The organism is Enterococcus sp. DIV1090, from assembly GCF_050537975.1.
GTDB classification, from domain to species: Bacteria; Bacillota; Bacilli; order Lactobacillales; family Enterococcaceae; genus Enterococcus; species Enterococcus faecalis.
On the sequence record NZ_CP172917.1, the window covers coordinates 2,857,501 to 2,906,720 of the forward strand.

At 39.7% G+C, this 49,220-nt stretch carries 42 protein-coding genes, 1 rRNA gene and 1 other annotated feature (1 of these 44 running past the window's edge); of the genes, 5 read left to right on the top strand and 38 right to left on the bottom strand.

Annotated elements, in window-relative coordinates; translation table 11 throughout:
• Positions 1–1,326: ribosomal RNA gene (locus tag IGL48_RS13840) — 16S ribosomal RNA — on the bottom strand; it reaches 235 nt to the left of the window's first position.
• 666 nt (positions 1,327–1,992) lie between these two features.
• Between IGL48_RS13840 and IGL48_RS13845 the strand changes: the two genes are divergently transcribed.
• From IGL48_RS13845 to serS, 3 genes are all read left to right on the top strand, one after another.
• The gene (locus IGL48_RS13845; protein ID WP_002355963.1) at positions 1,993–2,682 is read left to right on the top strand and encodes a response regulator transcription factor; all 690 of its coding nucleotides are present in this window, start codon (positions 1,993–1,995) and stop codon (positions 2,680–2,682) included.
• Positions 2,672–3,853 (top strand): sensor histidine kinase, encoded by a 1,182-nt coding sequence (locus tag IGL48_RS13850; protein ID WP_002363566.1) that lies wholly within the window; start codon positions 2,672–2,674, stop codon positions 3,851–3,853. The genes IGL48_RS13845 and IGL48_RS13850 overlap by 11 nt, the downstream gene beginning before the upstream one ends.
• A 40-nt stretch (positions 3,854–3,893) precedes the next feature.
• Positions 3,894–4,100, top strand: a binding site (T-box leader).
• Positions 4,101–4,187: 87 nt separating this feature from the next.
• Complete coding sequence (gene serS, locus IGL48_RS13855; RefSeq protein WP_002355965.1) at positions 4,188–5,459, top strand: serine--tRNA ligase; 1,272 nt, start codon at positions 4,188–4,190, stop codon at positions 5,457–5,459.
• Positions 5,460–5,669: 210 nt separating this feature from the next.
• On the opposite strand, the gene guaB is transcribed toward serS, so the two are convergent.
• From guaB to IGL48_RS14015, 32 genes are all read right to left on the bottom strand, one after another.
• A complete protein-coding gene (gene guaB / locus IGL48_RS13860; protein ID WP_002355966.1) occupies positions 5,670–7,151 on the bottom strand; it encodes an IMP dehydrogenase in 1,482 nt (493 codons plus the stop codon).
• 157 nt (positions 7,152–7,308) lie between these two features.
• On the bottom strand, positions 7,309–8,991 hold the full coding sequence (locus IGL48_RS13865; protein ID WP_048949533.1) for a 6-pyruvoyl-tetrahydropterin synthase-related protein: 1,683 nt from the start codon (positions 8,989–8,991) through the stop codon (positions 7,309–7,311).
• Positions 8,992–9,157: 166 nt separating this feature from the next.
• The gene (locus tag IGL48_RS13870; RefSeq protein WP_002363563.1) at positions 9,158–9,847 is read right to left on the bottom strand and encodes a DUF1129 domain-containing protein; all 690 of its coding nucleotides are present in this window, start codon (positions 9,845–9,847) and stop codon (positions 9,158–9,160) included.
• A gap of 108 nt (positions 9,848–9,955) precedes the next feature.
• Positions 9,956–11,071, bottom strand: a complete 1,116-nt coding sequence (gene ychF / locus IGL48_RS13875) for a redox-regulated ATPase YchF (RefSeq protein ID WP_002355971.1) — start codon at positions 11,069–11,071, stop codon at positions 9,956–9,958.
• 56 nt (positions 11,072–11,127) lie between these two features.
• On the bottom strand, positions 11,128–11,313 hold the full coding sequence (locus IGL48_RS13880) for a DUF951 domain-containing protein (protein ID WP_010777312.1): 186 nt from the start codon (positions 11,311–11,313) through the stop codon (positions 11,128–11,130).
• Positions 11,314–11,430: 117 nt separating this feature from the next.
• Positions 11,431–12,321, bottom strand: a complete 891-nt coding sequence (locus IGL48_RS13885) for a ParB/RepB/Spo0J family partition protein (RefSeq protein ID WP_002355975.1) — start codon at positions 12,319–12,321, stop codon at positions 11,431–11,433.
• Positions 12,314–13,075 carry a ParA family protein gene (locus tag IGL48_RS13890; RefSeq protein ID WP_002355976.1) on the bottom strand — a complete coding sequence of 254 codons (762 nt, stop codon included), beginning with the start codon at positions 13,073–13,075 and terminating at the stop codon, positions 12,314–12,316. The genes IGL48_RS13885 and IGL48_RS13890 overlap by 8 nt, the downstream gene beginning before the upstream one ends.
• 15 nt (positions 13,076–13,090) lie before the next feature.
• Positions 13,091–13,807: a 16S rRNA (guanine(527)-N(7))-methyltransferase RsmG gene (rsmG, locus tag IGL48_RS13895; RefSeq protein ID WP_010777313.1), complete on the bottom strand. Its 717-nt coding sequence runs from the start codon at positions 13,805–13,807 to the stop codon at positions 13,091–13,093.
• 247 nt (positions 13,808–14,054) lie between these two features.
• The gene (locus tag IGL48_RS13900; protein ID WP_048949532.1) at positions 14,055–15,041 is read right to left on the bottom strand and encodes a DUF3114 domain-containing protein; all 987 of its coding nucleotides are present in this window, start codon (positions 15,039–15,041) and stop codon (positions 14,055–14,057) included.
• A gap of 557 nt (positions 15,042–15,598) precedes the next feature.
• A complete protein-coding gene (locus tag IGL48_RS13905) occupies positions 15,599–17,371 on the bottom strand; it encodes an oleate hydratase (protein WP_002361446.1) in 1,773 nt (590 codons plus the stop codon).
• Between the two features lie 200 nt (positions 17,372–17,571).
• The gene (locus tag IGL48_RS13910; RefSeq protein WP_002355980.1) at positions 17,572–18,249 is read right to left on the bottom strand and encodes a fructose-6-phosphate aldolase; all 678 of its coding nucleotides are present in this window, start codon (positions 18,247–18,249) and stop codon (positions 17,572–17,574) included.
• A gap of 27 nt (positions 18,250–18,276) precedes the next feature.
• Positions 18,277–18,633, bottom strand: coding sequence for a PTS glucitol/sorbitol transporter subunit IIA (locus tag IGL48_RS13915; RefSeq protein ID WP_002355981.1), 357 nt, complete (start codon positions 18,631–18,633; stop codon positions 18,277–18,279).
• 23 nt (positions 18,634–18,656) lie between these two features.
• Positions 18,657–19,652 (bottom strand): PTS glucitol/sorbitol transporter subunit IIB, encoded by a 996-nt coding sequence (srlE, locus tag IGL48_RS13920; protein ID WP_010824317.1) that lies wholly within the window; start codon positions 19,650–19,652, stop codon positions 18,657–18,659.
• A 16-nt stretch (positions 19,653–19,668) separates the two neighbouring features.
• On the bottom strand, positions 19,669–20,223 hold the full coding sequence (srlA, locus tag IGL48_RS13925) for a PTS glucitol/sorbitol transporter subunit IIC (protein ID WP_002355983.1): 555 nt from the start codon (positions 20,221–20,223) through the stop codon (positions 19,669–19,671).
• A complete protein-coding gene (locus tag IGL48_RS13930; RefSeq protein WP_002355985.1) occupies positions 20,223–20,708 on the bottom strand; it encodes a transcriptional regulator GutM in 486 nt (161 codons plus the stop codon). The genes srlA and IGL48_RS13930 overlap by 1 nt, the downstream gene beginning before the upstream one ends.
• Complete coding sequence (locus tag IGL48_RS13935; RefSeq protein ID WP_002367533.1) at positions 20,705–22,567, bottom strand: BglG family transcription antiterminator; 1,863 nt, start codon at positions 22,565–22,567, stop codon at positions 20,705–20,707. Before IGL48_RS13935 ends, IGL48_RS13930 begins: the two co-directional genes overlap by 4 nt.
• A gap of 15 nt (positions 22,568–22,582) precedes the next feature.
• Positions 22,583–23,383, bottom strand: a complete 801-nt coding sequence (locus IGL48_RS13940; RefSeq protein WP_002355987.1) for an SDR family oxidoreductase — start codon at positions 23,381–23,383, stop codon at positions 22,583–22,585.
• A gap of 171 nt (positions 23,384–23,554) precedes the next feature.
• Positions 23,555–25,453: a tRNA uridine-5-carboxymethylaminomethyl(34) synthesis enzyme MnmG gene (mnmG, locus tag IGL48_RS13945; RefSeq protein WP_002355988.1), complete on the bottom strand. Its 1,899-nt coding sequence runs from the start codon at positions 25,451–25,453 to the stop codon at positions 23,555–23,557.
• Positions 25,454–25,472: 19 nt separating this feature from the next.
• Positions 25,473–26,870, bottom strand: coding sequence for a tRNA uridine-5-carboxymethylaminomethyl(34) synthesis GTPase MnmE (mnmE, locus tag IGL48_RS13950; protein ID WP_002355989.1), 1,398 nt, complete (start codon positions 26,868–26,870; stop codon positions 25,473–25,475).
• Between the two features lie 232 nt (positions 26,871–27,102).
• Entirely contained in the window at positions 27,103–32,067 is a 4,965-nt protein-coding gene (locus IGL48_RS13955; protein ID WP_025190653.1) for an Ig-like domain-containing protein, read from the bottom strand.
• 740 nt (positions 32,068–32,807) lie between these two features.
• Entirely contained in the window at positions 32,808–33,677 is an 870-nt protein-coding gene (gene citG, locus IGL48_RS13960) for a triphosphoribosyl-dephospho-CoA synthase CitG (RefSeq protein WP_002355991.1), read from the bottom strand.
• A 6-nt stretch (positions 33,678–33,683) separates the two neighbouring features.
• Positions 33,684–34,856 (bottom strand): NAD(P)-dependent malic enzyme, encoded by a 1,173-nt coding sequence (locus tag IGL48_RS13965; RefSeq protein WP_010710949.1) that lies wholly within the window; start codon positions 34,854–34,856, stop codon positions 33,684–33,686.
• A 117-nt stretch (positions 34,857–34,973) separates the two neighbouring features.
• Positions 34,974–36,371, bottom strand: coding sequence for an oxaloacetate decarboxylase subunit alpha (locus tag IGL48_RS13970; RefSeq protein WP_002359205.1), 1,398 nt, complete (start codon positions 36,369–36,371; stop codon positions 34,974–34,976).
• A complete protein-coding gene (gene citX / locus IGL48_RS13975; protein ID WP_025190248.1) occupies positions 36,364–36,900 on the bottom strand; it encodes a citrate lyase holo-[acyl-carrier protein] synthase in 537 nt (178 codons plus the stop codon). The genes IGL48_RS13970 and citX overlap by 8 nt, the downstream gene beginning before the upstream one ends.
• Positions 36,893–38,425, bottom strand: coding sequence for a citrate lyase subunit alpha (citF, locus tag IGL48_RS13980; protein ID WP_002367543.1), 1,533 nt, complete (start codon positions 38,423–38,425; stop codon positions 36,893–36,895). Before citF ends, citX begins: the two co-directional genes overlap by 8 nt.
• A 2-nt stretch (positions 38,426–38,427) precedes the next feature.
• On the bottom strand, positions 38,428–39,315 hold the full coding sequence (gene citE / locus IGL48_RS13985) for a citrate (pro-3S)-lyase subunit beta (RefSeq protein WP_002355998.1): 888 nt from the start codon (positions 39,313–39,315) through the stop codon (positions 38,428–38,430).
• Positions 39,303–39,611, bottom strand: a complete 309-nt coding sequence (citD, locus tag IGL48_RS13990; RefSeq protein WP_002355999.1) for a citrate lyase acyl carrier protein — start codon at positions 39,609–39,611, stop codon at positions 39,303–39,305. The genes citE and citD overlap by 13 nt, the downstream gene beginning before the upstream one ends.
• Before the next feature lie 5 nt (positions 39,612–39,616).
• On the bottom strand, positions 39,617–40,609 hold the full coding sequence (gene citC, locus IGL48_RS13995) for a [citrate (pro-3S)-lyase] ligase (RefSeq protein ID WP_025190654.1): 993 nt from the start codon (positions 40,607–40,609) through the stop codon (positions 39,617–39,619).
• A gap of 32 nt (positions 40,610–40,641) precedes the next feature.
• Positions 40,642–40,776, bottom strand: a complete 135-nt coding sequence (locus IGL48_RS14000; RefSeq protein WP_002356001.1) for an OadG-related small transporter subunit — start codon at positions 40,774–40,776, stop codon at positions 40,642–40,644.
• 21 nt (positions 40,777–40,797) lie between these two features.
• Positions 40,798–41,913 (bottom strand): sodium ion-translocating decarboxylase subunit beta, encoded by a 1,116-nt coding sequence (locus IGL48_RS14005; protein WP_002383526.1) that lies wholly within the window; start codon positions 41,911–41,913, stop codon positions 40,798–40,800.
• Between the two features lie 29 nt (positions 41,914–41,942).
• Complete coding sequence (locus tag IGL48_RS14010; RefSeq protein ID WP_002363547.1) at positions 41,943–42,344, bottom strand: acetyl-CoA carboxylase biotin carboxyl carrier protein subunit; 402 nt, start codon at positions 42,342–42,344, stop codon at positions 41,943–41,945.
• On the bottom strand, positions 42,328–42,690 hold the full coding sequence (locus IGL48_RS14015) for a hypothetical protein (RefSeq protein WP_002356004.1): 363 nt from the start codon (positions 42,688–42,690) through the stop codon (positions 42,328–42,330). Before IGL48_RS14015 ends, IGL48_RS14010 begins: the two co-directional genes overlap by 17 nt.
• A gap of 404 nt (positions 42,691–43,094) precedes the next feature.
• On the opposite strand from IGL48_RS14015, the gene IGL48_RS14020 reads away from it, so the two are divergent.
• Both IGL48_RS14020 and IGL48_RS14025 read left to right on the top strand, forming a co-directional pair.
• On the top strand, positions 43,095–44,492 hold the full coding sequence (locus tag IGL48_RS14020) for a CitMHS family transporter (RefSeq protein WP_002356005.1): 1,398 nt from the start codon (positions 43,095–43,097) through the stop codon (positions 44,490–44,492).
• A gap of 133 nt (positions 44,493–44,625) precedes the next feature.
• On the top strand, positions 44,626–45,321 hold the full coding sequence (locus IGL48_RS14025; protein WP_002356006.1) for a GntR family transcriptional regulator: 696 nt from the start codon (positions 44,626–44,628) through the stop codon (positions 45,319–45,321).
• A gap of 43 nt (positions 45,322–45,364) precedes the next feature.
• On the opposite strand, the gene IGL48_RS14030 is transcribed toward IGL48_RS14025, so the two are convergent.
• The 5 genes from IGL48_RS14030 to rpmH all read right to left on the bottom strand — a co-directional run bounded on the left by IGL48_RS14030 (position 45,365) and on the right by rpmH (position 48,698).
• Entirely contained in the window at positions 45,365–46,087 is a 723-nt protein-coding gene (locus tag IGL48_RS14030) for a response regulator transcription factor (protein ID WP_002363545.1), read from the bottom strand.
• 298 nt (positions 46,088–46,385) lie between these two features.
• Positions 46,386–47,162 (bottom strand): RNA-binding cell elongation regulator Jag/EloR, encoded by a 777-nt coding sequence (gene jag / locus IGL48_RS14035; protein ID WP_002361456.1) that lies wholly within the window; start codon positions 47,160–47,162, stop codon positions 46,386–46,388.
• A gap of 14 nt (positions 47,163–47,176) precedes the next feature.
• A complete protein-coding gene (locus IGL48_RS14040) occupies positions 47,177–48,004 on the bottom strand; it encodes a YidC/Oxa1 family membrane protein insertase (RefSeq protein WP_010824320.1) in 828 nt (275 codons plus the stop codon).
• Entirely contained in the window at positions 48,004–48,360 is a 357-nt protein-coding gene (gene rnpA / locus IGL48_RS14045; protein WP_048949321.1) for a ribonuclease P protein component, read from the bottom strand. The genes IGL48_RS14040 and rnpA overlap by 1 nt, the downstream gene beginning before the upstream one ends.
• A 203-nt stretch (positions 48,361–48,563) precedes the next feature.
• Positions 48,564–48,698: a 50S ribosomal protein L34 gene (rpmH, locus tag IGL48_RS14050; protein WP_002356012.1), complete on the bottom strand. Its 135-nt coding sequence runs from the start codon at positions 48,696–48,698 to the stop codon at positions 48,564–48,566.
• Between the last annotated feature and the right edge of the window lie 522 nt (positions 48,699–49,220).

Below are 49,220 nucleotides of genomic sequence, written 5' to 3' on the forward strand. Positions count from 1 at the left end.
AATCCGAACTGAGAGAAGCTTTAAGAGATTTGCATGACCTCGCGGTCTAGCGACTCGTTGTACTTCCCATTGTAGCACGTGTGTAGCCCAGGTCATAAGGGGCATGATGATTTGACGTCATCCCCACCTTCCTCCGGTTTGTCACCGGCAGTCTCGCTAGAGTGCCCAACTAAATGATGGCAACTAACAATAAGGGTTGCGCTCGTTGCGGGACTTAACCCAACATCTCACGACACGAGCTGACGACAACCATGCACCACCTGTCACTTTGTCCCCGAAGGGAAAGCTCTATCTCTAGAGTGGTCAAAGGATGTCAAGACCTGGTAAGGTTCTTCGCGTTGCTTCGAATTAAACCACATGCTCCACCGCTTGTGCGGGCCCCCGTCAATTCCTTTGAGTTTCAACCTTGCGGTCGTACTCCCCAGGCGGAGTGCTTAATGCGTTTGCTGCAGCACTGAAGGGCGGAAACCCTCCAACACTTAGCACTCATCGTTTACGGCGTGGACTACCAGGGTATCTAATCCTGTTTGCTCCCCACGCTTTCGAGCCTCAGCGTCAGTTACAGACCAGAGAGCCGCCTTCGCCACTGGTGTTCCTCCATATATCTACGCATTTCACCGCTACACATGGAATTCCACTCTCCTCTTCTGTACTCAAGTCTCCCAGTTTCCAATGACCCTCCCCGGTTGAGCCGGGGGCTTTCACATCAGACTTAAGAAACCGCCTGCGCTCGCTTTACGCCCAATAAATCCGGACAACGCTTGCCACCTACGTATTACCGCGGCTGCTGGCACGTAGTTAGCCGTGGCTTTCTGGTTAGATACCGTCAGGGGACGTTCAGTTACTAACGTCCTTGTTCTTCTCTAACAACAGAGTTTTACGATCCGAAAACCTTCTTCACTCACGCGGCGTTGCTCGGTCAGACTTTCGTCCATTGCCGAAGATTCCCTACTGCTGCCTCCCGTAGGAGTCTGGGCCGTGTCTCAGTCCCAGTGTGGCCGATCACCCTCTCAGGTCGGCTATGCATCGTGGCCTTGGTGAGCCGTTACCTCACCAACTAGCTAATGCACCGCGGGTCCATCCATCAGCGACACCCGAAAGCGCCTTTCACTCTTATGCCATGCGGCATAAACTGTTATGCGGTATTAGCACCTGTTTCCAAGTGTTATCCCCCTCTGATGGGTAGGTTACCCACGTGTTACTCACCCGTCCGCCACTCCTCTTTCCAGTTGAGTGCAAGCACTCGGGAGGAAAGAAGCGTTCGACTTGCATGTATTAGGCACGCCGCCAGCGTTCGTCCTGAGCCAGGATCAAACTCTCATAATAAAAGTTAGAACAATCTTGCGATTGTTAAGCTCAATTTGTTTGCTAGCATATTGCTTGCTTGTTAAAAATGTTTGTTGTCTTGAATTGAATCAAGACGCCCTACACATTTGGTTCGTCTATTCTTTGTTCAGTTTTCAAAGGTCTACGTTACCTCGCAGCAACTTTTATATCATAACAAACTTTCGTTTGAATGTCAAGAACTTTTTTAAAAAAGTTTTTTTAAGTTGTTTTGCTTGGTTGTTGTTGTCTGTTGTGACAACTTCTATATCTTATCATCTCGTTTGTTATTTGTCAACAACTTTTTTGTTGTTTTTTCAAACTTTTTTCGAGAGATTTGAAATCAAGAATTGTTATTTAATTATTGATTTCTGAATCGCTCAGCTGTGTGACTCGCCTTGCGACATGTAATAATATACCAAGATTTCAAGCATTGGTCAATCATTATTTTCACTTTTTTTAAACTTTTTTTCAATACCGATTATTATGATTGGTATAGGTATTTTCGTTCGCTTTTTACCCCCTTTCATCATTTTTTGGCTATAGTTTATTAACTTTTAGCAAAATCTTCTAAATTTATCGTAATATATCAAGGATTTTGTCCTTTTTAGCAATTATTTGTTAAAATATGGAAAAGAGATTTTTTATATATGGAGGAAATGAACGCTTATGAAAATTTTAGTTGCAGATGATGATAAAGAAATTGTAGAACTATTGAGTATTTATATTCATAATGAAGGATACGAAGTCGTGAAAGCTTATGATGGAAAAGAAGCATTATCCAAATTGCACACAACACCAGATATCGATTTATTAATCTTGGACATTATGATGCCAATCATGGATGGAATGGAAGTAGTGAAAGAACTTCGAAAAGAATCGCAAATTCCAATTATTATGTTAACAGCAAAAACAACCGATATGGATAAAATCAAAGGCTTAGTTGCTGGTGCAGACGATTATGTCACCAAGCCTTTTAATCCTTTAGAAGTAATGGCTCGGGTGAAGTCTATTTTACGTAGAAGCCAAATGCAATTAACCAAAGAAGAACCCGATGAATTAGAAGTCGGCCCATTAATGATTAATAAGGACTCTCACGAAGTCAAAACAATAGAAGGAAAAGAAATTCAATTAACCGCTCTTGAGTTTGGTATCCTCTATCTATTAGCTAGTCATCCAAATCGTGTGTTTAGTGCGGATGAAATTTTTGAGCGTGTGTGGCAACAAGAAAGTATTGTTTCTGCTAAAACCGTGATGGTTCACGTCAGTCATTTAAGAGATAAGATTGAAGAAGCAACTGGTGGAGAAAAAGTCATTCAAACAGTGTGGGGAGTTGGATATAAGATCGATGCTCGTTAAACCTAAAAAGATTGAAAAACAAAAACGAATTACCTTAACTTCTAAAGAAATCAGCGAGTTATTAGCAGAAGCAATTGTGACAATTGTTTTATTACTACTATTAAATGTCTCAATTATGTTCCTTTTAGGACAACTACTTAGTGAAAACTCGCCCTTAGCTGGTGTCATCTGGGCCACTAAGGATGCGGTCGCTAAAGAATTAAATACTGATTTGTTTTGGAGCTGGAATAAATTTGTCTTACCCATTTTCTTTTTAGTAGATGCAGCTGTTCTCTATTGGCGCTTAATTCGTCGCTACCACCAAATGCAATTGCGTCATATTATCAGTGAGTTACATTACATCGCTGATGGTAATTACAATCACCGCATTCCGTTTGAATTAAGTGGTGATTTAGCAAAAGTCGTGACGAGTATTAACGGTCTAGTGGATAGTACTGTCGCAGCCATTGAAGATGAACGGCGAATTGAAAAATCAAAAGATGAATTAATTACGAATGTCAGTCATGATATTCGGACACCGTTAACTTCTATTATTGGTTATCTGGGATTGATTGAAGATCGTCAATTTCATAGCCAAGAAGATTTACTGAAATATACGCATACCGCTTACGTCAAAGCGAAACAAATGAAATTATTAGTTGATGATCTTTTTGAATATACAAAAGTCCGTCAACCAAGTGTACCGATTCATACGACGACTTTTGATATGGCACAATTAATTGAACAGCTTGCTGCCGATTTTGAATTGGAAGCGAAAAAGATTAATATGCAAATCCAAGTAAAAGCCAATCCAGCTTCTTTAATGATGGAAGGCGATACGGAAAAACTAGTCCGAGTCTTTAACAACCTTCTTTCAAACGCTTTGAAATATGGCAAAGGCGGCCATCATATTGTAATGGAAGTAGACAAAGTCGGCACCGAAGCAATTATCGCTGTTCGCAATGATGGACCAGCTATCCCTAAACATTCTTTAGATCAGTTATTTGACCGCTTCTATCGTGTCGAAGAATCCCGATCACAAGAAACGGGTGGTACTGGTTTAGGTCTGGCTATTGCACAAAGTATTGTTGCTTTACATGGTGGATATATTTATGCGAAGTCTGATCAAAAGTGGACTTCCTTTATTATTCATCTACCCTTACAGCGTACCAACAAGAAATCAGAGAGTTAATTGACATCCCTGAACTTTTTCGGTATTCTATAGAAAAGAGAAAACTAAGAGAAAAAGTATTTATGGCACTGAATTCCAGAGAGTTTGCGGGGGTGCGAGCAAACATTCATCCATAAAGAAGTCCGTCTCTTCCAGGTGTCCAGCGAAATAAGTTGGAACGGTCTGCAGCCGTTATCTGCAAATCAAGGGCAGTAACATTACTGAACTTGGGTGGTACCGCGAGATTTCCAGTCATTTCGTCCCAAGAATATTTATTTTTGGGGTGAGATGGCTTTTTTGTTGTTTTCTACAACAGTTATTATTGATTATGTACTAATTTTAAGGAGGAAAAAATATGTTAGATGTAAAAATGATGCGTCAAAATTTTGACGAAGTAAAAGCAAAGCTACAAACCCGTGGCGTGAAAGAAGAAATCTTAGTGGAATTTCTGCGTTTAGATGAAAGTCGCCGTGATTTATTAGTCAAAGTCGAAGAAATGAAAAAATACCGGAATGATGTGTCTGCTGAAATTGCTCAATTAAAACGAAACAAAGAAGATGCAACGGCCAAAATCGCGGAAATGAAAGAAGTCGGCGGTAATATTAAAGCGTTAGATGCAGAAATTAATGCTATTGACGAAGAGCTACGTGGGATCACAACTACTTTACCGAACTTGCCAGATGATTCTGTGCCTGTTGGTGCTGGTGAAGAAGAAAATGTAGAAGTACGTCGTTGGAGTGAACCAAGAACTTTTGCTTTTGAACCAAAACCACACTGGGAAGTCGCTGAAAACTTAGGCATTCTAGATTTTGAACGTGGTGCCAAAGTAGCTGGTAGCCGTTTTGTTTATTACAAAGGCTTAGGTGCTCGCTTAGAACGTGCGTTATACAACTTCATGTTAGATTTACATGTTTATGAACATGGCTATACAGAAATGATTACGCCTTATATCGTTAATGACACCGCCATGTTCGGAACTGGCCAATTTCCTAAATTTAAAGAAGATGTCTTCCAATTACAAGATACGGATTTAACGTTAATCCCAACGGCAGAAGTCCCGTTAACTAATTACTACAACAATGAAATTTTAGATGGCAAGGATTTACCGATTTACTTTACGGCCTTGAGCCCTTCTTTCCGTTCTGAAGCTGGTAGCGCTGGTCGTGACACACGTGGGTTAATTCGTTTACACCAATTTAATAAAGTCGAAATGGTTAAATTTAGTGATGCAGAGCATTCTTATGAGGAATTAGAAAAAATGACGAATAATGCCGAAGAAATTCTGCAAAAACTGGGATTACCTTACCGTGTCATGGCTCTTTCAACAGGTGACATGGGCTTCTCAGCTGCGAAAACTTATGACTTGGAAGTTTGGATTCCTGCTCAAGAGACGTACCGTGAAATCAGTTCATGCTCAAACTGTGAAGATTTCCAAGCGCGCCGTGCGATGATTCGTTACCGTGATGAAAACGATAAAGTCCAATATGCGCATACACTCAATGGTTCTGGTTTAGCCGTGGGACGGACAGTCGCTGCTATTTTAGAAAACTACCAAAACGAAGATGGCTCTGTAACTGTACCAGAAGTCCTAGTTCCTTACATGGGTAACCTAACAGTTATTAAATAAAGGGAGAATAAAAGTCGTTGTCTGATATCAGATAACGGCTTTTATTCTATAGGAAAAGGAGCCTGTAACAAAAATCACTTTGGATTTTTGTTACAGGCTTAAAAATTGATAAACAGTGGAAACAGAAGCACCTCCTTTATTCTAAAGAAAAAGAGGCAGACGTCGAAATGACGTCTGCCTCTTTAAATTTAAAAAAAATCAGCTTTTATTTTATTGAACAGAATAGTTTGGTGCTTCTTTTGTGATTTGAACGTCATGTGGATGTGATTCTTTCAATCCGTTACCACTCATTTGAACAAATTGTGCTTCTTCACGCAACGCTTTCAGGTCCGCTGCACCGACGTAACCCATCCCAGATTTCAAGCCACCGATTAATTGGAAGACAATATCAGAAACGCTTCCTTTGTAAGCAACACGTCCTTCAATTCCTTCTGGCACTAATTTGTTTGCTTCATTGACACTTCCTTGGAAGTAACGATCACTTGATCCTTTTTCCATTGCGCCCAATGAGCCCATGCCACGGTAAGTTTTGAAACGACGGCCTTGATAAATTTCAAATTCGCCTGGAGATTCATCTGTACCTGCTAACATACTTCCTAGCATTACAGCATGTCCACCAGCAGCTAAGGCTTTCACGATATCACCAGAATATTTAATACCGCCATCAGCGATAATTGCTTTACCATATTCTCTAGCTACAGAAGCAGCATCATAAATCGCTGTTAATTGAGGAACACCAACACCAGCAACGACACGTGTTGTACAAATTGAACCAGGTCCAATACCAACTTTAACAACGTCAACGCCGACATCATACAATGCTTTGGTTGCTTCAGCAGTGGCAACATTACCAGCAATTAATGTTGCTTCAGGGAACGTTTCACGAATTTCTTTAATTTTGCGAATAACGCCGGCACTATGGCCATGTGCAGTATCGATAACAATCGCATCGGCACCTGCTTCTAATAATGCTTCCGCACGTTCGAACGTATCACTAGTGACACCGACTGCTGCCGCCACAAGTAAACGACCGTGTTCGTCTTTGGCAGCATTTGGGAATTCAATCACTTTTTCAATGTCTTTAATTGTAATTAAGCCACTTAAGCGACCTGCTTCATCAACGATTGGTAATTTTTCGATTTTATGTTTCTGTAAGATTTTTTCTGCATCTTTTAAAGATGTGCCAACTGGCGCAGTGACTAAATGATCTTTTGTCATGACTTCTTCAATTTTGATTTGGTAGTCGGTTACAAAACGCATATCACGGTTTGTAATAATTCCGACTAATTTACGGTTTTCCATTGTTTCTACAATCGGCACACCGCTAATACGGTAACGACTCATTAATTCTTCTGCATCCGCTACTAAGTTTGTTGGTGTTAGAAAGAATGGATCAATGATAACGCCGCTTTCAGAACGTTTGACTTTACGTACTTCGTCTGCTTGTTGGGCGACAGTCATATTTTTATGTACGACACCTAGTCCACCTTGACGAGCCATCGCAATTGCCATATTACTATCTGTAACAGTATCCATACTGGCACTCATCAATGGAATATTTAACTTGATATTTTTAGCTAATTGTACACTCATGTCTACATCATTTGGTAAGACATGGCTTTCTGCAGGGATTAATAGCACATCATCAAATGTAAGACCTTTTTTCGCAAATTTTGTTTCCCAATTTGACATTTTTTTGTCCACTCCTCGACTTAATTTTATATATGAAAATAACAGATAATACTAAGGAAGTCAACTAGATTTGTTTAAATAATCAATGAGGAATAAAGGACAAAACGCCGAAATCGGTTTGTCCTTTATTCAACTCTTCCTAATTAAGGTCCTACTTTCATCGTTGTTCTTTTATCTTGTGTTTCTTTTTTTGTTGTAAAAATCGGCTAAATCCAAAACCGCCGACAGAAAGCAAGGTAATTATTGTCCCTATTTTTTGCACTTTTGTTCTTTGATAACGGATGTCGACATGTCCTGTACCAGATAAAGAAAGAGCGGCTAAGCCTCCTTGATTAGTTAGGCTCATTTTTTTAGCGCCCGTTTGGTTTTTCATTTGAATCGTGGCTTGATAGCCTAAGTAATAAATAAAAGGAACGGTCACCTTCGCTGATTGATTCACCACTTGGTAGTCAAATGAAATTTTCCCATAAGGCATTCTAACGTTTGTAATGGTTACTTGTTCTGCCGAATAATCAAGTTGTCGTTTTTTCTGTTTCAATAATTCCTGATAATTGATTTCATCTGGCAAATATTCATGGCCCGCACCGATATAAAAAGGCGCTGGCTGCTCATACTCAGCTTTTGTTAACAGGCGGCCTTGTTGTGACTGAATACTTTGATATTGATAAATGCCCAAATTGCTGACGGCAAGGAAAACCAACAAAGCCACGGTCCAAGATTTACGGAAAACGCCCCATTCGTCTTGTGCAATGAAAAAAGCGAGCATTACGGAAAGAATCCCTAAAAACCGCCAAGGAAACTGAATCGTATTTAAAGGCGTGTGGTTCAGCCAGTGCCAAGGAAAAAGCGTGGTAACCATCAATAAGAGTACCAGCGTCAAACCAATAAACCGTTTGTCCTGAATTTTTTTGCTGGCAAGCGAAACCACTGCTACAACAAGTCCCACAAACAAAAGGGTTCCTAGATTCGCTGTTTTCGCGTGAAAAACACTGCTCTTTAAACTATTAATGAAAAGAGAAACAATAGGATAACTTCTTTCGGAAATATAAGTGAGTGGATTGGATGTAACTTTAAACACTTGATTTTTCATTTGTTCAGCAACTGGTAAAAGATAAAAGGCCAGCCAAAGCAGCGTCAGACCTGCAGCCTTCGCTAATGCCCACAGGACCTCCTTTTTAAAAAACTGCTGCCAATAAAACAGAATGTATAACCCAATCCAAATAGAAACCATTTCAATAGAAATAAAGTGAGCCAACCCAATCCCAGTCATCGCCAGCGTTAACAACGGCCAATATTTCGTGGCTCCCTTTCGTAATAAAAACAGGCTCGCTAAGACCAACGGAAAAAAACTTAGCGCCAAAAATTCTCCTAACGCTTGGCGATTAAACAAGTCTTGCATGCGATAAATAGATAAGCCATACAAAATGGCAAAGAGATAGCTTCTTTTTTTAGAGAGCGCCATTAATCGGCCTGCATAATAAGTAAGGCTAAATGTTGCCAAGTTTACTGCAAACACAAAAATCGCCATACTAGCGACAAAGGAAAGCCCCAGAACACGCAAAAGCGCAGGTAAATAAAGATACGCATCTGGATAAAACAAACTAGAGGCATAGCCATAGCCTCCCAAGAAAAAATAATTGATTTTAGGAAACCAGTCGTTGTTTTTAATTGCTAATGCGAGGCCTTCCACCCGATTTTGATGAAAGCGGAAATCACTTGCTCGTAAAAAATTCTCTTGAAAATAGACAAAATAGAGAGAAAGTCCACTTAATAAGAGAAAACTAATAAAAATGAGTAGCCGCTCGTGTTGACGGCACCAAGACTTCACTTGTTGTCCCATAAGAGGCTCCTTTCTTTAGCAAACTTCTGAAAACAGAAGCCTGGGACACTAGTTTTTTCGACTAATCCCCCAGGCTTTAACTGTTAAAACGCTCTATTGAGAGAGCGACTTTGCTTGTTGCAGTTTCTGCGTCAGCCGAGCGCATTCACAATTGAGCGCGCGCCGTTTATTGACGTGTCATGAAACTACCTTGAATATTGTATTTTTTCTTGAAGAAATAGCGTGCTACAAAGGCTAACGCACCGATTACTAAAGCAATCATCGGATCTAAAATGGGATTGATCACTGGTGGCAGCATCGCTGAACCAGCGAAAACTGCAATCCATAAGAACATCCCACCAAATAGAATGGCAGTCGTTTTTAACCAACCAGGACGTTTGCTTTTGTCGCCACCTTGACGATCAAAACGGTAAACATATTTGTGCATTAGATAGAAAACATAACCCCCAGCCATCGCACCTAAGATATATGTGGTTAATCCGAGAGGTTGTGCGGTTCCTTTTGAAAATAGAGACATCGCCGCTAACATGATTGTTAATAAACCAAGTAATAGTAAGGTATTGTCGAGCCAAATCATCCAGCCCGCTGGTTCTTTGACTTCTGCTGGTTTATTTAAAATTGCTTCCGTCCGTTCTGAAACAGTGCCAAATAACTGACGGGCTGTTTTGCCTGTTTTTTGACCGGCTACTAATTCTGGTAAAATACCGTGTAGAGCCAATGCTAGCTCTTCTTCAGATAAATTAGCCGCTTTTAATGATTTTTTTAAGTCAAAAATGTATTGTTCATTTCTTTTAGTCAAATTCTGTTCTAATTGACGATTCTCAGCCACGATTGCTCGTAATGCTTCTGCTTCCATAGTTGTATCCTCCTCACCCTCATGTAGAGGGAACCTCTTTCTAAACGGCTGAATGGCCTTAAATATGTGGGCTTATCCCAAAACAAATTGCTTGTTGGGCACATTTTTTTAAACGTTAAAACGGAACAACATAACATCGCCATCTTGAACGACGTAGTCTTTTCCTTCTAAACGAACACGGCCCGCTTCTTTGGCAGCTTGCATATTGCCATATTTATCTAGGTCTTCATAAGAAACTGTTTCCGCACGAATGAAGCCTCGTTCAAAGTCACTGTGGATAATCCCAGCTGCTTGAGGTGCCTTGATTCCCTTACGGAACGTCCATGCACGAACTTCTTGTTCACCAGCTGTAAAGTAGGTAGCTAAGCCTAACAAATCGTACGCCGCACGAATCAATTGATCTAAGCCAGATTGTTCAATGCCCATTGCTTCTAAAAATTCAGCCTTGTCTTCTTCAGAATCCAATTCAGCAATTTCTTCTTCTGCTCGCGCACTAACTACGATTACTTCCGCATTTTCACTGGTTGCAAAATTACGAACTTGTTGTACATACTCGTTGTTGTCTGGATCCGCCACTTCATCTTCTGAAACATTTGCTACATAAAGGACCGGCTTTGTGGTTAATAAGAAAAGAGATTTAACAATTTTCTCTTCTTCTGGCGTAAATTCAATCGTACGAGCAGATAAACCTTCTTCTAAAACTGGTTTAATTTTGTCTAAAACAGCTAATTCTTCCACCGCTTCTTTATCTTTTGCTTTCGCCATTTTTGCCACGCGAGTATAGCGTTTATTGATTGAATCTAAATCTGCTAAAATTAGCTCTAAATTAATTGTATCAATGTCTGCTAAAGGATCAACGAAATCCGCATCCCGATTTTGTTCACGCATGATATTTTCGTCATCAAAACAACGAACCACGTGACAGATTGCATCTACTTGACGAATGTGACTTAAAAACTGATTTCCCAGCCCTTCTCCTTTGCTGGCACCTTTAACAATTCCGGCGATGTCTGTAAATTCAAACGTTGTGGGAACTGTTTTTTTCGGTTTTACTAGTTCTGTCAAGCGTTGTAAACGGGCATCTGGTACTTCAACCATGCCGACGTTCGGATCAATCGTTGCAAAGGGATAATTTGCAGCTTCTGCTCCTGCTTTTGTAATTGCGTTAAATAGGGTCGATTTACCAACGTTTGGTAAGCCGACAATTCCAGCTGTTAGTGCCATTTGTTTTCCACTCTTTCTCTCAGTCTATTCTCTTTTCTATTAGAGGCATCAAAGCATTAGTCTGCTTTTTTCTCGATTACTTTTTTTAATTTTTTAGTAAAATCACGACGCGGCATCATGACAATATGCCCGCAATTCGTGCACTTGATTTTGATATCAGCGCCCATGCGAATGATTTGCCAACGATTTGCTTGGCAAGCATGCGCCTTTTTCATTTCGACAATATCGCCTAAATCATACATGTTCCAAGCCTTCTTTCTTCTCTTACTTATATAAAAATACCATGATTACAATACCATTTTTTAACGAAACTAGCAAAAGGATTTGTGACTTTCTGTCTTACTTTCTCACTTTGCTTTTTATTCCTCGTCAAAATGAATATCTAAAATATCTAAAATTCTAGCCAAATCCGAAGAGGACAAGTACTCAATTTCAATTTTTCCTTTGCCTTCTTTTTCTTGAATCGCTACGGTTGTCCCAAATTTATCCATTAAGCGGTCTTCACTTTCTCGAATATAAATGGGTTTTTCTTTGATGGCTTTTTTCGCTTTTTTGCCCTTTTTGCCTTGTGTTTCGTTTAATTCAGCGACAAGTTGTTCTAATTGTCGAACCGTTAAATTGTCTTTAATACAACGATTAGCTAATGGCAATAGCTGTTCTTTGTTCTTCAAGCCTAATAACGTCCGTGCTTGACCCATTGACATGCTTTGTTTTTGAACCATTGCTTTGACCGCATCTGGTAAGGTTAGCAACCGTAAATAATTGGCAATATACGGGCGACTTTTGCCCAAACGTTCTGCGACTTCCGCTTGTGTTAATTTCAAATTTTTCATTAACATTTCATAGGCTTCTGCTTCTTCTAGCGGATTTAAATCTTCCCTTTGTAAGTTTTCCAAAACAGCAACTTGCATCATGGATTCTTCATCAAATTCGCGAATAATTGCGGGAATTTTTTCTTTGCCGGCTAATTTAGAAGCCCGGAACCGACGCTCACCTGCAATAATTTCATAGCCTTTAACTGCCGATTTACGGACAATAATTGGTTGAAACACACCGGAATGTAGAATCGAGTTTGCAAGTTCTTGTAAAGAGGTTTCATCAAATGTTTTCCGCGGTTGGTAAGGATTGGGACGAAGTTCGTTTAATAGAATTTCTGTCACTTGTTCGTTCTTAACGTCGACATCTTCTAGCTTTGCGATATCTTGAAACAAGGCATCGATGCCTCTGCCTAAACCTTTGCCTTTATTCATTCTCCAACACTTCCTTTGCTAGTGCTTGATACACTTCGGCACCTTTTGAGCGAATATCATAGTCAATGATTGGTAAACCATGACTTGGTGCTTCGGATAAACGGACATTTCTTGGAATAATCGTGTCATAGACTTTTTCACGGAAATATTTACGGACTTCTTCAACGACTTCGGCACCTAAATTGGTCCGAGCATCGTACATGGTTAACAAGACCCCTTCAATTTTCAATTCAGGGTTAAAATGTTTTTGAACCAAGCGAATCGTATTTAGCAATTGACTCAAGCCTTCTAATGCGTAATATTCACATTGAACAGGAATTAGAATCGAATCACTTGCTGTAAAAGCATTGATTGTTAAATGCCCTAGAGAAGGCGGGCAATCAATTAAAACGAAATCATACATGTCTCTTACTTCATCAATTGCTAATTTCAAGCGCGATTCTCGAGCCATCATTGAAGTTAATTCAATTTCGGCGCCTGCTAATTGAATAGTTGCAGGGACAATATCTAAATTTTCACGGCTGGTATGTTGAACCACGCTAGTGATTGGTTCTTCATTTACAAGGACATCATACACATCGTGTGCGACATCTGGTTTAGGGACACCCATGCCACTGGTAGCATTTCCTTGTGCATCAATGTCGATCAGTAAGACTTTTTTGCCTAAGTTTGCTAAACATGCGCCTAAATTTACAGTGGTCGTTGTTTTACCAACGCCGCCTTTTTGGTTCGCTACAGAAATAATTCGTGTCATGTGTGTGCCTCCATCTTATTTAATCGGTTGTTTATTTGGTAATCCAGGTTTTCTGGGATATTTTTTAGGGGTTTCTTTTTTCTTTTGAATCACGACAATGTGGCGTTCGTCTGCCGTAATCGGCAAAGTAAAATCAACTTCTTTTTGAAATTGACCGCCTAATGTAGCGATTGCAGGTTTTGCTTCATTAATTTCTTCTTCACTTTTCGATGCTTTTAAGGCTAAAAAATAGCCTTCTTTTTTAACTAAGGGTAAACACAGTTCACTTAAAACATTTAATCGTGCAACTGCTCGCGCTGTAACGTAATCAAACGCGCCACGAAATTCTGCTTTTTGACCAAATGTTTCTGCACGATCATGATACAAAGAAACATTAGCCAAACCTAGTTGATTCACCAACTCTGTTAGGAAAGTAATTCGTTTATTTAAAGAGTCAACAATTGTGACATTTAATGAAGGAAAAACAATTTTCAAAGGAATACTTGGAAATCCTGCGCCTGCGCCAACATCACAAATGGCTTTATCGCTAGCAAAGTCTTCAAAGAATGCCAACGAAACAGAATCATAGAAATGTTTCAAATAAACTTCTTTTTCTTCTGTAATGGCTGTTAAATTCATTTTTTCATTCCATTCTACTAGTAAATGGAAATATTGGTCAAATTGTGTCATCTGTTGGTCTGTCAATTCAATGCCTTTTGCGGCTAATAGTTGTCTAAATTCTTCGGGTAGCATAAAGACTCCTTCCTTTTTTGTGAAACAGAAAAATGTTTCACAATCATCTTTTCCTACTTTAACGCAAATAGCAATTTCTTGCAATGCTTTTCGGAAGATTTTTGCCTGAATGATAAAAGAAAAATCCGCCTTTTTATGTGGTAAAAAGTCTCTAGCCACGGGCCAAAATGTTCAATTGGCGGCAACGAAAACCGCCTTTCTCTAAGAGTAAAACAAGCCAATGTTTCATGTGAAACATTGGCTTGTTTTACTTACTATAATCATCGCACTTTATTTGTCGTTCTCTGCGGTAGTCGTATTCTTGGATACGGGGACTTAACCAACCTTTTTTGGCTGTTTTTCGTAATTGATGATCAAATCTCCCTGGTGGTGAACTATCTAGTAATTCATGGGTACGATTATTCCGATTTGCATAATTAAACGATTCACCATTCAAGACTTTTTCCTGGTATTCACTGTTTTTGGCCGCTTGATAATAGGCTGGATTACTAATTAATCTGCCTCGCCAGTCCTCAACTAACACATCCCACTGGGTTACAAAGGTCCCTTCTTCATTCAAAATAAACTCACTGTGAAAATTAGGCGTCAATCGTTTCTTATTAATCAAAGAATAAGATGCCCCCTCAGGGTATTTGTTGTGCAAACGAGCAGAGCTTTTTTTCAGCTTCCGCCCGCCCATCCCTTGCGGCTTGGCCGCAAAAACATAACGTTTTAATGCCTGTTCATCGGTGTCCCCTTCTTGTTTAAAAAAATCGCGGATATACGTGATATTTTGACGATCAATATACATTCTTAATTGATGTATCTTTTTCGCTTTCTCTTGATTAAAGCTCCCAAGAAGACCTAACGGATAGGCTTTTTGAACTGTTTTTGCCAACAAATGCCAAAACGTCGCATGCGGTGCAATCGTCTTCGAGAAACGATGAGGTCCTACTAATTGCAACATGCCATGCTGATCCAACACTGCACCTAATTGCCATAACAGTAACGTGAGCTTTTCTTGCGGACGATAAGCCGAAAAGCGAAATAATCGCTCATACGCTGAAGAGCCCACTTCTTCCACTTCAGAAAACAGTTCTGTGACTGCTGTTTTCGCTTGCTCAAGTGGCAGGAAACGCGTGTCTTTTATGGCGCTTTCCACTAATCCATAAACAGCTTGGCGGTCCCAGCCAGCGTCAATCGCCGCCTCTACACCAGCACTCATTGCTTGTTGTAATTTTTGCCAACGTCCCATCTTCTCGCCGCCTTTTTCTATATACTTCTTCTATAATGATAATCCTTTCCCCACAAAATGCCAACTGCTTAACGCAAAAAAACAACCCGCCCTTTGGGGAAGGGCGGGCGGAGGAGTTAAAAAATGAAAAAGTGTTTTGTTAGGGTTTTGTTTATCGGGTATGTTTAAATAATAGCCGTTAAATGTGAAGAAACTATGGTAAAAATGCGCCTTCTTTTCAACAAAATTTTGAAAAAGTCTCTTCAGAAATTAAGATTTTTTTGCGAAGTTGTTTACTTGCTACCCCCATTCAATATATTATATATTTAATATCCATAAAATCACAAAAGAAATATACATAATAATGAATACTTATTCAACGGTTAATAATCCAACAAAAAAGAGCATGGGACAAAAATCACTTTGGATTTTTGCTCCACGCTCAAAAACTGATAAACGGCGGGAACAGAAGCAACTCCTTCGGAAATAAGCCGAAATTCTCCAAAAATTATAGAACAATTTTCGGAAATTCCTTCTTATTTCTCGGAGTTAAACACTTCTATCCCGACCTCTTTCAACTAAATTAAATGATTTTCTCTTAAAATATCACCAATATACGTATCCTCAAATTTCTTCACAAAGTGTTCAACCATTTTGCGTTCCACGAACGGCATATCCATTTCTGTTAATTTTTTCTTGTCAGATAAATAATAAACAGAGTTTGCTAAGACGCGCAAGTCGTATGCAGAAGCAAACACTTCTGGTACTCCGCGTTCAACCTCTAGCAATTGATAAACAGCTTCCATCGCTGTCCGTACAGAATACTCTGTTGTAAACACCGTATCTCGTTCAGTATCTGCGAAGTTCCCAATGAAAGCAAGATTTTTAGAGCCGTTTGGTACAACTAATGGTCGATCGCCTGGTTCTCTTAACATAAAGTAAGAAGTGATAAACGGCATATAAACCGGAATAGTGGTAGCCGATTCTTCTGAAATACGTTCAATTTCCCCTTCTGGGACCCCTAAATGATAAAGTAACTCTTGCGTAATTTCTTGGCCTGTACATTGTTCGATTGGTTTTTTGATATAATTTCCTGGTTTATTAGAAAGCAATCCATATACCCAAGTTATAGATTGTTGATCATTTTGTTCTTTAAAATGTGGTTGTCTATGCATAGCGAAACTCATCATCCAATTAGAGTCTTTGATAGTAATAATACCACCTGTGACAATTTTTCCTGTGCGTAATTTACGATGTGTTAACCGAGAAAGATACGGTTCAATATCGAAATTTTCCCACGTAATCGTTGCTGAGACAAACCAACTTTCATCTGGTAAATTTTCACAGAAAACTTCTGGGTGTCCAAATTCTGGGGATTGTTTTGCTAAGTTTTTCCAGAGATTCCAACTTCCCCCTAGTTCATGAGTAATTGGTGCTGGTGTATGATGATCTCCTTGCGTCGAACTTTCAGTAATTGAGCCATTCGTTACGAAGACTAAATCATTTTCAGTTAAAGGAATTTCTTTGGTTTTGCCCGCTTGTGTCAACAATAATCGCCGAGCAACTTTAGTAGCTCCTTTGATGTCGACTTGGATATCATTGATCGTTGTTTCATATTGAAAGTCTACCCCTTGATTGGTTAAAAAGCTTAGTAATGGTTTCACTAACGATTCGTATTGATTGTATTTGGTAAACTTCAAGGCTGTAAAGTCAGGCAAACCTTTGATGTGGTGGATAAAGCGCATGATGTAACGGCGCATTTCAATGGCAGAGTGCCATTTTTCAAAAGCAAACATTGAACACCAATAGATCCAAAAGTTGGATTCAAAAAATTCTTCGCCGAAAACATCTTCAATTTTTTTGCCAATTAATTGATCTTCAGAAGTCATAAATAAATCAACGATTTCTTTTTGTGCTTTTTTGGATAAAGTAAATTGTCCATCATCCGGGACACGTTCGCCACGGTTATGAATAATGCGGCAATTTGAAGAATTCGGATCATCTAAATCTAAACGGTAAAACTCATCTAGGACAGAGGCATCTTCTACTTCTAATGATGGTACCGAACGAAATAGATCCCACAAACACTCGAAATGGTTTTCCATTTCGCGTCCGCCGCGAGTGACAAAGCCATCATGGGGAATAAATTTACCATCTAAAGAACCGCCAGACAACGTGAGCTCTTCAAAAATGTGAATATTTTCGCCCTTCATTTGACCGTCACGAATTAAGAAAACAGCCGTTGCTAAACCTGCTAGGCCACCACCAACGATGTAGGCACTCTTGTCATCTACACCTTTTGGTTTTCTTGGTCGAGCAAATGCTTCATAATTTCCATTTGTGTATCTCATTCTCGTTTCCTCCTATCATTTGATACCCTCATCATACTGCTACCAAAAAAAATACCCAAAAGATAACCCTTTTTTTTAAGAAATTCTTTGACAAATAAAGGAAATTGTCTAATTTTTGAGCAAGTGAATAATCGTAGATGTTTCATGTGAAACAAAAAAAGAACGAGAAGAAAAATGGCCGCTTTTTCTTCTCGTTCTTTTTATGCTAATTCGTTTACCGTTTCTACTCCAAAAACAGCAACCCAATCTTCCTGAAAATCAGTTACTGCTTTTTGAATGGCGGGCATTGCCAAGCCTTGTGTCACGAGTTCTGGTGCGATAGTGACCGCTTGCGCCCCCATTTGACAGGCTTGGTTAATTTGTGCCACGTTTTTAAAACTAGCAGCTAAGATCTTACTCTTTGCGTTCGTCCGTTTAATTTCTGCAGCTAAATGCTCAATAACCTTTTGAGAATCAATTGTTAAATTCTCCATCCTATTATAATAAGGCGCTAAATAATCTGCACCTGCCGCAATCGCTAGATAACCTTGAAATTCTGTATAAATAGCGGTTGCTGTTATCCGATAATTTGCCTGCTTTAGTTGTTTGATGGCTGCCAAGCCTGCTTCATTGACTGGGATTTTAATGAATGTTTCTTGGCCTAATTGTTGTACAATGGTTTGGGCATCTTCTAGCATCTCTTCTGTCGTTTGACCGACCACTTGGACGTGCAAACTCGCTTGTCCAATCGTTTTTTTGATTTCTTTCATCTGCGCAAAGAAGTCAATTTTTCCTGCTTGTTTAACAATACTGGGATTAGACGTTACGCCTGCCAGTGGTAAAATTTTCTGATACTTTCGAATAGCCTCAAGATTAATTGTATCTAGCATAAATTCCATCTTTTACGTTCCTCCCTTAAACGATAATTATAGAATAGTGATTGTTGTACCAACAGTTATTTCAGGAATAGCTTTTTCTTCAACATATAATGTACCTGGTAATTCAGGTGTTGTTGCGCCATCAAATTTAATAGTAATGTGACCCAATGTGTCTAAATTAGTTAATACTACCTCGCCTACAGCGGTAATCTGGTAAGTTTGTTCATCAATCACTAACGTTTGCTTGTCCGTAATCGCTTCTGTGACTGGCTGAACCTCAATGTTATAACAATAATCTGCTAAAGCATCTGGTGCATCTTTTCCAAATAAGATGACCATTTTTTCTTCTTTAAATAATTCGGCTTCTGGTCCAATAGACTGAACCTTTGTTGTAAATACTGACATTTCCCATCCTCCAAAAAAATTTTTTAACTATACAATCCAAAACTTGCTAACCAAGCAACTAGTACTCGAGGGGCACCATTTAAGAAACGAGAATATAAAACAGAAGGGACCCCGACTTCAACGGTTTCAGCTTCAGCTTCTTCCAAGCCTAAACCCACGGGAATAAAGTCGCACGCGTTTTGTGTATTAATAGCAAACAATGCTGGTAGAGCTAGTTGTGGCGGAATGTTGCCTTTCCCAATTTCCACACCAATTAACGTACCAATTACTTGACTGATTACTGCTCCAGGACCTAATAAAGGAGAAAGAAACGGCAGAGAACAAATAAAACCAATAATTGTTAACCCCACAATATTTCCTGCCAATGGCGCCATGATATTGGCAAAAAATTCACCAATTCCTGAACCTTGAATCACACCAATTAATAAAGAAACAAATGCCATAAACGGAATCACTGTGTTGATCATCGTTTGTACGCCTTCACGGGCTGATTGGTTGAATGTCGCTACAACTTTTCCTGCACCCATACCAATTTTCGCAACAAAACTTTGTTGTTCCGCTTTTTGTTCAGTAATTTTTTTACTTGTATCATATTTAAATTCTGTTTTTTTCGAGGTGAGCTTTTCTGTATCAGCAGCAGCTTCTTCTGATGTCAATGTAATCTGTTTCGGGCCTACAGCGGAAACATAAATTGTCTCATTAATGTATTGTGCTAAGGGACCACTTTTGCCAGTTGGAACAACGTTAATAGTAGGAATTCCTTTTTTAGGATAAATCCCGCAACGAAGAGTGCCTCCACAATCAATAATGGCTAATGCGATTTCATCATCTGGAATCGATGTCTTAAAACCATTGACCGCTTCCATTCCTGTCAATTCTACGATTTTATCAACGATTGCGGGTTTCTCGCCGCCACCTGTAATGTAAATAAATTTATGTTTTTCTTCTGTCGGTGTAATCACTAAGGGCCCACCATAACCGCCATTTCCTTTAACTACCTTAATACTATTGTACGTCATCTCACCTTGCTCCTTTCTAATCCACAGCAATCTCTACTGTTTTACTAAGGGTAATTCCTTGTTGTTTGCAAACATAGGCGGTAGTGAAATCGGTAACCCAACCGCCAATAAAATTCATTAATATCCCTACAAACATATAGCGAATCGCTAGGTCCATCGAATTTAGTCCTAACGTATCAATCCCTTGCGCAATCCCTAACCAAACGAACAATTCACCAGGATTAATATGAGGGAAAACTCCATTACTGGTATGACAAAATTGCGCTTGTGCAGCATAATAGCTAGGTTTATAGTATTCTGGTAAAAATCGTGCCATCGTAAAGGACATTGGATTGCCTAACATAAAAGCGGATAAAAAAGGCAGCACTAAATATCGCGTAACAGGATTTTTGGCAGAAAGTTTGGCTACTTTGGTTACTCTTTCTTCTCCTAGAAAAGCAATTAAAGTATTCATAGCTACCATTAACATCAAAACAACAGGTACGATGCCTGTCATCCAAGAAATAAATGTTTCTGCTCCTGTTTGGAAAAGGTGCATAAATCCTTCCGCAAATTTTGTAATATAAGACATTACTCGACACTTCCTTTCAATTTTGTTTGTACTTTATTTTTCCATAATTGCCATTGAATTTTGGCTCCATTAAGCGGCGTTAATGGTTGTGTTTCTTGATAATTGCCAAGCTCAACACGTAAGTAAATTTCTCGTGCATTTTCCATCGCTTGTTGGGTTAATTTATTTTCCTTTTGTACGAGTGGATGGTAATGATCCATATAATGAATATCCTCGTTCACGTACTGAGGTAAGGGATGAAATTTAGCTAGAACGGTGACACCTTGCATCTTTCTAGCGGCTAAGATTTTCCCTTGTGAATCCACAGCAAACAAGATAATCGTGCCTGCTTTTAACTTCCCTGCACGTCGACCAATCGCGACTTTCCCTAATTGTCGCAATTCTTGGTAGTTTTGATTAAAGTGTTTAATCTGTTTCATTCCCATAGCTATCTGAACGAAGTAAGCTGTTAAAAAAAGCGCCCCGAATACGTAGATAAAACTCATATGATAATCCCCTTCCTTTGCATCCACTCTTTAACCGCTAAAACATCTCGTTGCTTCCGTAATTCATTACGTAAACGTTCGTCTCCTGCGATTGTAAACAAGCGGTCATATAGTTGTAGTAACTCTGCTTCAACAGTGGCCGTCAGCTCTTCTGGAATACCCAACAGCAAAATAACATCAACTTTACCTTCTGGTGTAACCAGTGATTCTTCAAAAACCCCAATCGATAAAATAATCGTTGGTAAGGCTTGATTAATTGTATGGGGAAAGGCAATCCCCGATTCAAAAATAGTTGTTTGTTGATCTTCTCTAGTAAAAATTCGTTCGATAAATTGGGGATCTACTAATTTTTCTGCTTCTAAATCAGCAATCATTTTTTGGATATTCGCTCGGTAACCTTGAGTATTCTCTAATAATTGATAGGTCATATGAATATTTTGAGATTCCACGGAACGAATTTCTTTTGCTCTCTGCCACTCATTTCTGAGCCAAGTATCGTTAAATAAATTAGTTAAATGGATCATCGGTGTTTGTGGTCGAATATTTTTTAAGGGAATGGTTGTAAAAATAGCAAAATATTGATTCAATTCTCTTCTCTCTGCCTCTTCTTCAGAAAAATGGGCAATCTGGACGTCTGGACCCAAAACTTTTTCCAATTGCCGCTGAATGATCAAGGCCGTTCCATGACCTGTACTGCAGATTACGGCGATTTCTTTTTTGGCTCCCGCTTCATAGTTCCCTCTCAATGCTAGTTCAAAATACAAAGCGAGATACCCAAATTCAACCGTCGGCACACAACGATTTAACAAACGGCCCAATTCTTGCAAGCCAATCTTGGCTAATTCATAGGCCAGAGGATATTGTCGTTCAATTTCTCCATAAAATAAATCGTGACACTCCACATGAAAAACGAGTCGATTCATCACGTTTCTTAAATGATCTTTCATTTCTGAAAACAAGAAGTCCTCATCAAATTCAACAACAACTGAATGATGAATTTTTTTCATCATTTTTTGAAAATAGTCAGCTAAGAGTCCTTCATCAGCCAATAAAGAATTACGAATATGGTTTGTGTTGATGTTAAAAGGAAAGCTGATAAAGGAACGTTCCCATTGGCTTAACGTTACATTATAGGTTATTTCCAAGTGATACATCAGTTCTTCAATCTGCTCGTTATGACGAACATAATCAACATATTCTGGTGGTAGTTCCGTAATGAGTTTTCCAGCTAAAACACGCTGCAAAACAATTGAAACCACTCTTCGTAAAAGAAAACTATCTTGTTTCGCTAGTCTTGTTTCTTTGATTATTTTTTGTATCATTTGTTTGGTAGTTTCATGAAGAAACTGTTCTTCAAAATATTCTTGGACGTAATTCACATGAAGTAAGCGTAAATCAAACTCTTTTCCTTCTAAATGAATACCACGGTTTGGCGTACCTACAACCGCAACCTGCCAAGGAGCAATCAGCTCTTTCATGCGCTTAATGTCTTTATTAACTGTGCCGCGACTAACGGCGAGTTCTTCGGATAAATCATAAGTTGAAATAAATTGATCTTCTTCTATTAATCGTTTGATAATGTAGGAAACACGCTTGCTTGAAGAATTAAAATCAGATTCCCTTTTTAGCCGTCCAGACAAAACCTCTTCAAAACCTTCAAAGTTATTGATTTCTAACTGAAAGAGATTTTCCTTCTGAATAATTTGGGCGATACCGATTAATTCATCATTCAATGTATCAATGTTTTTACGAACTGTTTGAGGACTTGCGGCTAATTTTTCTTGCAATTCCTGTAAGCTCATTCCTTTGTGATCAACTAGTAATTTTATTACTTGGTACCATCTATTTACTAGCGTCATTTAGTTTTCCCACCTCTATCCTCTTGTTTTACCTCCAGCTACGTTTGTGGTGATGCCTGTAATATAGCTTGAACGGTCTGATAAATAATAGCATACTAAGTCAGCGACTTCATGGAGTTTTCCGCTACGACCTAATGGAATCGTACTTGTTTTTGAATAACCTGCTCGCAATTGCTCCACAGAAATGTTTCGTGTATAAGCCAATGCTTCTTCGTATGCTAAAGTGCGCAAGCCCGTTTCTTCCATAATGCCTGGCGCAATCCCCACGACACGGACGTTTGATTTTCCTAACTCTTTAGCCCATGAACGTGTATAACTGCTGACCGCTGCTTTCGTTGCAGCGTAAGCACTTTGCCCTTCGGAGCCTTCTAATCCAGCTTCTGAAGACATATTAATAATGACACCTGCTTGTTTTTGTACAAGAATCCGGCCCACTGCTTGGCTCATTAGGTAGAGCCCTTTTTGATTGATGGCTACAATTTTGTCGAATACCTCATCCGATAATTCATAAGGCCCATGAGGATGATTTTTATCCACCAATAGACGTGGAATATTGATGCCGGCATTGTTTACTAGGCCATCTACGGTTCCAAATTTTTCCACCACTTGAGCGACACCCGCTTCTACTTCTGCTCGAGAAGTTACATCGACTTTCACAAAGAGTAAATGCTCATGTTGCGTTTCTGATGCTGAAATATCAAAATTAGCGACATAGACCTCTTGTGCTAACAAGCTTTCAACAATGCTGCGACCAATACCAGATGAGCCTCCTGTAACAATCACTACTTTTCCTTTAATTCCTAACCAATCTGTCATTTGTTCCACTCCTATCATTTGTTTGCGCTTTCAGTATAGGTCAGTTTGTGAAATTATTTAAGACAGTCTTTTTTTGCAGTTTAGAAAAAAAAGTAGACTAATTCAAAACAAAAAAGCAGTTGCTTCTTCACAATCAATCATCCGTGAAGAAGCAACTGCTTCAAATTTTTATTATCCTTGCACTTTCGCGATTTTTCCTTGTTCGATGTAGACCATCAAAATGCTAATGTCAGCGGGGTTCACACCGCTGATACGGCTTGCTTGGGCAATCGTTTCTGGTTGGATTTTTTGTAGTTTTTGTTTTGCTTCTGTCGCCAAGCCGTTAATCGCTTGGTAATCGATGTTTTCTGGAATGCGTTTTGCTTCCATGCGTTTTAGTTTCTCAACTTTTTCCATGGCTTTTTTAATGTAGCCTTCGTACTTGATTTGAATTTCTACTTGTTCAATCACTTTTGGATCGAGCGCCTCTTCAGGTGCGGGAATAAATTGAGCGACTTCTTGATAACTGATTTCTGGGCGTTTCAGAAAATCTCTAGCTAAAATACCGTCTTTTAAGCCAGCAGCGCCTTTTGTTTCCAAAAATGCTTGCACTTCTTTGGTTGGTTTAATCCGATGTTTGCCTAAGCGGGCAATTTCCGCTTCAACAGCCGCTTTTTTGACTAGATAGGCGGCATATTGTTCTTCTTTGACTAAGCCAATTTCATGACCCATTTCTGTTAAACGTAAGTCCGCATTGTCATGTCGTAAAATCAAACGATACTCCGCACGTGACGTTAATAAGCGATAAGGTTCGTTAGTGCCTTTTGTAACTAAATCGTCAATCATGACGCCAATATAGCCATCACTACGTTTTAAAACAAGAGGCTCTTTGCCTTGAATTTTCAATGCAGCATTAATTCCTGCCATCAAGCCTTGACCAGCAGCTTCTTCGTAGCCACTAGTTCCGTTCGTTTGACCTGCTGTATAAAGATTTTCAATGACCTTTGTTTCTAATGTTGGGCGTAATTGGTGAGGGACTACCACATCGTATTCAATGGCGTAACCTGTACGCATCATTTCTACTTTTTCTAATCCTTCAATAGAATGAAGCATTTCTGTTTGGACATCTTCTGGTAAAGAAGTAGATAAGCCTTGGACGTAAACTTCTTCGGTATTCAACCCTTCTGGTTCCAAGAACAATTGGTGTCTTGGTTTGTCTGCAAAACGAACAATTTTGTCCTCGATGGATGGGCAATACCGAGCGCCCACACCTTCAACAATCCCAGTAAACATTGGGGCACGGTGTAGATTTTTTTGAATAATTTCATGCGTTGTTTCATTCGTATAAGTTAACCAACAAGGTTCTTGGTTTTGATTGTAGGCACTATCTGGCGTGCTGTAACTAAAGTGGTTGGGTTCTTTATCGCCTGGTTGTTCCTCTGTCACAGAATAATCAATCGTACTTGATTTTACTCGCGGCGGCGTTCCTGTTTTAAAGCGATCGATTTCTAAACCTAATTCTTTTAAATGATTGGCTAAACCAACGGAAGGTTGCGAATTGTTTGGTCCTGATGAATATTTTAATTCACCAATAATAATTTCGCCACGCAAGGCAGTACCGGCAGTAATCACCACTGCTTGACTACGGTATGCGGCACCTGTTGAAGTTACAACACCACGACAAACGCCATCTTCCACGATTAATTCTTCAACAATCCCTTGACGAAGGGTTAAATTTTCTTCTTTTTCAATGGTATGTTTCATTTCTGTCGCATAGGCATGTTTGTCAGCTTGCGCGCGCAACGCACGCACTGCTGGACCTTTACCAGTATTTAGCATCCGCATTTGGATGTAGGTTTTATCAATGTTTTTACCCATTTCGCCGCCTAATGCATCGATTTCTCGGACAACGACTCCTTTGGCAGGTCCACCAACAGAAGGGTTACATGGCATAAAAGCAACCATATCTAAATTAATCGTTAAAAGTAACGTTTTAACGCCCATTCGTGCGGCTGCTAAGGCTGCTTCAGAGCCAGCATGTCCAGCACCGACGACAATAACATCATATGATTCTGCTTGATATTGATTCATAAAAAATTCCTCTCTTGTCTTATTTTCCTAAACAAAATTGACTAAATAACTGTGTAATTAATTCATCTTGGACACTATCGCCGACGATTTCCCCTAAATAATCCCAACAACGGGTCATATCAATTTGAACTAAATCGACTGGCATACCTGCTTCGATGCCGTTAATCACTTCTTGTAACGAAAGCGCTGCTTGATCCAGCAAAGCAATATGACGTGTATTAGAAATATAGGTAGCATCTTTTTCGCCTGTTTGGCCGCCAAAGAAAAGATCAGCAATTTTCGCTTCTAACTGGTCTAAGCCTGTGTTTGACAACACCGAAACGGATAAAATTTCTTCTGCAGGGACTAATTCTTGTAATTCGTTAGGATCTAGTTTTGTCGGTAAGTCCATTTTATTTAAAAGAATAACGCGTTTTAAGCCTTTCGTTGCTTCCAACAGTTGACGATCTTCCTCTGTCAATTCTTCGCTTTGATTTAAGACTAACAAAATTAAATCCGAATCTGCTAACGCTTTGCGGCTGCGTTCGACACCAATTCGTTCCACAATGTCTTCTGTTTCGCGAATCCCCGCTGTATCAATTAATTTTAAAGGAACACCGCGAACGTTAACGTATTCTTCAATGACATCACGTGTCGTTCCAGCAATATCTGTAACGATAGCTTTTTCTTCTCGTAACAGATGGTTTAACAAACTGGATTTCCCGACATTTGGTCGGCCAATAATTGCTGTACTTAGACCTTCTCGCAAAATTTTTCCTTGTTTAGCGGTCGTTAATAATTGTTGAATCTGCGCTTTCACAAATTCGGCTTTTTCTAAAAGTAATTTCGTGGTTAATTCTTCGACATCATCATACTCTGGATAATCAATATTAACTTCTACTTGCGCTAAAGTATTTAAAATTTCTTGTCTTAATGAACGAATTAACGCCGACAAGTTACCATCCAATTGGTTCAATGCAACATTCATCGCTTTATCCGTTTTAGCACGGATTAAGTCCATCACTGCTTCTGCTTGTGAAAGATCCATTCGGCCATTTAGAAAAGCACGTTTTGTAAATTCCCCAGGTTCGGCCATTCGTGCGCCTTCACGTAACAGTAATTGCAGTAATTGGTTCACCACGACAATGCCGCCATGACAGTTAATTTCTACCACGTCTTCTCGTGTAAATGTTTTCGGTGCCCGCATCACAGAAAGCATGACTTCATCAATCAATTGATCGTTTTGCGGATCAACAATATGACCATAATGAATCGTGTGCGTGGGGACTTTAGCTAAATCTTTAGTGCCTGACCGATAAACTTTGTTTGCAATAGCAACTGCTTGCTCGCCACTTAAACGAACAATACTAATCGCACCTTCACCTGGCGGCGTAGAAATCGCCGCAATTGTATCAAATTCCATTGTAGCTGATTGCATAATTAGCTTCCTTTCTTCATAACAACAAAAAAAGCGCCCACTCCTCCTGCATTAAAAAATTCAGGTTGGATTTAGCACTTTCACTGCTTGTTCCTTCGATTTTCTGAAAATAGAATAGCACATTTTATTCTATTTGGCAATTTTTCTTCATTAAATGGAACGAAAAAACGTATCATTGAGTGGGGAATTCTCAACAATACGTTTTCTCATCTATAGGAATTAAAGGAGAGAGCTAGTTTTTACGTTTGCGTTTGATGATTCCCATGCTCGCAAGGAGTGCGACAAAGGCGCCAAACAAACTTGTTGTCACGGCTGAAGACTCTTTTTCACCTGTGCTAGGTAAGTAGCCTGTTTTCCCGTGATTTCCAGTGCCATAACTGATGGTACTTAGTTTCGGATTGTAGCCACTACCATTTGTACCGAGGCCATTGCCTAGTGAACCTAAGCCAGAACCTGTTGTGCCTAAACCAGAACCTCCATTTGGATTTGAACCTGTATTTGAACCATTCCCATTATTCCCACCAGTTGCGCCATTGTTTCCTGTGTTGCCGCCTGTATTGCCGTTATTTCCGCCAGTGTTACCATTGCCTCCTCCAAGATTCGTTGGGTCGGCTGGTGTCATGAAGGTTGTAGCCGTACTGTAATGTCCTGCGCCATCTGTAGCTGTCGCAAGTAAACTTTGTTGAGCAGTCGCTTGTCCCGCTGTTAATTGGATAGCGAAGTTGCCTTCAGCATCGGTGGCACCTACAGCAATCACACTTCTTAATAGTCGGTTACTAATTTGAATGATTCGGTTTGGTTCAGCTGTTCCTTTGATGAGGTAGCCGGCTTTAGACGTTCCTAAAACTGAAGAAACAGTTGGCGCCGCAATTTTAATTTCTGGTTCTCCCGTAATATCGGCTGGCGTCATAAATGTGGTTTTAGGACTCACATTTCCTTGTGTATCTGTGGTTAGTGCGGTTAACGTTTCTTTTTCTGTTGCTAACCCTGCTGCAATATGAACGGAGAAGGTGCCTCCAGTAGTTGTATTGCCACTTGCCAATAATTTTTCACTGCTATTGTAAAATTGAACCGTGACATTTGGATCAGCAGTTCCAGTGACTGTATAGCCATTGGCTTTGTTTCCTTCAACCTTCGTAATAGTTGGCGCCGCTAAAACAACATCCGCTGGAATAACGGCTGTAGCTGGTTGACTTTCATTGCCAGCGCCATCTTTGCTAATAATCGTAATCGTTTCTCCTGGTGTCACTACGCCAGCTGGTAGAGTCACCGTATATTGGCCGGTTTCGTTAGCAGTTGTAGCAGCAATGATGGTTCCGTCTGCGTCACGGACATCAATAGTGGTTTTTGGCTCCGCCGTTCCAGTGATTTCGTAACCTTTACTAGAATTTCCGGTAATAGAATCAATGGTTGGTGTGGCTAAGTCGGCTGGTGTAGTTGCTGTAGCCGGCTGACTTTCTTTCCCTGTTGCATTTTTCGCTACGACAGTTATTGTTTCGTTAGCTGAGGCCTTCCCTGGCTCTAAAGTCACTGTGTATTTGCCATCAGTTCCAGTAGTTGCCATGCCAAGGACTGTGCCATCGGTGTCACGCACCTCAACTGTTGTACCAACTTCTGCTGTTCCTACTACTTGATAGCCTTTTGTCGTGCTACCAGTGATTTTGTCAACAGTAGGTGTCGCGACTGGTGCATCTGGATCAGCAGGTGTTTTGAAAGCAGTCGGATTACTTTCTTTCCCAGCAGCATCTTTCGCAATGGCAGTTAAGGCTTCGTTAGCTGTTGCTGTGCCCGTCGGAAGAGTGATTGTAAAGGCGCCAGCACCATCAGTCGTTCCCGTAGCAATAACTAAACCTGCTTCATTGTGAATCTCAATGGTGACATTTGGCTCTGCCGTGCCGGTTACTTGATACCCAGTGGCAGTTGTTCCTGTAACAGTCGTCACAGTTGGTGCTGCTACGGTTGCATCTTCAGGGACCGTCACTTCCGTTGGTTGACTTTCATTGCCGTCACCGTCTTTTCCAACAACTGTTAATGTATCACCAGGATTAGCGGCTCCCGCTGGAAGGTCCACAGTAAAGTTTCCTTGATCATCCGTTGTCGTTGTACCAATAATTGTTCCATCTGGGTTCCGTACTTCAATGGTGGTATTAGGGTCCGCCGTCCCAGTGATTTCATAACCAGTTGTTGAATCTCCAGTAATGTCACCAATTGTTGGTGTGGTAACATCAGCGGGTGTCATAGCTGTAGTTGGTTGACTCTCAAGTCCAGTATCATTTTTAGCAACTACATTCACTGTTTGTTTAGCTGTTGCTTTTCCTGAAGCTAACGTCACAGTATATTGGCCAGTCGGTCCAGTTGTTGCGGTGCCTAAAACTGTTCCGTCTGTTGCACGAACTTCAATGGTGGTGCCAAGTTCAGCGGTACCTGTCACTTGATATCCTTGTGTTGTATTCCCAGTAACTTTGTCGACACTTGGCGGTGCCACTACTTCATCTGCTGGTGTTTGGAAGGTTGTCGGTGTACTTGTATTGCCATCAGGATCTTTGGCTAACGCTGTCAATGTTTCATTCGCATTTGCCGTCCCAGCTGGAAGGTTCACAGCAAAGGAACCAGTCCCATCGGCAGTCCCTGTTACAATCACGTTCCCATCTGCATCACGAATTTCAATGGTAGCATTCGGATCAGCGGTGCCTGTCACCTGATAACCAGCAACTGAATTACCTGTTACTCCTGTTACAGTTGGTGCTGTAACCGTGGCATCAGCAGGAACAAGGACTTCAGTCGGTTGACTTTCATTTCCTGCGTTATCCTTTCCAATCACTGTTAACGTATCTCCAGGATTTGTCGTTCCCGTTGGTAGCGTTACAGTAAAATCACCATTCGCATCAGAGGTACCTGTACCAATGACTGCCCCAGCTGGATCACGAACTTCGATTGTTGTGTTAGGGTCTGCTGTTCCTGTAATTTCATAACCCGAACCAGAGTTGCCTGTGATGTTATCAACTGTTGGTGCAGTGACATCAGCTGGTGTTGTCGCCGTTGCTGGTTGACTTTCCGTGCCACTAGCGTTTTTCGCTACAACGCTCAGCGTTTGATTTGCTGTTGCTTTTCCTGGATCTAAAGTCACTGTATATTTTCCGTCAGTTCCAGTTGTTGCAGTACCAAGGACCGTGCCAGCTGCATCGCGAACCTCAATGGTGGTGCCAACTTCAGCAGTCCCTTTGACCTCATAGCCTTTTGTTGTACTACCTGTTACAGTCTCAACAATTGGCGTCGCTACGGGTGTATTAGGATCCGCTGGTGTTTGGAACGTTGTTGGCGTACTTTCTGTGCCGCTGGCGTTTTTCGCTACGGCGGTTAACGTTTCATTGGCACCTGCTTCACCTGCGGGAATGGTAACTGTAAACGCTCCTGTCCCATCAGCGGTACCTGTACCTATTACGGTGCCTCCTGCATTTCGGATCTCAACCGTGGCATTGGCGTCGGCGGTGCCTTTGATCTCGTAACCTGCTGTTGAATTGCCTGTTACTCCTGTGATTGTTGGTGCGGTTACGGTTGCTTCATCCGCTGGTGTTTGGAACGTTGTTGGCGTGCTTTCTGTGCCGCTGGCGTTTTTCGCTACGGCGGTTAACGTTTCATTAGCACCTGCTTCACCTGCGGGAATGGTAACTGTAAATGCCCCTGTCCCATCGGCGGTACCTGTACCTATTACGGTGCCTCCTGCATTTCGGATTTCAACCGTGGCATTGGCGTCGGCAGTTCCTTTAACTTCGTAACCTGCCGTTGAATTACCTGTCACTCCTGTGATTGTTGGTGCGGTTACGGTTGCTTCATCCGCTGGTGTTTGGAACGTTGTTGGCGTACTTTCTGTGCCGCTGGCGTTTTTCGCTACGGCGGTTAACGTTTCATTCGCACCTGCTTCACCTGCGGGAATGGTAACTGTAAATGCCCCTGTCCCATCAGCAGTACCTGTACCTATCACGGCACCTCCTGCATTTCGGATTTCAACCGTGGCATTGGCATCGGCAGTTCCTTTAACTTCGTAACCTGCCGTTGAATTGCCTGTTACTCCTGTTACGGTAGGTGCGGTTACTTCACTAGTAGTACCTGCAGCAAAATAAATGTTGGATACACCGTCTGCTGTTGCTAATAAATTAACGTCTAAAAGATCTGTTTGAACGACTGTTCCTACAAAACGAGCATCTAAATTATTGGATAAATTTTGAGGTGTTGAAACGGTAGTTGGTAAAGTAACCGTAGTTGCGCCTAGTAAAGAAGCATCCACTAACTCATTCACACCTGAACCACCAACCGCTAATAAAGGCAAAGCACCTGAAACAGCCACGTTTACCGTGCCTTTGACAGGAAGCAAGGCTGCATTTATGGCTGTGGCGACAAGATTACTTGGGATACTGGTTCCTTTTGCCTCCAAAGCTTGAACTGCCGCATTCAAATCTTGTAAGATGTTTGAAACATTTTGGGCTAAAACTAACCCTAAACCATCACTAATTGGTGCGCTAATGTATGAGCCGTCAGCTGCTAACGTTTCCGGAGCTGTAAATGAAGCAGCACCTAAGTTTTCAATGTTATTCACTAATTCCAACTGACGATTCACTTCCGTCAGATCAATATCAACACCAGTTAAATTCCCTAACGCTCCACTGGTAATTTGAGTAATGACATTGGTTAAATCATTGGCTGCATTCAAAACGGCGGTCAAAAAAGTAACTTTTGAAAGATCAATCGTGACATTGGTATTGATTGCTGCGCTGCCTGCTGCAGCTACATTTCCTCTTAACTCAGGAGGAACCACTAACACCGCTTGTTTTTGTCCACTAAACACAGCGGAAGCATCTGCTAAAGCGCCACCAGAAACCGTGAAATTAACTGGTTGATTTTGGTTTGCGGCTGTCCAACGATTACTCGTTGAAGTGCCACTGTCATTATTTGACGTAACATTTGATAATAGTTCGATATCCAAGACCGCTGCTGATGCACTGATTGTGCCAGAGGTAACAGCTATACTTACAGGGATTGCTAATGACGTAAATAATAAACCACTTGATATTGCTAAATTAAGCATCTTGCGTTTTGTCCATTTTTTATGCTGACTTTTCCGATTAAAATCCTCAACAATTTTCTTTTTCATCTGATCGTCCCTCTTTTCTTTAAAATAAACGATAAATACCAAGATCATTAGCTTCCCCTAGTTGTTCATCTCCCCCTTTAGCGATTTAAATGGATTTAACACCTGCAGTTTAGTACATTTCCTCAGCTTTTCAAAATATAATGCTGTGAATTTTTATATAAAAATTCATTTGATAACAAACATCCTGGATATGTTAAAAAACTCACTAATTCATTAGTGAGTTATTATACAATGAGAGGAAAATGAGGAAGTTTATACATTTCTCCTCAATCATTAAAGATAAATAAATTATTTTATTATAACTTATCGTTTGATAAATCGATAATTAAATAACGGAAAATTTTTTTATTTTTTTGAGAAATTCCACTATTATTTTTTCTGCTTCTTTGACTGTTTTTATCAATTTTATGGCTGTAAGTCATAAAAACTTTACATCAAAAAAATGACTCTAATCTATAACAATTTTTTCTGTTTTTAAGATTTTTTTATGAAATTTTTTATATTAAAAAAATTTCATAAAAAAAGGCGACAGCCGTTTTTGAACGAATGCCGCCTTTTAGATAAACAAAAACCTGATTCTAAAAGAATCAGGTTTAGGAAAAGCAAATCAAGATTCGCTTCAACTGTTTATCATCGTATTTGTATACTCTGATAAGAATGATTTCGTAATAAAATATACTGTGTTTCGTGGTATTTGTCAATCGCTTTCTTGAATTCTCTTGAGACCTTTCCATAAGCATATAAGGTCAAAATAACTGACCAAATCAGCGTTGTAACTATCTTTTTAATTAAGGGGTCAGCCAATTTAATTTCATTAGTTTATCTAAAAACACCACCAAAATTAAAGCATCTGCACTGCCACCAATACTCCAATTTTTTTCTTTGAATAAGTGATTCAATCTTTCTAAACAAAGGGTTCCCCGTAACGTTTGTGTCCCCCCTAAAGCAAAATATTCCTGGATTAACGGTTGATATATTTCAAAAATTTGGACATTTTGACTTCGTTTAATCAAATTCGTATCCTCAACATAGAGCGATAAATAAAGGAGCGTATCAATGAGTTTTTGTTGTTGTGTGCCTTGATGTTTTTGATAATAAGGCACTCCCTGTTCAAAGACAGCGGGATAACCTTGTTGCGCCTCACCACGGATTCCAGTCAAGCCATGCTGAACAAATAGTCGTTCACCCCAAGTTAGTTTTTCTAGCTCATTCGTAGCGAGGTTTTCAAAGTCAGCCAATAAGTCTTGCGTCATTGTTTGAAGCGTTTGTTGAAACAATTGTAAGGTGCAAGGGGTCTCCCAAATCATTAAACGACCACAGATAGCTAAAAAAATACCTAGAGAAAAAATCGCTCCTTTATGTGTATTGATACCTTCTGTTGCCTCAAACATCGCTCGTTCTGCTTCTAAACCAACTTGTCGAATTGCGCGAAATGTTGCCTCAATCGGCAAATGACGTAGCTCTGTCCCAGCTTGAACGAAGGTTTCAAAATAAGGAGTCAAAACCACACTACTTTCTAAAAAAGTGAAAACATCCATATCTTGATGGGCGCCTGCATCGACTGGATCCACCAAGCCTGGTTTATTTAAACAGGTCACTTCATAGAGTAGTGCCAATTGTGCTTGCTGCGCTAATTTACTCCTTGCTTGCTTTGTCATTGCCTTTTACGTCCCTTCTTCTGCCGTGGTCTTTTCTTGTTTTATATAGTCTAGTACAGCATTAAAAACCGTGTCAACTACGCCGCCATCAAATACATTAGGTATAAATTTTTCTGCTGTGGGTTCTGAAATCATAGCGGCCAAGCTTCGTGCTACTGTCATTTGCAAACCGACATCGACTTTTCTGCCTTTCGCTGCCAATAACCCTTTAAAAAGACCTGGAAAAGCTAAAATGTTGTTCACTTGATTCGGATATTTGGAAGAACCAGTTGCTAATAAACGGACGCCATTGGCTTGGGCGAGGGCTGGTTCAATTTCTGGTTTAGGATTTGCTAAAGCAAAGATAATTGGGTCTTGGTTCATTGATTTAATCAGGGCTGGCGTTAGCACATCCGCTTCTGATAAGCCTAAAAAAACATCCTGATTGACGACAGCGGTGGCTAAATCTTTGTTTTCTACTGATGGTTTTATTACCTGTCGAAGCAAAGCACGTTGGTAAGGATTCAATGTCGGGTCTTCTTCTCTTAAAACACCTTGGCGATCTACTAAGGTGAGATGCGTAATCCCCGCTTGAATACATAACTTAGCGGTCGCTACACCAGAAGCTCCAACTCCGTTAATCACCACACGTAATTCATTTAAAGGTTTTCCTTTAATTTTAGCTGCGTTAATTAGCCCAGCTAAAACGACAATGGCAGTGCCTTCTTGGTCATCATGATACACAGGAATGTTCAAACGTTGTTGAAGTTTTTCTTCAATTTCAAAACATTTTGGTGCAGAAATATCTTCTAAATGGATTCCTGCAAAACTATTTTGTAAATTTTCAATTGTTTGAACCATCTCGTCCACTGATTTTTGTTCCAGTGCTAAGGGAATAGCATCGACCCCCGCCAAATTTTTATAAAGTAAAGCTTTGCCTTCAACAATTGGCAAGCCCGCTTGCGTGCCCATATTGCCGAGACCCAGAACAGCTGATCCATCTGTAATAACCGCAATTAACTTACCACTAATGGTCCACTCGCGCGCTAATTCATGATTTTGGGCAATCATTAAACTCAATTCTGCGACACCAGGTGTATACATTTTGGCTAAATCATGATGGTTTAACACCGCTTCTGTTGCTTCAAGACTTAGTACACCAATATTTTTTTGATGAATTGCTAGAACTTCTTCTAACACATTGTCACTTCCTTTCACGGGCTGCCTTTTTTCTATTTGATGAAGCAAGGGTTTGAACAACCGTTATCGTCGCTCAAACCCTTGCTTCTTTATACATTTGCGGAGCACTTGCCCGTTCTATTCTGGCAAGTCAAGTTTGACTGTCACTTTCTGTAACGGTACATCGTAAAAAGGATCTTCACGACGTCCTAAAAAGTCTTTTCCTTGTTGTGGGAACATCGCATATAATAGGACATCCTCTTCAGATTTTGCATATTGTTGGATTTCATTTTCTAAACTATGCAACTCTGGTTTCAATAAATCCGCTGGTCGACAAGTGATTACCTCTTCATCCCCAATGATTTTTTGCTTAATCTCTTCTGCGATAGGTGCTGGTGATTTGCCATATTCTCCGCGCACATAATCTTTGATTTCATTCGGTATTAAGGAATATCTTTCCCCAGAAATCACATTCATTAAGGCTTGTGTTCCGACCATTTGTGAAAGCGGCGTAACTAGTGGTGGATACCCTAAATCCGCTCTTACTTTAGGTACTTCAGCTAAAACTTCTTCATATTTGTCTTGCAAACCTTGCTCCGTTAATTGACTTAATAAGTTTGATAACATACCACCAGGCACTTGATAAATCAAGGTTTTCGGTTCCGTATCTTTAACTTTAGGGTTTAAAATGCCTTCACTTCTAAAACGATCACGAATCGGATTGAAATAGTCAGCAATCTCTGTTACTTTTTCCATATTTAAACCTGTTTCAAAGCCTAAATCTTCTAACGCAATGGCTACAGATTCTGTGGCTGGTTGACTCGTACCACCAGCGAAAGAAGAGATAGCTGTATCGATAATATCCGCACCTGCTTCAGCAACTTTTAAATAGGTCATCTCAGAAATACCACTAGTCGCATGCGTATGCACCTCTAAAGGTAAATCAATGGCATCTTTCATTTTGCTCACTAATTCAAAACCCGTTTGTGGCGTCAAAACGCCTGCCATGTCCTTAATACAAATGGAATCCGCTCCTGTTTGACTTAATTCTTTGGCTAATTTTACAAAGTAATCGATGGTATGAATTTCACTCGTGGTATAAGAGATCGCTGCTTGACAGTGTCCGCCAGCTTCTTTTGTTGTTTGAATTGCTGTTTGTAAATTACGGACATCATTCAAGGCATCGAAAATACGAATAATATCAATCCCATTTTCAACTGATTTTTCGACAAAGGCCCGCACCACATCATCAGCGTAATGACGATATCCTAGTAAATTTTGTCCTCGTAATAACATTTGAAGTTTGGTATTTTTAACTTCTTTGCGAATTTGGCGAAGACGTTCCCAAGGATCCTCGTTTAAATAGCGGACACAGGAATCAAACGTTGCCCCGCCCCACATTTCTAATGCATGAAATCCTGCCTCGTCCATTGTTTTAATAATCGGCAGCATATCTGAGGTTGGCATCCGTGTTGCAATTAAACTTTGTTGTCCATCCCGTAGCACCGTTTCTGTAAAACGAATTTTTTTACTCACTTGGCTGCTCCTTTCGTGTCAAAATTATTTCTGTTATTTTTTCTTGCATTGCTTCAAGACTGTGACGTCGATTTCGTCCACAGACTTTCGCCTCTTCTTGGCAAATAAAACAGCTCCGTGGTGGCAAGCCTAAATCTCCTCGATGAAGGCTTTTTAGTTCCTCATTTCCCCATAAAACATCTAGGTCCACTAAACGACCATAAGGATGTGTTTCTTCAATTTTGACCATTCTTTGTTTTAACTCTTGCGGGGCTAACGAAACCGCCAAATAATATTCAGGCCCTGTTTTTTCATTCCGGTAAAAATTAACAATCGGTACTTGATCCAGCAATTGTTGCTCGACTTCGTCAATTACTTCTAAAAAAACAGCCGTTAAAGTGGGCGAATTTTTTACTTCTCCAGGAATATTCATTGTGGCAGATAAGAGACTAGCTTCTGGTGCTGTTTCTAACAACTCCTTCTGTGTGGCAGCTCTTTGTTCGCGAGCATCCAACATCTCTAAAAGTGTTACTTTTTCCCCATTAAACATTGCGTACCACATCAATTAGACTACCATCTCGGTATTCAATTAACGCAACAACTTTGTCTCCATATTTAATTGGTTCCGGGGTGCCAACAATGTTGTAGGCTTTGTCTTTCAACTCTTCTAACGTAAACTGAGGAACATCTAAGGTTTTAAAACAATCAATTAAGTCTGTTCTTTTTGGATTGATTGCAATGCCGACTTCTGTTACTACGACATCGACACTCGTACCTGGTGTAACGACTGTATTTACTTGCTCAACGATTGTTGGAATCCGTCCACGAACAAGTGGTGCAATCACTAGACTCATTTTACAAGCCATACTTGTATCGGAATGTCCGCCAGAAGCACCACGGATGACACCATCTGAACCAGTAATGACATTTACATTAAAATCTGTGTCCACTTCTAAAGCAGATAAAATAGCTGTATCTAATTGATTAATAACCGCCCCTTTGCTAAGCGGTGAAGCATACATATTGGCATCAATTTCATAATGATTGGCATTTTCTCCTAAAGAAATAGCTGATGGATGATCAAAGTCTTGGACGTCAATAATTTTTTCTACTAAACCTTCTTCCAAAAGTTCCACCATTGCATTCGTAATTCCGCCTAAAGCGAAACTTGCTTTAATGCCATCTTTAAGCATTTGTTCTCTCATGAACCGCGTAACTGCTAGTGAAGAGCCACCTGTTCCTGTTTGGAATGAGAAGCCTTCTTTGTAGTAAGGAGAATGTGTAATTATTTTTGCGGCATATTCAGCAATCAATAATTCTTTAGGATTCTTTGTAAAACGTGTCGCGCCTTTGGCAATTCCATCTGGATCACCAATTGCATCAATTTCTACCACATAATCAACATCTGTTTGTGGAATACTAATAGGGGTATTAGGATATGGCACTAATGTGTCAGTAATGATGACCACTTGATCCGCATATTTTGCATCGACCATCGCATATCCAAGAGAACCACAGGTGGCTTTTCCTTTGGTTCCATTCGCATTTCCATAAGCATCTGAACTTGGTGCACCTAAGAAAGCTACATCAATATGGATATCGCCTGCTGCTACTGCCCGTGCCCGGCCACCATGTGAACGAATCACCACAGGATTTTCCATGATACCTGCTGAAATAGCGGCTCCTACTTTATCTCTCAAACCTGAAGAAGTAATGTTGGTGACTACTCCATTTTTAATGTGTTCGATCAAAGGTTCATGAACATTTGCAATTGAACTAGGTGCAATCGAAATGTTTTTCAGCCCCATGGCGGCAATCTCGGCTAAAACTAAATTCATCACATAGTCTCCTTCACGGAAATGGTGATGGAAAGAGATGGTCATGCCATCTTTTAAACCTGTTTTTTCAATTGCTTCACGAATACTTCCTAAAAGTTTTGTCTCCCGAGGTTTCACTGGTTTAATTGCTCGGCTCGCTTCTTGATAAGCACCAATGTGTGCTAATTCTCCTTCATAAATGCCGTATTGCTCTGCATAAGATTGAGGAATGTCTTTGCCTACTTTATTTACTACCATGTCTATATTTCCTCCTCGGTAATTAATTTAGCCGCCAATGCTAACGCAATGACCCGTTCAGCTCGTTCAACAATTGGTTTATCAACCATTTTTCCATTTACGGAGATAACACCGGAACCTTTAGCTTCGGCTTCCCGAATGCCCCAGATTACTTCCTTAGCATTCTGGATTTCTTTTTCTGTTGGCGCATAAATAGTATTAACTAATGGGATTTGACGAGGGTTAATCACCGATTTCCCATCGAAACCTAGCTGTTTAATCAAACGAACTTCGGCTTCAAAGCCTTCCGTATTGTCTACATCTGAATAGACCGTATCAATAGCTGCAATCCCAGCTGCTCGAGCGGCATGTAAAATCATGCTACGAGCAAAGAATAGTTCTTGGCCATCTGGATGGCGGCGTGTTTTCATATTGGTAACATAGTCTTCGGCGCCTAACGCGATGCCAATCAAGCGAGTTGAACTTTTGGCAATCGCGGGCGCATTTAGAACACCTTCAGCCGATTCGATAGCAGCCATCATTTTCGTTGTTCCTACGGGAATGTCATTTTGCTGTTCTACTTCTGTAATGACTGCCTCGACATCAATGATATCTTGGGCTGTTTCTGTTTTTGGTAAACGAATCACATCGACACCAGCTAAGACCATTGCTTCAATATCTTCTGCACCACCGGCATCTAAAGCATTGATCCGAACAACAATTTCAATATTGCCATAATCGAAAGTTTTCAAAGCAGAATGGACTAAAACACGGGCAGAGTCTTTTTCTTTTAATGAAACTGCATCTTCTAAATCAAACATGATTGAATCTGCCCCATACAAAGGTGCATCTCTTAGCATTGCTGCGTTCGCTCCAGGGACAAACATCATTGTTCTTCTTAAACGTTCCATGAGTCCAACTCCTTCCAATCATACGTTTCTTTTTCAGCGCCTCGATGTAAAACTGTAATCATCCGAGCTTTGATTGTACAATCTAATGCCCCTTTATCAATCGCCTTGACCGCAACGCCTTGGACATCTAAATGTTCCAAAGTTGTCGTAATCACCTGACGAATTTGATTGCCAAATTGTTTTTCGACACTACTTTCTAATTCAATGGTATTTTCTGTTGATTCAATGGGTTGGACGGTAATCATAATATCACTTGATTCTACTGTCCCTGCAGTAGCATTTTTGATAATCTTCACTTTCTTCACCTCATTAGTTTCTTGTGTTCTACTAAGTATTGATAACTTGTTGCTGGTAAAAACTTCTTGAGTGTCTCTTTGTCGCCTTCAGCCATCGCTTTGCGAACTTTCGTCGCACTAATCAGCTCTCCATCACTCGCTAATCGCGGGACAATGGTTAGCGTTATCGTTTGTCCGAAAACTTGTTGCATTGCTTGATTGTAGACAGCGGTCACTTCTGAATAAGGCTCTTCTCCCACATAACGTTGCTGAATTTCAAGTATTGGCGCAATTCTTTCTTTAAATAACGTTGCATCAAGCGTTGCTTGAATTGCAGCTACCTCTAATGGCGCTTTTTCTTTCAAAAAATAGGTAGGAAAAGTCGCAGACGAAACTAAGTAATCTTCTGTAGATAGGACTGTCACATTGGGTAAATGGGCGACCCCTTTTTGCACCATTGCGAAACGTGCTTCTTTTGAAAACAGCGATTTATCTTCAGATAAAACAAACACATAAACGTGTGAACTTTCTTTGGCTGCTTTTTCGACTAAGTACTGATGGCCTTTCGTAAAAGGATTTGCATTCATGACAATGCTACTGGCTGGCCCTGCTTTTTTATGCTGTGTCAGGTAACCAAGATAATCGGCAAAATCTGGTTTGCCTTGCTCCATAAATAGCACCTCTTGATTCGCAACCACTTTTTGGAAGCCTAGCGACTGAAAAATTTGTTCATTTTTTGGTTTTGTATACAAAAAACTGTGTAATTGGTTTTCTTCTCTCAGTTTTTCAAGTAGATGAACCACCAATTGGGTTAACAAATTTTCAGATTGATATTTTTTACAAACGGCCACGCACTTAATCGTTTTGCCTGAAAGCGAGCCAGAGGCGATTAATGCTGTGTCATCATATATGCCAACGGTGTAATCAAGTGCTTCTGTCGTTTGCAATGCGGCTTTTTCCATTAATTCGCGCCAAGCTTGATAAGCTTTTTTATCTTTTTGCAACCAGATTCTTTTCATTGTATATACGCTGCTCACAGCAATAACCTCCTTTATTTTTTAATTGGAAATAATTTTGTTAGTAATTTAGACGCTAGATAAATGATAAATAAAACAACGAAAACGCCGCCCCAACCAAAACCTAACAGTTCAAAAGCAATTTTTAAATCTTCCATGTTAACAGACATGTATTCGTTCTCCTTTCCGTCCTATGTTAAAAAGGCTAATAGTAAGCCACCAGCAATTACAGAAGCGATTTGTCCTGAAACGTTGGCACCAGCAGCATGCATTAAAATAAAGTTTTGTGGGTCTTCATCTGTAGCCATTTTTTGAATGACCCGACTAGACATTGGGAAAGCGGAAATACCCGCAGCACCAATCATTGGATTGATTTTTTCTTTTCTAAATAAATTCAAGAATTTAGCAAAAAGCACGCCGCCGACTGAGTCCATAATAAAGGCGACTAACCCTAAGCCAATAACCATCAATGTATCGACTTTTAAGAACTCTGCATAGTTCATGCTAACGGAAATAGATAGTCCTAGCAAGATACTAATAATATTTACCAATTCATTTTGAGCTGTAATGGATAAACGATCCAAAACGCCACATTCTCTTAATAAGTTCCCAAACATTAAGAAACCAACTAATGGTAATGACACCGGCGCAATTAACCCTGCGACAATCGTAATAACAACCGGGAAAAGAATTTTCGCTGTTTGAGAAACTTCACCGGCCCGATAAGTCATACGGATACGACGTTCGGCTTTCGTCGTCACTGCTTTAATCGCTACTGGTTGAATAATCGGAACTAACGCCATGTAGGAGTAAGCGGCAACCATTATGGCCCCCATGTATTTTGAATGTAAGGTATTTGCTACGAAAATAGACGTTGGGCCATCAGCGGCACCAATAATCCCGATCGAAGCAGCATCGTTTAAATCAAAACCTAATAAAACAGCCATAATAACTGTAAAGAAAATTCCAAACTGTGCAGCGGCACCAAACATCAACATAAACGGATTTTGTAACAATGGACCGAAATCAATCATTGCCCCAATCCCAATAAATAATAATAACGGGAATAACTCTGTTTTTATTCCAAAATCAAAAAGAACATTAAACGGACCTGGCTCGCCGCCAGCGCTCAATACGCCGGAATTAGGAAAGTTCACTAAAATCGTTCCTAAACCCATCGGCACTAAAAGTGTTGGTTCATACTCTTTTTTTATTCCTAAATACATTAATAGTCCACCAATCAGCATCATCACAATGCGTCCTGGTTCTTGGCCCATTCCTATAACACCTTGAATCAGTGTCTCCACACAAATCACTTCCTCTTCTTAAATTAATTCTAGTTAATTGTTATTAATGGTTCCCCTGGGTTCACAATTTGGCCTTGGGTAACATGAATTCCTGTTACCGTACCTGCTTTTCCTGCAACGATTTCATTTTCCATCTTCATTGCTTCTAAAATTAACAATGGTTGGTTCTCAGACACCGTATCACCAACATTGACTAATACTTTTAACACAGTTCCTGGCATTGGCGCAGGCATTGCATCTGCTCCTGCTGGGGCTGCTGGCTGTGCTGCTGGCGCTGGGGCTTCTTCAACAGCAGGGGCTGGTGTTTCTGTCGTAGCAACTGGCGCTGTTGGTTGTGGCGCAACAGGTGCTGGTTGTGGGACGCCACCGATTTCTTCCATCTCGACTAAATATTCTTTCCCATCAATTGAAATTTTAAATTTGCGTAACATAATGATCCTCCTCAAGGTTTTGTTTTGAAATTCTTTTGACAACTAGCTGAGACTCTTCTGAAAGCTCTGCAGCTATACTGGCTGCAATAATGGCAACTTCTTTTGCTTCTGGATTTCGTTTTGCGATTTTTTTGATAACAAAACGACTTTCTGGAAACTCTCCTGCTGCGATGGCAGTGGCCACAATACTTACCAATTGATATTCTTTTGGCTCAGCAGGAATATATGCTGGTATATCTATCCATCGCTTTTCCAAGTTATCCGCTTCACGTTGGATAACGCTTTCATTAATCTCGGTATCCTGCGTGTGTTGCTCTTTCTTGAATAAGGACTTAAATAGGCCCATATTGTCTCTCCTTTCACTAATTCTTGGTATACGTTCATTATAGAAAAAACCGTTAAAAAACCTAGTGAAAACACTAGCTCAGATTGTTCTTTTATTGTTTATTTTGTGAAAAAAACTCTGTAAACATTGGTATATAAGCATTTATCAGCCGTTAAGATTTTATTAATATTATATTAAGTTATTAATAAGAATTTGATTGTTGAATTGTTTTTTTGATGTTCTTTTTGTTTTAGGCTATTTATTCTCTGCGAAAGTTTGTATATTCTCACACTATAGACAAACACAAAAAATATTTTTTGTTGTAAACCAGAATACTGTGAAACATTTCTCATGGCTATTCTTTTTTATTAACACCGGTTGTTAACGCTTACAAAAAAGTTCTAAAAAAAGAAAGGAAGAAAAACATGTTACTCACTATTTTAGCTTATGGTATGATTATCATCTTTATGTATGTAATCATGAAAAAGAAATTGTCACCGTTTACATCTTTAGTAATTATTCCTCTTATTTTTACTTTGATTGCAATTGCAACTGGAGTAGCGAGTCCGCCACCTGGTGCTGACGGTGTTGTCCCTGAAGTCAACATTGGGAATTTCGTCTTAGATGGGATTTCAACTACTTCAAAAACTGGTATTATGTTATTATTTGCCATTCTTTACTTCTCTATTATGTTGGATGCTGGTTTGTTTGACCCAATCACTAAAAAAATGATTTACTTTGCTAAAGGCGATCCAATGAAAGTCTTGATGGCTACTGCGGTAGTTGCTGCTGCTGTTTCCTTAAACGGAGATGGAACAACTACGACCTTGATTTGCTGTTCTGCGTTTATTCCCATCTACAAAAAACTTAATATGAAATTGATGAATTTAGGTGTGCTTGTTATCTTACAAAACACCATTATGAACTTATTACCTTGGGGCGGTCCAACAGCTCGTGCCATGGCTGTACTAGAAGTTGATGCCGACATTCTTTCTTATTTAGCACCTGGTATGATTTTATCTGTATTGTATGTTATCTTCTTTGTTGCTTATCGCATGGGGAAAAAAGAACGTGCTCGCTTAGGCGTGACAACTCTTACTGATAAAGAATTGGAAGAAATGACTATTGTTAACGATCCTGAGTTATTAGAAATTCGTCGTCCAAAGAATTTTGCATTCAATGGTATTTTAACGATTGTCTTAATCGGTTGGTTAGTCCTAAGTTCATTCGTTGGTCAATTAGGTTTGCCTTCGTGGATTGAAATGCCACCGTTATTATTATTCCTAGTTGGTACTTGTATCGCTTTAATGATCAACTATCCAAAATTAAAAGATCAAAGCAGCCGCATCAGTGCAAATGCTGGTGACGCTGTGCAAGTAGTTATCTTAGTTTTTGCTGCTGGCGTCTTCATGGGCTTATTCCAAGGTTCTGGTATGGCCAATGCCTTAGCAAATAGCTTTGTTAATATTATTCCAAAACAATTAGCCGGCGCTTGGGGCTTAGTGATTGCGTTCATTTCAGCACCAGGAACATTCTTTATTTCAAACGATGGTTTCTATTTCGGTGTCTTACCAGTCCTAGCAGAAGCTGGACGTTCTTATGGATTTGACAATATGTCTATGGCTTTAGCTTCCTTAATGGGGCAAGCGTTCCACTTATTAAGTCCATTAGTGGCATTTATTTACTTGCTATTACGTTTAACTGGTTTAGATATGGGCCAATGGCAAAAAGAATCAGCAAAATATGCCTTAGGAATTTTCGTTATTTTCGTTGTTACAATTGTTGCTTTAGGTCACATGCCTTTATTTATTCCACAAAATTAAACGTCGTCGCTGAAACCGTAGGAGTGCCTTTTCTCCTCGGTTTTCTTTTCATTTTGTCTTTTCTTGCGTTATATTTTCATTTTTAATATTATATTTATTATCTATAAAAATAACCTATAGGGAGGTGCCTCATATGAATCCAACGGTTGAAGCAGTAAAACGGAACTTAGATTTAACCAGCAGTAAACCTCTAAAAATTTGTACCTATGAAGCCTTTAAAAAAACCATTATTTTAGGGGATATTCCTGCAGGTGAACGGATTAACGAAAAAGAATTTTCCGAGCAATTAAACATTAGTCGGACGCCCATTCGCTTTGCTTTACAAGAATTGGTCAAAGAACAATTGGTGGAACATATACCTATGGTGGGTATCGTGGTTAAAGGGATTAGTATGAAAGATGCTTATGAAATTTATGATATTCGTAAATCTTTGGACACTTTAGCAACCATTAAAGCCATGGAACTCATGACACCAGAAGATTTTGATGAATTGGAAGCCTTACTTCTCGAAGGAGAACAATACAATAAAAATAACCAAGTAGATGACTTACTACAGAACTTTTCAGATTTTAATTCCTTTATTTATACTAAGAGTCAGATGCTACGTTTAAAAAAAATTGTGACTGATCTCCATGCTTACTTAATCTATTTCAGAGATATTGCAATTCGTGCCTCAGAACGTCGTAGTATTGCCCTAGAAGAACATTGGTTAATTTTCCGCGGAATGAAAACAAAGAATATTGACCAGATCACACTTTTAACCCATGAACATCTAAATCGTTCGCTTCAATTTATTTTGAAAGAAATGGAACGTCGACAAATTGAATAATCAAAAAAGGCCCGCAGTCGCTCGTGCAACTGCGGGCCTTTTTTCATTTTTTTTGTACGCAACCATCTGGCGTAAAGGTATAACCAATGCCCCAAACGGTCCGAAGGTAACAAGGTTCTTTCGGGTTTTCTTCTAATTTACTTCGTAAACGATTAATAAAAACCATAATCGTATTCGCATCGACATCCCCAGTACCCCAAACACTGCTGTAAATTTGTTCTTTAGAGAATACTTGCTCGGGATTCTCCAGAAAAAATTGAATTAATTGAACTTCTTTCGAAGACAATGAAATAGGTAAATCCTTTTTAAATAGTTGATAACGACCATAATCAAAACGGAAATCGCCTACCTGTAGCTCTTCTTTTTTATAAACATTCAATTGTTTTCGAATCATTCGAGCTCGATTCAACGAAGCAATCACCTGAGCCTTAAAAACATTCAAGGAAAAAGGTTTCGTTATATAACTATCCACGCCCATTTCCAAGGCTGCAATGATATCCTCTTCTTCTTTTTTGCTACTAAAAAAGATAATTGGCACTAGTGGATATTTCTCTCTAATCATTTGGACTAAGTAGTAACCATCGCTGTCATGTTCCAAGTTATCATCTAAAATGAACAAATCAAAGGTAACTCTGGACACAATATCTTTTGTTTTTTCAATTGATTCACTTTGGTAAATAAGAATACCTGTTGATTGTAATGCTTTCCAAATCAAGCGACGAACTGCTGCATCATCATCTACAACCAGTATTTTCTCCGTACGCATACCTGTTGCTCCCCCTACGTCTCTTTACAAAACTTTTTCATTTGAATTTACTACTGGAGTAATTACTGATTATCATAACATAAAAAAAGAAACGGAGACGGCTAAAAAATCATTTAACTGGGAAAGAGCCTGGAACAAAAATCACTTTGGATTTTTGTTCCAGGCTCAAAACCTGATAAACGGCGGGAACAGAACCAACTCCTTCGGAAATAAGCCGAAATTCTCCAAAAATTAAAAAGCAATTTTCGGAAATTCCTTCTTATTTCTCGGAGCTAAACGGTTCCGTCCCGACCTCTGTTTAAAAATACTTCTTAACTGGTTCAACCACTAAATACCGATAAGGTTCATCCCCTTCAGAATGGGTTTTGATTTGCTCATCTTTACTTAGCGTGTGATGAATTTGTTTTCTTTCAAAAGCCGGCATTGGTTCCAAGAAGACTGGCCGCCCAGTGCGTTTGGCTTTTTCCGCGGTGCGTTTCGCTAAACGTTCCAAAATTTCATGACGTTTTTCACGATAATTTCCGACATTCACAACAATCGATAGCTTATTGCTTGCAATGCGGTGAATAAAGACTTGCGCTAAATACTGTAACGCATTTAACACTTTTCCGTGTTTTCCAATTAAGATACCTTGTTTTTCTGTTTCTAAATGGAAGATAATATTGCCATTCTCGCGCGCTATGCGAACCATGGCAGGGGCGTTCAGTTCATTTGAAATATTCGTTAAATACATCGCTAATTCAGTAATAGCAGCTTCGTCTTCCAGATTTTCTAAAGAATGTGTTGATTCCTCTGAGAGACTAGGAATTGCTTCGGTTAATTCCTCAACTGCTTCTTCCACTGCTGTTGCTTCATCGGCAACAACAATATCTTCCACTGTTTCTTCGACCGCTTCTGTGACTTGCTCACTAATTGTTGGTTCCATTGAAATTTGGGCAAGTTTTTTTCCTAGACCTAAAAATCCTTTTTTTCCTTCGTCTAACACATCAATTGTAACATCCTCTTTGGTTAAACCAAGTGCTTGTAAGCCTTTCTGCGTTGCTTCTTCGATTGTATTTCCTTCATAAATCGGCATCTGAACGACCTCCTTTATTTTTTCTTTCCTTTTTTCTTAGGACTTTTTGCTCGTTCAAGCGCTCGCTCCCGTGCTTTGGCTTGACGTGCTGCTTCCTCCCGCTCTTTACGGATTTTGAATGGATTGTTTAATAACAATGTTTGCCCTGTTTGGAAGGCATTTGAGACCACCCAGTAAAGAGATAAACTGCTGGCTAATGAAATCCCCATAAAGAAGATCATCGCTGGCATAACGTAATTCATAATTTTCAGTGAGGCATTTGTTTCTAGTTGGCTCATACTTGAAAGATACGTACTAGCAAACGTAAAGACAGCCGCTAAAATCGGTAAAATTAAATACGGATCCGGCTTATCGAGGCTTAACCACAAGAACGTTCCTTCTTTTAACTCAGGCACGCGTGAAATGGCTTGATACAAAGCCATCATGATTGGTAGTTGAACCAACAGTGGTAAACAGCCAATGTAAGGATTCACATTATTCTCTGCATACAAACGTTGCTGTTCTTCTCGGAATAAGCGTTGTGTTTCAGGATCTTTTGAAGAATATTTTTGTTGCAAGTCCTTTAATTGCGGTTGCAACTCTTGTGTTTTACGCATACTCTTCGTTTGGAAATGCATCAACGGCAATAAAATAATCCGGATGACTAACGTAAATAGGATAATCCCAATTCCGACACTGCCGCCTAATGATAGGAACTTAATCGCTTGGGCAAAATAATAAACAATGTATCGATCCCAAATTCCTGTACTACTTTCACTTACGGGCGCGGTTCCGCAGGCGGATAAAACAAAGACTAAGGTCACTAACCCAGCCATTAATAATAAGCGCTTATACTTCTTCACTACTCAATTCCCTCTCTTACATTTAATATTTTAGCTAAATTTAACACATGTGTTAAATTAGCTTTCACTTCTTCAGACGATAACTTTTCCAATCCTGGACGTGCAATCACGATAAAATCAATTTCTGGAGAGATACGGTCTTTTAATTGAAATAAACTCGCGCGGATTTTCCGCTTCACAGCATTTCTTGTGACCGCGTTTCCAATTTTCTTCCCAACAGAAATCCCCACTCGAAAATGGGCTTGTTGTGGTTTCTCTAAAACGTACACCACGAAACGACGATTTGCACAAGATTGTTTTTTATTAAACACCTGTTGAAATTCTTTTTCTTTCTTGACACGGTAGGACTTTTTCATCGGCATCCCTTTGTTTCTATATTTTTTTACTTCTTAATAATAATAGCATATTTCCGCTCTTTTTTAGTAGCCTTTTCTATAGAATCCTGCTTTCTTTTATTGAAAACAGAAAAAGAACCCTTAGTTATCTTCACATCTTCCAAAAAATTATGGAGATAACTAAGGGTTCTTAGAAATTGACTGTTTAAAAGACCAGACCATCATTAAGCAGAAATAACTTTTCTACCTTTACGACGACGGCTTGCTAATACGCGACGGCCATTTTTAGTGCTCATACGTTTACGGAATCCGTGAACTTTTTGGCGTTTACGTTTGTTTGGTTGATACGTTCTTTTCATGCAATTACACCTCCTGAAATTGTAACTATCCATCAATATATAGACATACTTTGATAGTATAACGAGTAATAGGGTCTTTTGTCAATAAAATTTAAGAAATATTTCCTGAGAAAGATTCGTTTCAATTATCCACAAATTAAATTTTCCTGTGAGTAGCTTGTGGATAGTTTTCCACATTTTTTTCTGTTCACAGCCATTTTTCCACTAGTTTTACACAAAAAAACAGCCTGTTAAAAAGTTTTGCACAGGTGTTTTTTTAGCTGTTGATAAGTTCTTGAAACATGATTGTGTCAAGCTTAATTATTCTCAACTTTTTGTGGATAACTCATTCAACAACCACTTTCTTCCGCAAGTACCGACACCCTGTGGAAAACTTTTTTCACCCTTGTGTACTTTTTTTCCACATTGAACAATTGCTTGTGGAAAAAGTTTTAAAAAAATGCTAAAATCGACTATGCTCATTCTTTTAAGTTATCCACATTTTTTAGATAACCAAAATTTAAACATATAGGAGGTCACTGT

Coding starts and splice junctions, on each gene's coding strand:
- IGL48_RS13845 (WP_002355963.1), top strand. CDS start 1,993: ATGAAAATTTTAGTTGCAGATGATGATAAAGAAATTGTAGAACTATTG.
- IGL48_RS13850 (WP_002363566.1), top strand. CDS start 2,672: ATGCTCGTTAAACCTAAAAAGATTGAAAAACAAAAACGAATTACCTTA.
- serS (WP_002355965.1), top strand. CDS start 4,188: ATGTTAGATGTAAAAATGATGCGTCAAAATTTTGACGAAGTAAAAGCA.
- guaB (WP_002355966.1), bottom strand. CDS start 7,151: ATGTCAAATTGGGAAACAAAATTTGCGAAAAAAGGTCTTACATTTGAT.
- IGL48_RS13865 (WP_048949533.1), bottom strand. CDS start 8,991: ATGGGACAACAAGTGAAGTCTTGGTGCCGTCAACACGAGCGGCTACTC.
- IGL48_RS13870 (WP_002363563.1), bottom strand. CDS start 9,847: ATGGAAGCAGAAGCATTACGAGCAATCGTGGCTGAGAATCGTCAATTA.
- ychF (WP_002355971.1), bottom strand. CDS start 11,071: ATGGCACTAACAGCTGGAATTGTCGGCTTACCAAACGTTGGTAAATCG.
- IGL48_RS13880 (WP_010777312.1), bottom strand. CDS start 11,313: ATGTATGATTTAGGCGATATTGTCGAAATGAAAAAGGCGCATGCTTGC.
- IGL48_RS13885 (WP_002355975.1), bottom strand. CDS start 12,321: ATGAATAAAGGCAAAGGTTTAGGCAGAGGCATCGATGCCTTGTTTCAA.
- IGL48_RS13890 (WP_002355976.1), bottom strand. CDS start 13,075: ATGACACGAATTATTTCTGTAGCGAACCAAAAAGGCGGCGTTGGTAAA.
- rsmG (WP_010777313.1), bottom strand. CDS start 13,807: ATGCTACCCGAAGAATTTAGACAACTATTAGCCGCAAAAGGCATTGAA.
- IGL48_RS13900 (WP_048949532.1), bottom strand. CDS start 15,041: ATGGGACGTTGGCAAAAATTACAACAAGCAATGAGTGCTGGTGTAGAG.
- IGL48_RS13905 (WP_002361446.1), bottom strand. CDS start 17,371: ATGAGATACACAAATGGAAATTATGAAGCATTTGCTCGACCAAGAAAA.
- IGL48_RS13910 (WP_002355980.1), bottom strand. CDS start 18,249: ATGGAATTTATGCTAGATACAATTAATCTTGAGGCTATTCGAAAGTAT.
- IGL48_RS13915 (WP_002355981.1), bottom strand. CDS start 18,633: ATGTCAGTATTTACAACAAAGGTTCAGTCTATTGGACCAGAAGCCGAA.
- srlE (WP_010824317.1), bottom strand. CDS start 19,652: ATGACGTACAATAGTATTAAGGTAGTTAAAGGAAATGGCGGTTATGGT.
- srlA (WP_002355983.1), bottom strand. CDS start 20,223: ATGTCTTATATTACAAAATTTGCGGAAGGATTTATGCACCTTTTCCAA.
- IGL48_RS13930 (WP_002355985.1), bottom strand. CDS start 20,708: ATGAGTTTTATCTACGTATTCGGGGCGCTTTTTTTAACAGCTTACTTC.
- IGL48_RS13935 (WP_002367533.1), bottom strand. CDS start 22,567: ATGACGCTAGTAAATAGATGGTACCAAGTAATAAAATTACTAGTTGAT.
- IGL48_RS13940 (WP_002355987.1), bottom strand. CDS start 23,383: ATGACAGATTGGTTAGGAATTAAAGGAAAAGTAGTGATTGTTACAGGA.
- mnmG (WP_002355988.1), bottom strand. CDS start 25,453: ATGAATCAATATCAAGCAGAATCATATGATGTTATTGTCGTCGGTGCT.
- mnmE (WP_002355989.1), bottom strand. CDS start 26,870: ATGCAATCAGCTACAATGGAATTTGATACAATTGCGGCGATTTCTACG.
- IGL48_RS13955 (WP_025190653.1), bottom strand. CDS start 32,067: ATGATCTTGGTATTTATCGTTTATTTTAAAGAAAAGAGGGACGATCAG.
- citG (WP_002355991.1), bottom strand. CDS start 33,677: ATGACAAAGCAAGCAAGGAGTAAATTAGCGCAGCAAGCACAATTGGCA.
- citX (WP_025190248.1), bottom strand. CDS start 36,900: ATGTTTAATGGGGAAAAAGTAACACTTTTAGAGATGTTGGATGCTCGC.
- citF (WP_002367543.1), bottom strand. CDS start 38,425: ATGGTAGTAAATAAAGTAGGCAAAGACATTCCTCAATCTTATGCAGAG.
- citE (WP_002355998.1), bottom strand. CDS start 39,315: ATGGAACGTTTAAGAAGAACAATGATGTTTGTCCCTGGAGCGAACGCA.
- citC (WP_025190654.1), bottom strand. CDS start 40,609: ATGAAAAGAATCTGGTTGCAAAAAGATAAAAAAGCTTATCAAGCTTGG.
- IGL48_RS14000 (WP_002356001.1), bottom strand. CDS start 40,776: ATGTCTGTTAACATGGAAGATTTAAAAATTGCTTTTGAACTGTTAGGT.
- IGL48_RS14010 (WP_002363547.1), bottom strand. CDS start 42,344: ATGTTACGCAAATTTAAAATTTCAATTGATGGGAAAGAATATTTAGTC.
- IGL48_RS14015 (WP_002356004.1), bottom strand. CDS start 42,690: ATGGGCCTATTTAAGTCCTTATTCAAGAAAGAGCAACACACGCAGGAT.
- IGL48_RS14020 (WP_002356005.1), top strand. CDS start 43,095: ATGTTACTCACTATTTTAGCTTATGGTATGATTATCATCTTTATGTAT.
- IGL48_RS14025 (WP_002356006.1), top strand. CDS start 44,626: ATGAATCCAACGGTTGAAGCAGTAAAACGGAACTTAGATTTAACCAGC.
- IGL48_RS14030 (WP_002363545.1), bottom strand. CDS start 46,087: ATGCGTACGGAGAAAATACTGGTTGTAGATGATGATGCAGCAGTTCGT.
- jag (WP_002361456.1), bottom strand. CDS start 47,162: ATGCCGATTTATGAAGGAAATACAATCGAAGAAGCAACGCAGAAAGGC.
- rnpA (WP_048949321.1), bottom strand. CDS start 48,360: ATGAAAAAGTCCTACCGTGTCAAGAAAGAAAAAGAATTTCAACAGGTG.
- rpmH (WP_002356012.1), bottom strand. CDS start 48,698: ATGAAAAGAACGTATCAACCAAACAAACGTAAACGCCAAAAAGTTCAC.